This window comes from Pseudomonas sp. nanlin1, assembly GCF_045571515.1.
GTDB lineage: Bacteria > Pseudomonadota > Gammaproteobacteria > Pseudomonadales > Pseudomonadaceae > Aquipseudomonas.
Genome location: NZ_CP124218.1, coordinates 4,118,016 through 4,174,337 on the forward strand (window position 1 = coordinate 4,118,016; position 56,322 = coordinate 4,174,337).

A 56,322-nucleotide genomic window follows, 5' to 3' on the forward strand; every position below is an offset into this window, starting at 1 on the left:
TACGGCACCGATGCTCAGCGCGATCACTACCTGCCACGACTGGCCCGCGGTGACGACATCCCCTGCTTCGCCTTGACCGGCCCCATGGCTGGGTCCGATGCCGGCGCCATGCCCGATACGGGGATTATCTGCAAAGGTCAATGGAACGGCGCCGAAGTGATCGGCCTGCGAGTCACCTGGGAAAAGCGTTACATCACCCTCGGCCCGGTTGCCACTTTGCTCGGTCTGGCATTCAAAGCCTATGACCCCGAGCACCTGCTGGGCGAAGAAGAAGACCTGGGCATCTCGCTGGCCTTGATCCCGACCGACACCCCCGGCGTGGAAATCGGCCGTCGCCACTTACCCCTGGGCGCTGCGTTCATGAACGGGCCGAACTCGGGCAAAGATGTGTTTATCCCCCTGGATTATTTGATCGGCGGGCAAGCCATGCTCGGTAAGGGCTGGATGATGCTAATGAACTGCCTGTCGGTAGGCCGCTCCATCTCCCTGCCAGCGGTGGGCACTGGCGCCGCCAAGTACACCAGCCTGGTGACCGGCCAATATGCCCGAGTGCGCGAACAATTCAACGTGCCGCTGGCGGCCTTCGAAGGCATCCAGGAAGCCCTGGCTCGCATCGCCGGCAATGCCTGGTTGATGGACAGTGCCCGCATGCTCACGGCCAATGCCGTCGACCTGGGGGAAAAACCCTCGGTGCTGTCGGCGATCCTTAAGTACCACCTGACCGAGCGTGGCCGCGCCTGTATCAGCGACGCCATGGATGTGCATGGCGGCAAAGGCATCATCATGGGCCCAAACAACTACCTGGGCCGCAACTGGCAAGGCGCACCGATTTTCATCACGGTCGAAGGTGCGAATATTCTTTCGCGCAACCTGATGATCTTCGGCCAGGGCGCCATCCGCTGCCACCCTTTCGTCCTCAAGGAGATGGCCCTGGCCGGCCGCTCCGACCAAGACAACGCCCTGATCGAGTTCGATCAATTGCTGCTCAAACACATCGGCTTCGCCGTCAGCAACGCGGCCAGCACCCTGGTGCTGAACCTGGGCCTGGGCCGCTGGGACAAACGCCCCGGCAACGGGGTTAGCCGCCAATGGTTCTCGGCATTGGACCGGCAAGCGGCGGCCTTCGCCCTGCTCGCGGACCTGAGCATGATGTTACTGGGCGGCGAGCTGAAACGTCGCGAGCGCCTTTCGGCGCGCCTGGGTGACGTGCTCAGCAACCTCTACCTGGGCTCGGCGGCGCTCAAACGCTACCACGACTTGGGTTCGCCCGATCACATGCGGCCACTGCTCGACTGGGCCATGGAAGAAAGCCTGGGCAAAGCCGAGCACGCCCTGGACCAGATCCTGCGCAACTTCCCCAATCGAGTGTTCGGGGCGCTGCTGCGGGTGATCGTCTTCCCCCTGGGCCGTCGCCACACCGGGCCATCGGACGCACTGGACGCCAAGGTCGCGGCGGTGATCGGGCGCAACAAAGGCGACCCGACCCTCGAAGAACTGCTAGCCGGCTGCTATCGCCCGCAATCGGCCAGCGACGCAGTGGGTGCGTTGCAAGTGGCCAGCGACCTATTGGGGGCCGCACAGCCCTTGCGCAAGCAATTGCAAACCGCGCTGAAGGCCGGCCAGGTGCGCCCCGCTCCGGGCCAAAGCGGCATCGATGCAGCCGTGGCGGCGGGCGTGCTGACGCCCGAAGACGCGCTCACCCTGCAGGCTGCCGAAGCGGCTCGACGCAAAGTCATTGACGTCGACGACTTCAGCAAAGACGAGCTGTTACCGGCCGCCGGCCGGATTCGCTGACGACAGCGGGCGCGCGACGCCTTATACTCGCGCGCCCGTTTTTTGCTTTAAAGGACCCCAACATGGCCAACGCCTATCTCGACCAACAGCTCAACCTGCTCGATCATTTGCGCACGATTCTGGTGGCCCTGGGCGAAGCGGAACAAGTCCCGGACGAGAGCCATGCGCTGTTCTTGGAGCGTTTCGATGAGCTTCGGGCGCAACTGCCGGTAGAGCCTGTGGAAAGCCAATACCTGGGCCAGGACATCCTCTGCCAGGTCATCCAACGCTACCCACAGATCGCCCACCTGGTGCCTCGGGATCTACTCTGGTTTTTCGCTGGCGATTGCCTGCACTTTATGCCCGATGAAGAAATCGAGCTCTATCAGGCCCTGGAAGAGCGGCGCCATGAAGCCGAAGTAAACGATGAGCCGTTCGACTGGAATCAGGAAAAACAGTTACTCAGCCTGTCGTCACAAGACAGCCGCCATTGAGCGACCGCTAGCCCCTCGCTACGCGGTCAATCCGAATCAAAGGGCTAAGCCCTAGGGCATCCAATGGACCGCAAGCGCCGCTGGCCGCACCGCTTAACCCTGATGCTCGGTGCGGCGATTGGGCTTTACCTCGCCCTGTGCATCGGCTTGTTCTTTGCCCAACGCCTGTTCATTTACGTGCCACAAGCGCGCAGCCCTGACATCCCGGTCACCCTGCTGAACTTGCCGGTCGATGGCGCCAACGTGGTTATTTCCACCCGCCCCCTGCCGGGCCCCGATGCGCTGATCTATTTCGGCGGCAATGCCGAGGACGTCACGCGCAATCTGCCAGAGTTCAGCAAAGCCTTCCCTGACCACGCGCTGTACCTGATGAACTATCGCGGCTTTGGCGGCAGCGGCGGTTCGCCGTCTGAAGCCGCCTTGCAGCGCGATGCTCAAGCGCTATTCGACCGTGTCAGCAGCGAGCATGGGCGTATTGTCGTGATCGGGCGCAGCCTGGGCAGCGGCGTAGCGGTGCAGCTGGCCAGCGAGCGGCCGGCAACGCAGTTGGTACTGATCACCCCCTACGACAGCCTGAGAGAAATCGCCGAGCACCGGATGCCGTGGTTTCCAGTGCGCTGGATGCTGCATGACAGGTTCGAGTCCTGGCAGTTCGCGCAACGGGTGCGCACCCCGACCCTACTGCTCGCCGCAGCTGACGACACGCTGATCCCTTTGCCTAGCACCCAGTCGCTGTTCAGCCACTTCCCTCCCGGGGTGGCAAAGCTGCAGGTCATTGACCACGTAGGGCACAACTCGATTTCGCAAAGCGCTGACTATTGGCGCGCGCTGGAGGTTTTTTTGCAGGGCAAATGACAAGGCGCAGAGGCCAAAACGCAGACGCAAAAAAAGGACCCTAAGGTCCTTTTTTTATCCGGGAGCTGCTAATGCACCTCCCAGACTTTAATTTGGAGCGGGAAACGAGACTCGAACTCGCGACCCCGACCTTGGCAAGGTCGTGCTCTACCAACTGAGCTATTCCCGCAAATGGCGTCCCCTAGGGGACTCGAACCCCTGTTACCGCCGTGAAAGGGCGGTGTCCTAGGCCACTAGACGAAGGGGACACGCTAACTGAAACACATGGTGTGTATTTCAGCGTCCAGTACCACACCCGGAGATGGGGTTCTGGTTTCACTCAACGCCACCCTAAAGCAACGTTGTTTAAAAATGGAGCGGGAAACGAGACTCGAACTCGCGACCCCGACCTTGGCAAGGTCGTGCTCTACCAACTGAGCTATTCCCGCAATGGCGTCCCCTAGGGGACTCGAACCCCTGTTACCGCCGTGAAAGGGCGGTGTCCTAGGCCACTAGACGAAGGGGACACGCTACAACATTCACTGCTTACCGCGTTGCGCAAAGCGCTTTACGCTGTAAGTGGCGCGCATTCTATGGATGGATCGAGGGGGCGTCAACCCCCTGATATAAATTTATCTAAATCAATGACTTCCTGGCCGATAAAGTACCGCGTCGGCCGCTTCAATATAGGAGGGCCCCGTAGCCAGAGATGATATCAATATGCCACAATCACACAACCGCTAAGGTCCTCGGCAAACCTGCCGATAAACCCCTCAAGCGCCGGTGTAGGCAGCTCTATCACGCGGCACATTACGCAACTAAACTCGAACAATTATCAACTTGATGAGGCCTTAACGGTGACTCCACTTATGATCACCCTGCTCATCGTAGCCGGTATCGCGATTCTCATAGCCATCGGTTACCTGAACAACGTGGTGGAAAACGGCAAGATCGAGAAAGCCCGAACCAAGGTGGAACTTGCCGACCGGCTGCGTCGCTGCGAGGAGATATCGGCCACCTTTCCCGGTCAGCTCACCACGCCTGCCCTCAAGCTGCTGATGACACGCCTGGAGCTGAACATCAACCAGCGCATGCTGCAGACGGACAAGGGCAACGCGGCTATCAAGGCACGCATGGGTGAACTGGAAGCGGAAATCGGCAAAGGCGATGCGATCAAGATCAGCAACCCGCCCAACCCGATCCAGACCGAAGCCAAGGCCAAGGATGTGCGCTTCCTCCTCGAAGCCCTGCACAATCAGGTTAGCCGTGCTGCCCAGGACGGCTTTTTGCAGCCCACCGAAGCTAAGCACTGGATCCGCGAAGTACGCCACATGCTGGTGCTGCTGCACATCGAGTTTTTCAATAACCTGGGGCAGAAAGCCCTGCAAGACGAGCAGCCCGGCCAGGCCCGCTTGGCGTTCGAACGGGGGGTTCAATACCTGCGCAAGCAACCTGAACCGGCTCTGTATACCGAACAGCTCAAGTACATGGAAAAACTGCTGGGGCGCGCCAATTCCATGGTATTGACCAATATCGAACCGTCGGAAGACGAAGTTAACGAGCTGACCCAGGGCTTGAAAGAAGACGACAGCGAAAGCCAGTGGAAGAAAAAAGCGATCTACGACTGATCGCGCTTATCGGCTGTTTTTGAAGCCCACTGTTAAAGTGGGCTCGCCGCTCCTTTCTTCAGCAATCCGTTGCCGCCAGAAATATCGCCGCCAAACGCTCCAGCCCGCGCTGGTCGTCCTCGCTAAAACGCCCGACTGTTGGGCTGTCCAAATCCAATACCGCAATCAATTGCCCATCCTTCACCAGCGGGATCACCAGCTCGCTGTTGGAGGCACTGTCGCAGGCGATATGCCCGGGAAACGCGTGCACATCTTCAACCCGTTGAGTCTGCCGAGTCGCCGCGGCGGCCCCACATACCCCGCGGTCGAACGGGATACGCACACAGGCCACCTGCCCCTGGAACGGCCCCAGCAGCAGTTCTTCATTGCGGTTCAGGTAAAACCCGGCCCAGTTGAGGTCCTCGACGTGGTGGTACAGAAACGCAGAAAATTGCGCGGCGTTGGCGATGAAGTCGCGCTCGCCCGCCAACAGTGCCTCAAGCTGTGCACTGAGCAATGCATAGCCGTCCAGGCCTTCACCGGCCTGCTGCAAATCGATCATGAATGACGCTCCAATAATTTCAAACCCACCCAATACCGCGCGAACTGATAGGCGCATCGCCCGTTACGGTTGCCCCGCCCGGTCGCCCAGCGCACAGCGAGCACATCCAGCGCTTCATCGCGTTGCCAACTGAGGCCGCCGCGCTGCGCCAGCTCGTTGATCCAATGCTCCACCACAGCCAGGTAGTGTTCCTGGGTGAAGGGGTAAAAGGATAACCACAGCCCGAAGCGGTCGGACAAGGCGATCTTGTCTTCCACCGCTTCGCTGGGGTGCAGCTCAGCGCCCACGCGCTTCCAGTTCTCGTTGTCGCTCTCCTGCTCAGGGACCAAGTGGCGCCGATTGGACGTGGCATACAGCAGCACGTTATCCGGCGCCTGCTCGAGGGAGCCGTCCAGTACGCTCTTGAGCACCCGGTAGTCGCCCTCCCCGGCCTCGAATGACAGGTCGTCACAAAACAACACGAAACGCTGCGGCTGAGCCTGTAACAGCTCCACCACCCTGGGCAGGTCTGCCAGGTTATCACGCTCAATCTCGATCAAGCGCAGGCCACTGCCGGCGTATTCCGCCAGCAGTGCCCGCACCAGAGATGACTTACCCGTGCCACGGGAACCCCACAGCAAGGCGTGGTTGGCCGGCAGGCCATCGAGAAACTGGCGCGTGTTGCCGGCTAGCCGGTCCCGTTGCTGGTCGACCCCGATCAAGTCGCTCAAGCGCATATCGAGGCTGACGTTCAGTGGCATTAGGTAGCCGCTTCGGCCTTCGCGGTGCCAGCGCGCGGCCAGGCAGGTCGCCCAATCGATGGGCGGGCGCGGGGCGGGCAAAAGCGGCTCAATACGCGCCAATACGGCATCGGCACGCTGCAGAAAGGCATCCAATCGAGAATCCACGCGATCTCCCAATAGAGTAGAAAGAGGGTAAAACCCTTGCCGGCAAAACTGCCTTAGCAGGGTCGTCATCAGCTATGCTAGCGCAGCGCACGGAATAAGAGTCGACTCGAACACCATGGATATTAAGTTCACCCAACGTTTGTCCTACAAACAGGCGAGGCTGACGGTTGTCGTCGGTTTTATCTTGGGTACGCTATTGAGCTTTATCCAGATCGGCTTGGACTACGCCAACGTCGGCGATGCCATCGATCGGCAGATGCGCTCGCTGCTGGATGTCAGCCACAACCCGGCGTCGCGTATCGCCTACAACATCGACGCGCAATTGGCCAAAGAACTGACCTTGGGCCTGCTGCAAGCGGAATCGATCATCGCCGCGCGGCTGATCGACAACAACAATACCATGCTCGCCAATGTGCAACGGCCGCGCCCCCAGAGCAGCTATCGGGTGCTCACCGACTTTCTGTTCGGCGCCAATCGACAATACGAAGACCCCCTGTTTCTTAGCACCTACCCCGATGAACGCCTCGGCCTGCTGCAGATCGACGTCGACACCCTGGCCATCGGCACACGGTTTATCCAGCGCTCGGAAATCACCCTGATCAGCGGCTTTATCCGCAGCCTCGTGTTAGCCGGGATCCTGCTGGCCCTGTTCTACATGATGCTGACCAAACCCCTGGTGGAGGTGATTCGCGCCCTCAGCGGCAACGACCCCCAGCTGCCCCGGCCCAAGCGCCTGGAATTCCCCCCTGGGCACGAGCACGATGAAATCGGCGTACTGGTGAAGGTAGCGAACCAGCAGTTCATCAGCATGTCCACCGAGATCCAGCAGCGTCGCGCTGCCGAAAACCGCCTGACCGACTACTTGGGCGAATTGGAAAATATCGTGTCGGCGCGCACCACCGAACTCAAGGCCAGCAACACGCGCCTTAGCCTGTCCAACGAAGAACTGGAAAAAGCCCGCCGCACGGCGCTCGACATGGCCCAGGCACGGGCTGCCTTTCTGGCCAACATGAGCCACGAAATTCGTACGCCCCTCAATGGCCTGCTGGGCATGATTGCGCTGTCGCTGGACAGCCCGCTGACTTCAGAGCAACGCCAGCAACTGTCGATTGCCCATGACTCGGGCAAGGTACTGGTGGAGCTGCTCAACGATATCCTCGACCTGTCGAAATTCGATGCCGGCCAGCTGGAACTCGAACGCATCCCGTTCGATCTCGGCGCCCTCATCGAAGACACCGCCAACCTGCTTTCGCAAAACGCCGCGCCCGGAGTTGAACTGACGTGCTTGATCCACCCAGAGTTTCCCGCCCTGGTGCTGGGCGACCCCACGCGGGTGCGGCAGATCGTCAGCAACCTCTTGTCCAATGCCTTGAAGTTCACCCGCCTGGGCCGCGTGGATGTGCGCCTGAACAGCCGCCCCGGCGGTGTGCGCATCGAAGTGTGCGACACCGGCATTGGCATCCCTGAGGAAGCCCAGGTCAAGATCTTTCAGCCATTCACCCAGGCCGGCGCCGGTATCACCCGCCAGTTTGGTGGCACCGGCCTGGGCTTGGCCCTCACCAACAATTTATGCGAAGCCATGCAGGGCCGCCTTAGCATCGAATCACAAAGCGGCCAGGGCAGCGTCTTCTGCGCCGACCTGCCGTTACCCGCGCATACCCCCTGTGGCACGGCTGCAGCGCTTTCAGGCAAGGTGGTGGCTATCAGTGACGAGCACAGTGGCCTGGCCGAATTGCTGGCGACCTTTCTACCGCTGTGGGGCATCGACTACCAACGTTGCGATTTGGACGTGGAACTGGCGGGCCTGGCCCCCGACCTATTGATCACCGACTCACTGGACTGCCTGTTCACCCTGCGCCCACGGGTGAGCGCGCCGATCCTGCTGCTGACGGCCTACGGCAACTTCCTGCCCAGCGAACAAGCCTTGGCATTGATGCCACTGCAGCAACAGGCCCGGCCATTGGCGCGGGCCGCGCTCTACCAGACCCTACGGCGCACGCTCCAGGGCGACGAGCCGGAGACCCACTTCAATGCTCGCCAGGTGCTGCCAACGGATAAACGCGCAAGGATCCTGCTGGTGGAAGACAACCCGGTCAACCAACTGGTGGCCAAGGGCATGCTCGGTAAGCTGGGGTGTGAGGTGACCATCGCCGCCCACGGCGGCGAAGCCCTGGCGGAGCTAGAGGGCAGTGCTTTCGATCTGGTGCTGATGGACTGCAACATGCCGGTCATGGATGGCTATGAAGCCAGCCGGCGGATTCGCCAAAGTGGCCGTTGGCCGCACTTGCCCATCGTCGCCCTCACGGCCAACGCCATGCCTGAAGAGCGCGAAAAATGCAGAGCGGCCGGTATGAACGACTACCTGGCCAAACCTTTTCGCCGGGAAGAGCTGATGGCGCTGATCGAGCACTGGGTCGATTAGGTGCTGTAGGTAAAGTGCTTAACCGAGCATCTCTTCGATCGCTGCCTCAAGCGCAGCCGGTTTGGTGATCGGCGCGAAGCGCTTGACCTGGCTACCGTCACGGCTCACCAGAAACTTGGTGAAATTCCATTTGATCCGCTCGCTGCCCAGCAGCCCCGGCGCCTTGTGCTTGAGCTTGACGAACAAGGGGTGAGCCAACTCGCCATTGACATCGACCTTGCGAAACACCGGAAAGCTGACGCCGAATTTCGCCTCGCAGAACTGCGCGATGTCCAACGTATCGCCCGGCTCCTGATTGCCAAACTGGTTGCAGGGGAACCCCAGCACCATCAGCCCTCTGCCGCGATAACGCTGCCACAGCTCTTCCAGGCCTTTGTACTGCGGAGTGAAGCCGCACTGGCTGGCAGTATTGACCACCAACAGCACCTTGCCGGCGAATTCGCCCAGGGTCTTGTGCTGGCCGTCCAGGGTAAGGCACGGGATATTCCGCAGATCAGGGCTCATGTGGGCGATGCCGCCGTTTCGCGCGGGACCAGGTTCAGGCACACCGAGTTGATGCAGTAACGCAGCCCCGTCGGCGGCGGGCCGTCGGGAAACACATGGCCAAGGTGCGCGTCGCAGGTGGAGCACTTGACCTCGGTGCGGATCATGCCATGGCTGACATCGCGAATCTCGACCATGGCCTGCTCGGCGATAGGCTCATAGAAGCTGGGCCAGCCGCAGCCGGAGTCGAATTTGCTGGCAGAGTCGAACAACGCCGCTTCGCAGCAAACGCAGTGATAAACGCCAGCGCGCTTTTCGTCGTTATAACGGCCAGTAAACGGCCGTTCCGTGGCGCTTAGACGGCATACGTTGAATTGCTCTGGATCGAGCATTTCACGCCATTCTTCTAGGTTTTTTTCAATCTTTTGCATCGATACACCTCAGCGGCTGAAAAAGCCCGAACTGTGTCTTTTTTAAGAGCCGGGCCGCACGTATGATTCGGTTTTAGTACAGCAGTCTGGCATCCGGCCTACCGGCATTCAAATGCGATTTTCCACGGTGCCCCAGGCGACAGTCTTCACTTCTCGGGATCCCCTCATGCAGTTCAGCAAATCGAATAAGCTCGCCAACGTCTGCTACGACATCCGCGGCCCGGTACTCAAGCACGCCAAGCGCCTCGAAGAAGAGGGCCATCGTATCCTCAAGTTGAACATTGGCAACCCGGCACCCTTTGGTTTCGAGGCGCCCGAAGAAATCCTCCAGGACGTCATCCGCAACCTTCCGACAGCGCAGGGCTACAGTGATTCCAAAGGTTTGTTCAGCGCGCGTAAGGCCGTCATGCAGTACTACCAGCAAAAGCAGGTAGAAGGCGTCGGGATAGAAGACATCTACCTGGGCAATGGCGTGTCCGAATTGATCGTGATGTCCATGCAGGCGCTGCTCAACAACGGCGATGAAGTCTTGATCCCAGCCCCCGACTACCCGCTGTGGACCGCCGCCGTCAGCCTCGCTGGCGGTAACGCCGTGCATTATCTGTGCGACGAACAAGCCAACTGGTGGCCGGACCTGGCCGACATCAAGGCCAAGATCACCCCCAACACCAAGGCGATGGTGATCATCAACCCGAACAACCCCACCGGCGCGGTGTACTCCAAGGAAGTGCTGCTAGGCATGCTGGAACTGGCCCGCCAGCATAACCTGGTGGTGTTTTCCGACGAGATCTACGACAAGATCCTCTACGACGAAGCCGTGCACATCAGCACCGCTTCCCTGGCCCCCGACCTGCTGTGCCTCACCTTCAACGGGCTGTCTAAATCTTACCGAGTGGCGGGTTTTCGTTCCGGCTGGGTGGCTATTTCCGGGCCCAAGCACAATGCCCAAAGCTACATCGAAGGCATCGACATCCTGGCCAATATGCGCCTGTGTGCCAATGTGCCCAGCCAACATGCGATTCAGACCGCCCTGGGCGGCTATCAGAGCATCAATGACCTGGTACTGCCTGCTGGCCGCCTGCTCGAGCAGCGTAACCGCACGTGGGAGTTGCTCAACGACATCCCGGGCGTAAGCTGCGTGAAGCCCATGGGCGCGTTGTACGCGTTTCCACGCATCGACCCCAAGGTGTGCCCGATCCTCAACGACGAGAAATTCGTCCTCGACCTGCTGCTCTCCGAGAAACTCCTGGTGGTCCAGGGCACGGCGTTCAACTGGCCATGGCCCGACCACTTCCGCGTGGTCACCCTGCCCCGGGTCGACGACTTGGAGCAAGCGATCGGCCGTATCGGCAGCTTCCTAAAAAGCTACCGGCAGTAAACAGAGGTATCTGGTTACACTTCTCCGGCGGGCATATCAGGCCATTTATGCCCGCAGACTGTTCAATTTCGCCGAATCAGCCCCAGAGAAACAGTTTGAAATAGTCCCTTGGTTGAATCGCCCCCGGCGGCGCCTTATATAGCGCTTACGCAAGACTTTCATCCGTGAGGAGTATGTAACAACCATGATGCGCATCCTGCTGTTCCTGGCCACCAACCTGGCGGTGGTGCTGATTGCCAGCATCACCCTGAGCCTGTTCGGCTTCAACGGGTTCATGGCGGCCAATGGGGTTGACCTCAACCTGAATCAGCTGCTGATTTTCTGTGCCGTATTCGGCTTTGCCGGCTCGATTTTTTCGCTGTTCATCTCCAAGTGGATGGCGAAAATGAGTACCGGCACCCAGATCATCACTCAACCGCGCACTCGGCACGAACAGTGGCTGTTGCAAACCGTTGAAGAGCTGTCCCGTGAAGCGGGCATCAAAATGCCAGAGGTGGGTATCTTCCCAGCCTACGAGGCCAATGCCTTCGCCACGGGCTGGAACAAGAACGACGCACTGGTCGCTGTCAGTCAGGGCTTGCTCGAGCGGTTCTCGCCAGACGAAGTGCGCGCCGTGCTGGCGCACGAAATCGGTCACGTTGCCAACGGCGACATGGTGACGCTGGCGCTGGTGCAGGGCGTGGTGAACACCTTCGTAATGTTCTTCGCCCGCATCATCGGTAACTTCGTCGATAAGGTGATCTTCAAAAACGAAGAAGGCCAGGGCATTGCTTACTACATCGCCACCATCGTTGCCGAACTGGTTCTGGGCATTCTCGCCAGCACCATCGTCATGTGGTTCTCGCGCAAGCGCGAATTCCGTGCTGACGAAGCCGGGGCCCGCCTGGCCGGCACCAATGCAATGATCGGTGCCTTGCAGCGCCTGCGTTCCGAACAGGGCGTGCCGGTGCGCATGCCCGACACCTTGAACGCCTTTGGTATCAACGGTGGCTTGAAGCATGGCCTGGCCGGCTTGTTCATGACCCACCCGCCACTGGAAGACCGTATCGAGGCCCTGCGCCGCCGCGGTTAATAGGCTGCAACATAAGAAGGGCGACGAAAGTCGCCCTTTTTTGTGGGCGCGAAATAAACCACTTTCTCGATGTTGGACCGGCAAAACTTATATTAGATTTAGATCTATGACCGTTGGAAGATAGGCGCAACGTTTAACTTCCCTTGGAGCCTTACCATGCTACCCAGCCTGTTTATCTCCCACGGCTCGCCCATGCTTGCCCTGGAACCTGGCGCCAGCGGCCCTGCTCTGGCGGCCTTGGCCGCACGGCTACCCACGCCCACGGCGATCGTGGTGGTATCGGCCCACTGGGAAAGCCCGGAGCTGCGGGTTGGCAGCGCTGAGCGGCCAGCCACCTGGCATGACTTCGGTGGCTTTCCTGCCGAGTTGTTCGCGGTCCAGTACCCTGCCCCCGGCCAGCCTACCTTGGCTCAAGAGATTGCCGACCGGCTCAACGCCGCGGGCTTGAGCGCCCGCCTCGATGCAAACCGCCCGTTCGACCATGGTGTCTGGGTGCCCTTATCACTGATGTACCCCGCAGCCGACATCCCGGTGGTTCAGGTGTCCTTGCCTAGCCAGCAGGGGCCTGCATTGCAGCAGCAGGTGGGGGCGGCGCTGGCCGGGCTGCGCGAGCAGAATGTGTTACTGATCGGCTCGGGCAGTATCACCCACAACCTGCGCGAGCTGGATTGGCACGCTGGGCCCGAAAGCATCACGCCCTGGGCCCTGGCATTTCGTGACTGGTTCGTGGCAACCCTGGCCAAGGACGATAGCGCAGCCCTGCTGGACTACCGCCGCCAAGCCCCCCACGCCGCGCGCAATCACCCCAGTGACGAGCACTTGCTGCCACTGTACTTTGCCCGAGGCGCCGGCGGGCAATTTGCCATCGAGCACCAAGGTTTCACGTTAGGTGCCCTGGGCATGGACATCTACAGTTTCGCCTGAGGTTTTGCCGACGCAAAAAAAATCCCCGAACCAGTCGGGGATTTTTTTATTTCAGCGCAGGATCAATCTTCGCGATAGCGACGCAGCTTCAACTGCTTGCCCGCTACACGAGTGTCCTTGAGCTTGCTCAGCAGCTTCTCCAGGCCATCTTCCGGCAGCTCGACCAAGCTGAAGCTGTCGCGCACCTGGATGCGACCGATAGCTTCGCGGGCCAGGCCGCCTTCATTGAGGATAGCGCCCAACAGGTTCTTCGCTGCGATGCCGTCACGAGCACCCAGGGCAGTACGGCAGCGTGCGCGGCCTTCGCCCAATGGGATCGGCGCACGACGCTCACGATCACCGCGCTCAGGGCGGTCAGTACTGGTGCGCTCACGCGGGGTGCTGGTAGGCACCAACGGCTGCTCGCGCTCGACCGCTTCCAGGGTCAAGGCTTGACCATTGGTTGCCTTGCGCAGCAGGGCTGCAGCCAGGGCACGCGGGGTGCAGCCGATATCGGCGGTCAGGCGATCGAGCAGATCACCATGGGTGCCTTCAGCATCGGCAACCAGCGGCGCGAGGCTGTTGGTCAGCTTCTTGATGCGCGCATCCAGCACGGCCTGGCCATTAGGCAGACGTACTTCGGCAACCTTCTGCCCAGTCACACGTTCGATCACTTGCAGCATGCGGCGCTCGCGCGGAGTCACCAGCAGCAGCGCACGACCTTCGCGGCCGGCACGGCCAGTACGGCCGATACGGTGCACGTAAGACTCGGGGTCGTACGGCATGTCGACGTTGAACACGTGGGTGATACGCGGAACGTCCAAACCACGGGCAGCGACGTCGGTGGCGACCACGATGTCCAGGCGACCATCCTTGAGCGACTCGATCACGCGTTCACGCTGGTTCTGCGCGATGTCGCCGTTCAGGGCTGCAGCCTTGTAGCCTTTGGCTTCAAGGGCGCTGGCCAGGTCGAGGGTCGCTTGCTTGGTGCGCACGAAGGCGATCAAGGCATCGAACTCTTCCACTTCCAGCAAACGCAGGACAGCGGAGGTTTTCTGGTCGGCGTGAACCAGCAGGTGAGCCTGCTCGATCGCGGTGACGGTTTGAGTTTTGGTCTGGATCTTGACGTGTTTCGGGTCTTTGAGGTGACGCTCGGCGATCGCCCGGATGGACTGCGGCAAGGTGGCCGAGAACAACACGGTCTGGCGGGTTTCCGGCATGGCCTTGAAGATGACTTCAAGGTCATCCATAAAGCCCAGCTTGAGCATTTCGTCAGCTTCGTCGAGCACCAGGTGGTTAACCGTGGCGAGGACTTTCTCGTCGCGACGCAAGTGGTCGCACAGACGGCCAGGGGTCGCGACGACGATTTGCGCGCCGTTGCGGATAGCTTTCAGTTGCGGGCCCATCGGGGCACCGCCGTATACTGCCACCACGGTAACGCCAGGCATCTGCTTGGCGTAGGTTTCGAAGGCGGTGGCTACTTGCAACGCCAACTCACGGGTTGGCGCTAGGATCAGGGCTTGCGGCTCGCGCTTGCTCGGGTCGATGAGATGCAAGATCGGCAGAGCGAAAGCAGCGGTTTTACCGGTACCTGTCTGCGCCTGGCCGATCATATCGTGACCGGCAAGGATGATCGGGATCGATTGGTGCTGAATAGCCGAAGGCTCTTCGTAGCCGGTAGCTACGACTGCAGCAACAATGTTCGGGTGAAGTTCGAGAGCGGCGAAGCCGCCGAGTTCCTGGGTCATGGGTCTGCCTCTAAGTGCATCCGCAAAGACCCATGCTCCAAAGCTGCGCATGCCTTGTAAGACTCGAGAGTCACCCTGGCAGCTTTGTCGGCGGGGATTTGCGAAAACGATTGAATGAAAAGAATCGTTCGGGGAGTGTCCATCGTAACGGACGTGCAGCCGAAGCTGTCTTCGGGGGATTGCGCTACCTAAACGTGGCCTGTTTAAAGACCGGCGCGCACTATACCTGAAATTGGCGGAAAAGTGAGAGTTTTTTATCAGTTCCTACAAGCTGCGACCCTTTGCCACTGTAGCTTTGCGCCATCTTTCAAGGCCCGCTATTTTATCCAGGCCGGTTATGCCAGGCTTGCTGGCTAAAACGTTTCACCCACCTACGCCACTCGAGGATCGTCCGTCATGACTCAACCCAGCCCCGGCCAAGTCACCCGTGAACGTCGCGGCGCCGTGCTGTTGATCGGCCTGGACCGCGCCGCCAGCCGCAATGCGTTCGACCGCTCCCTGCTCGACCAGCTCAGCCTTGCGTATGGCGAATTCGAGCGCGACAGTGAAGCGCGGGTCGCGTTGGTGTTCGCCCACGGCGATCATTTCACCACGGGCTTGGACCTGGACGCGGTGAGCGACACCTTCATCGAGGGCTGGCAAGTTCCGACAGGCGGCTGCGACCCGTGGCGGATTTCCGACGGGCCGCAGGTTACTAAACCGGTGATCGTCGCGGCGCAGGGCTACTGCCTGACCCTGGGGATTGAATTGATGCTGGCGGCCGATATCAATTTTTGCGCCAGCAACACCCGCTTTGCGCAGTTGGAAGTCCAGCGCGGGCTGTTCCCCTTCAGTGGCGCAACCATTCGCCTACAACAGCTCGCCGGGTGGGGCAACGCCATGCGCTGGTTGCTGACGGGGGATGAATTCGACGCACACGAAGCGCTACGCCTTGGCCTGGTACAAGAAGTGATGGCCAGCGAAGACCTGCTCCCCAATGCCCTCAAGCTCGCTGAGCGCATCGCGCAACAGGCGCCCCTGGGCATTCAGGCAACCCTGACCTCCGCGCGCATGGCGGTGTACGCGGGGGTGGCGGCCAGTACCACGGCGCTTCCAGCACTGACTCGGCAATTGCTCAACAGCGAAGATGCCCGGGAAGGCACACTGGCCGTCGAACAAGGCCGCCCCGGCGCGTTCCTGGGCCGCTGATATTCAGGTTGCCGGGCGAATAGCGCCGATCAAGCTCTGCAGCGAATAGCCCAGGCGCGGCGCCAGGGCTTCGGCGCGGGCGCTGAGGCCGGCTAGGTCCAGGTGCTGATCGAGGTCGGCGGGCACCATCAGAATGACGTTGCCTTCTTTGACCGGCAGCTCCCAATAGTGCCGATGGTACAGCCCGCGTAATAGGGCCGCCCCCAGCGGCTTGCCGTGGTCGTCGGCCCATTGGTTGATGATCAACCAGCCGCCTGGGCTCAGGCGTTTCTGGCAGTTTTCCAGAAAACCCCAGGCCAAGTGGGCCGGTGCTGGGCCAAAGTCGGTGTAAAGGTCGACGAAGATCAGGTCGGCACTTTCTGCCGTGTCCAACAGCTCCAAGGCATCACCGACACGGATGTAGAGCCGCGGGTCGTCATCGAGCCCCAGGTATTCGTGCGCCAGGTGCGGTACCGCCGGGCGCAGCTCGATGCACTCGACGTCCTCGACGGGTAAAAAGCGCAGGCAGGCCTGGGTCAGGGTGCCGGCGCCCAGGCCCAGAAATAAAGCGCTGTCCGGCTGCGGGTGGCACAGCGCGCCGATCAGCATGGCGCGGGTGTAGTCGTACTCCAACCAGCTGGGGTCGGCGGTGAACACACAGCTTTGCTCGATGGCGTCACCGAACTCGAGAAACCGGTAATCGTCCACTTCCAACACCCGGATCATGCCCCAGGCATCGTGCACCTCAGCCAGTACCCGTTCGACGCGCTCGCGCAGCACCTCGTTGTTTTCGTCGTCCACCACGCCGCTCGCCCGAAAAATCAAAGATGCGATTGTGGCATTTATGAGTAGGCGATGGCTGAAAAAATGGCCGCTGCTCGCCCCTGCGCCCACACATCCCAACAAACGTAACTAGACGTTACTGGATCCACTCATCTAGAGTGGAGCCGGGCCCGCCCCCGTTTCCTCGATATTTCCAACTCGGACACGCCTTACCTTGACCGCCTCTCGCTCGACCTCCGCCGTCTTTTCCCAGCCAGGATTCATCGCTTTCATTGGGGTTCGCCTAGCTGCTGTGTTCGCCATGCAGATCCAGGCCATCGTGGTGGCCTGGCACCTCTATGACCTGACCCGCCAGCCCCTGACTCTAGCGTACGTGGGCATGGCGCAATTCATTCCGATGGTGATCCTGCTGCTACCGGCCGGCGACTTGCTGGACCGCCACGACCGGCGACGAATTCTGCAAATCAGTTGGAGTTTCGCCACCCTATCCAGCGCCGCGCTGCTCTGGCTGACCCTCAGCGGCGTCAGCGATACCCTGCCCTACTACCTGGCCCTGCTGGTGTTCGGTTGCACCCGCGCTTTCACCGGCCCGGCGCTGCAAAGCCTGCTACCGCAGATCGTCGCGCGCGAGCACCTGGCTCAGGCGATTGCCACCAACAGCATGATCATGAAAATCGCCGTGATCGCCGGCCCCCTTTTGGGCGGCGTGCTCTATGCGAGCATCGGCGGCTGGACCTATGGCGTCTGCCTCATGGGCTTTTTGACCGGGGTGGTGCTGCTGGAATTCGTGCCCAAGGTGCATGTGCCGCCGATGCGCGGTGACGAGGACCTGAACGCAGTGGGACGTTTTACCGCGGGCATTCGCTTCATCACCTCACGGCCGATCATTCTTGGGGCTATCTCCCTGGACCTGTTCGCGGTGCTGCTGGGCGGCGTGGTGGCGCTCCTGCCGATCTATGCTCAGGATATTCTTCATGTCGGCCCGGTGGGGCTCGGCCTGCTGCGCAGCTCGATTGCCGTGGGCGAGTTGCTCATGGGTTTCTACCTGACCCTGCGCCCCATGAATGCCCATATGGGGCAACGCATGTTTATTGCCGTGGCGGTGTTCGGCGTGGCCAACTTGGTGTTTGCCCTGTCGAGTTGGTTCTGGGTGTCGTTCTTGGCGCTGATGGTGGCGGGGGCGGCCGATATGATCAGCGTGTACATCCGTTCCTCGTTGATCCAGTTCGCCACCCCAGACGACATGCGCGGGCGCGTGAGCGCAGTGAATATGCTGTTTATCGGCTCATCCAATGAGCTGGGCGAATTCCGTGCCGGGGTGGCCGCGACGCTGTTAGGCACCGTACCTGCCGCGCTGACCGGTGCAGCCAGTACTCTGGCGATCGTGGCTTTGTGGAGCCGCTTGTTTAAGCCCTTGCTGAAGGTGCAGAACAATGAATCGGTATTGCCGAAATAGTTTTCTGATGAGCGCTGCCAAAGCGAACGGGGAGCTCGATCACAAACGGCCAACACCACCACGCCCCCGAATATCAACTACACCACCGATCGTAGGAGGGGGCTCGCCCCCGAGCTCTTGACCTTCGCCACTGCCCCCGCCATTGCCGCCAAAGAGCGAAAAAGATCGGGGGCAAGACCCCCTCCTACGCATAAGCTCAGACAAAAAGGTTATTTATTTTTGCTTCCTTATATCATTTAGCCTCAGGCACGTATTTCCTCCCAACGGCCTGAACAAGAGTGATCGCCATGCAATTGCTGACCCTCGCGCCCTCGCCCAACCTCGCCACGTCAATTCGGGCCACCGCGCAAGTGTTCGAAGACCCTCAGTCGCGCGCCCTGCTTGCGCACTTGGAGCAAATCGCCCCTAGCGATGCTGGCGTGCTGATCATCGGTGAGACCGGTACCGGCAAAGAGCTGATCGCCCGCCACATCCATGCCCTGAGTGAACGTCGCAGCAAGCCCTTCGTCGCGGTCAACTGCGGAGCGTTTTCCGAATCGCTGGTGGAGGCCGAACTGTTCGGCCATGAAAAAGGCGCGTTCACCGGCGCCCTGGGGGCCAAAGCTGGCTGGTTCGAGGAAGCCAACGGCGGCACGCTGTTTCTGGATGAAATCGGCGACCTGCCCTTGGCGATTCAGGTCAAGCTGCTGCGGGTGCTGCAGGAGCGTGAAGTGGTGCGGCTAGGCTCACGCAAGAGCATCCCCATCGACGTGCGCATCGTGGCGGCCACCAACGTGCTGTTGGAACAGGCCATCCACGCCGGGCGCTTTCGCGAAGACCTGTTCTACCGCATCGATGTCGTGCGCGTGGGCCTGACCCCGCTGCGCGAACGCCTGGGTGATATCCTGCCCCTGGCCCGGCATTTTATCGGGGTGTACCGCGACCGCCTCGGCCATGGGCCGGTTCAACTGAGCCCACAAGCCGAGCGCAAGCTGCTCAGCTACGATTGGCCGGGCAATATTCGCGAGCTGGAAAACGTCATCCATCACACCTTGTTAATCTGCCGCAGTGGCGTGATTGAGAAGGACGATTTACGCATGTCCAACCGCCTAATCGAGCGGCCGGGCGAAGCGCCGCAGGCCGATGACAGCGGCGAAGGCCTTCTGCAGCGGGCGTTCGATAGGCTTTTTGAGGAACAAGCCGGCGACCTCCACAGCAAGGTCGAAGATGCATTGCTGCGCGCCGCCTATCGCTTTAGCCATTGCAATCAGGTGCACACCGCCCAATTGCTGGGCCTGAGCCGCAACATTACCCGTACGCGGTTGATCAAATGCGGCGAACTGGCGGTCAATCGCCGCGGTGTTAGCCCGACGGTCCAGGGCACACGGCTGCTGAACCTGTCGGTGTAAGCCCCATCAGGCGCTAACGGCCCTTTTTGCCGGGGCCGCTGGCAACCCGCCCTGTTCCAGCTCGCGCACCAAGGGCAGTACGTGCTGGCCGAAGTATTCCACTTCCTCCTGGAAATGCAGGAAAGCCGACAAGACTAAATCTACCCCCACCGCCTTGAGCGCAACGATGCGCTCGGCGATCTGCCGGGGCGTGCCGATCAGGTTGGTTTTGAAGCCATCGTTGTATTGCACCAGGTCTTCGAAGGTGGACTTGGCCCAGTTACCCTCGCCTTCCGGGCTGGCGCTGCCGGCCTGCTTGGCCGCTGCGCCAAATGCGTTGACGGCCTCTGGGTCTGCCTTATCGATGATCTCGGCGAGCACTGCCCGAGCTTCCTCCTCAGTGTCACGGGCGATGATAAAAGCGTTCACCCCAATCTTCACCGAGTGCCCGTTAGCGGCGGCCTTGGCGCGAATATCATCGACTTGCGCCTTAATGCCCTCGACGCTATTACCGTTGGTGAAGTACCAATCCGATACCCGCGCCGCCATGTCCCGCGCCGCCCGCGAACTGCCGCCCTGAAAGATTTCCGGGTGGGGCTGCTGGATCGGCTTGGGCCGCAAGGTGTAGTCGTGGAACCGATAGAAATCGCCCTTGAAGGTGAAGTTGTCGGTGGTCCAGATGCCCTTGAGTGCCCGGATAAACTCTTCCGAGCGCCGATAGCGCTCGTCATGCTCCAACCAGTGCTCACCAATGGCGGTGAATTCACCCTTGAACCAACCGCTGACGATATTAATTGCGACCCGCCCGGCGGTGAGCTGGTCAATGGTTGCCAACTGCTTGGCCACCACTGCCGGTGTCCACGGCCCAGGCAGAATCGCGGCGATCACTTTGAGCTTTTCGGTGGAGGCCAGCAGCGCGTGGCTAAACGCCACGGACTCGTGCTGATTATCGGCGCCGTAACCCGCGGTGAAGCGGATTTGCGTCAGCGCGTACTCAAACCCGGAACGCTCGGCAATCTGCGCCAACTTACGGTTGTAGTCGATACCCCAGTGGGTGCGCTGCTCGACTTTGCTGACCACCAGGCCACCGCTGACATTGGGTACCCAATAGGCGAATTTGATCGGTTGCTGGCTCATGTTTGTTCTCCAGTACGGCGCTTTCGCGTGAGGTATGGGAGGACAGAGCAGCAACTGTGCCATGTCTTTTAAACGTTATATATCAGCGAGTTGAGCCGAGAGTGCGCCTAGCCAAGTGTTGCCACTCAGCGCGAAGTGTTGCCCAACTGTTGCTAGCGCAACATCGCCCGAAACCTACCGATACCCCCGCGCCTGCAGATCGAACAACTGCGCATACCGCCCACCGGCCGCGATCAGGCTGGCGTGATCGCCGCACTCAAGCACCGTGCCTTGGTCCAGGACAAGGATCTGGTCGGCGCTGCGTACGCTGGAAAAACGGTGGGAAATCAGCAGGGTCATACGCCCCTGGGTGTGTTGGCTGAAGTGTTCGAATACGGCCGCTTCGGCAGCCGGGTCCAGCGCCGCAGTGGGCTCGTCGAGGATCAGGATGTCGGCGTCGCGGCGCATGTAGGCCCGTGACAGGGCGATCTTCTGCCATTGCCCGCCGGACAATTCCTGCCCCCCGGCGAACCACCGGCCCAAACGGGTTGCGTAGCCCTTGTCGAGGCGTTCGATGAAATCGGCGGCCATGCCTGCGGTGGCCGCTTCGCGCCAGCGTGTTTCGTCGTCGAAGGCACGGGTGTCGCCCACCCCGAGGTTTTCCCCGACCGAAAACTGGTAGCGGATGTAGTCTTGAAAGATCACGCCGATGCGCTGGCGCAGCGCGTGCTGGTCCCAGTCCTGCAAATCGCTGCCGTCGAGCAAAATGCGGCCTTGGTCAGGTCGATAAAGGCGGGTCAGGAGTTTGATCAGCGTGGTTTTGCCAGAGCCGTTCTCCCCGACGATGGCCAGGCTGCAACCCGGTGCCAGGTGCAGGTCGACATCGCTCAAGGCCCAGCGGCTGGATTCCGGATAGCGAAACCCTACGCCCTCAAAGCGCAGACCATCACCCGGAGTGACCCCCGCTGTGAGGTGGCCGGCCTCAGCGACCACAGGCTCGGCCAGATACTCATACAAGTTGGACAAGTACAGGCCGTCTTCATAAAGGCCGCTGATGGCACTGAGGCTACTGCTGACCGCCGCCTGCCCTTGCTTGAATAACACCAGGTACATGGCCATCTGGCCGAGGCTGATGCGACCGCCGACGGTGTCGATCACCACCCAGCCGTAGGCCAGGTAGAACGCGGCCGTCCCCAGCAGGCCAAGGGCGAAACCCCAGCCGTCGCGGCGCAGGGTCAAGCGACGGTCCTCGGCATACAGCCGGGCGAAGGTGTCGCGGTAGCGCTGCAGCAGCAACGGGGCGAAGCCGAATAGCTTCACCTCTTTTATATAGGACTCATGAGACAGCAGCGTCTCGATATAACCCTGCTGGCGGCTCTCTGGCGCCCGCCGGCTGAACAAGCGAAACGCGTCACCGGAAAAGCGCGCCTCGGCGAAGAACACCGGCAATGCGCCGACTACCAGCAAGGCCAGCGCCCAAGGGGAAAAATGCACCAGCAACAGGCCGAAGCTGATCAACTGAATCAGGTTTTGCATCAGGCCCAGGGTTTTCACCACCAACGCCAAGGGCCTCGTGGAGGCTTCGCGGCGAGCCCTTACCAACTTGTCGTAGAACTCCGAGTTCTCGAACTGCAACAGGGACAGGGTCTGGGCCTTCTCCAGGATCATGGTGTTGACCTTCTGGCCCAACTGCACCCGCAGCAACGATTGCTGCACCGACAGCGCTCGCTGGGCAGCGGACATCAGCGCCAGCACCCCGGCTTCGTACAGGACATAACGCATCACCGGCCACAACGGCGCGTCGCCCTGCTGGGCATGCAGTTGCATGGCGGCGACCACGGCGTCGACGATGCGCTGCCCCAGCCATGCCGCCAGGGCCGGGAGTACCCCGGCCAGGAGCGTGGCCAACACCAAGCCGATAAACAACCCGCGAGAGGTGTCCCACACCAGTGACAGGGCGCGGCGTGCCTGGTCGAGTAACGAGGCAAAGCGCTGGAAAAATGGCATTGGGCAATCTACTCGGCGGGAACAGAAAAAGGCTGGCCAGCCGATATGGCGCAAAAACTACTGGCGAACCGCAGAGGAAAGTAGCCTGAAGGCAAATTTGAAGCAAAAAAAAGCGACCCTAAGGTCGCTTTTTTTGTCGCTTCAAGGAGTTCAAGGGCCTCAAAGCTAATATATGGCGCAGCGGACGGGACTCGAACCCGCGACCCCCGGCGTGACAGGCCGGTATTCTAACCGACTGAACTACCGCTGCGCGTAACACCTTTATAAGAGATTGGTGGGTGATGACGGGATCGAACCGCCGACCCTCTGCTTGTAAGGCAGATGCTCTCCCAGCTGAGCTAATCACCCTTCACTCTCGGTGTGGCGCGCATTCTACGGAGCGACCCAAACTCTGGCAAGCACTTTCTCAAAATATTTTCTCAGCCCTTCCAAAGACTTAGCGCAGGGTTGGCGTGGGCGATTACACGGAGAATAATGCCCCCCTTATGTGTTGAGGAGAGATGCACCCCATGTGGTTCAAAAACCTGCTGGTCTACCGCCTGACCCAAGATACCGAGTTCGATCCCGAGGCGCTGGAAGCTGCACTCGTGACCAAGCCGGCCCGCGCCTGTGCAAGCCAGGAATTGACCACCTATGGTTTCGTCGCCCCCTTCGGTAAAGGCGAAGACGCACCGCTGGTGCACGTGAGCCAGGATTTTCTGCTGATCGCGGCACGCAAAGAAGAACGTATCCTGCCCGGCAGCGTGGTGCGCGACGCGGTCAAAGAGAAGGTCGAGGAAATCGAAGCCGAGCAAATGCGCAAGGTGTACAAAAAAGAACGCGACCAGATCAAGGATGAAATCATCCAGGCATTCCTGCCTCGCGCCTTCATTCGTCGTTCGTCGACCTTTGCCGCCATCGCGCCGAAGCAAGGCCTGATCCTGGTCAACTCGGCCAGCCCGAAGCGCGCCGAAGACCTGCTCTCCACCCTGCGTGAAGTCATCGGCACCCTGCCCGTGCGCCCACTCACCGTGAAGGTCGCGCCTACGGCGACCATGACCGACTGGGTGAAAACGCAGAAAGCCGCCGATGACTTCTATGTACTGGATGAGTGCGAGCTGCGCGACACCGAAGAAGATGGCGGTATCGTGCGCTGCAAACGCCAGGACCTGACCAGCGATGAAATTCAGCTGCACCTGAGCACCGGTAAGCAGGTGACCCAGTTGTCCCTGGCCTGGCAAGACAAGCTGTCGTTCGTTCTCGATGACAAGATGGTGGTCAAACGCCTGAAGTTCGAAGAGCTGCTGCAGGACCAGGCTGAGGAAGACGGCGGCGAAGAGGCCCTCGGGCAGCTCGATGCCAGCTTTACCCTGATGATGCTGACCTTTGGCGAATTCCTCCCGGCGCTGTTCGAAGCACTGGGTGGCGAAGAGTTGCCCCAAGGGATCTGAGTGCAACACCGACACGATCGGGGCTCGCCCCGATCTTGCCAGACGCCCCCCCTATAACAAGGACACCCCGCCATGCGCGCACTGGCTGCCTTAAGCCGCTTCGTTGGCAACACCTTTGCCTATTGGGTCTTGCTGTTCGCCGTGTTGGCGTTCTTCAAGCCGGAATGGTTCATCGGCCTCAAACCGCTTATTGTCCCCCTGCTGGGCCTGGTCATGTTCGGCATGGGGCTGACTCTGAAACTCGAAGACTTCGCCGAAGTCACCCGCCACCCCTGGCGCGTGGCCTTGGGCGTGGTCGCGCACTTCGTGATCATGCCCGGCGTGGCGTGGTTGCTCTGCCAGGTGTTTCACCTGCCCCCGGAAATCGCCGTCGGCGTCATCTTGGTGGGTTGCTGCCCCAGCGGCACTTCATCGAACGTCATGGCGTGGCTGGCCAAAGGCGATCTGGCCCTGGCCGTAGCGATCGCCGCGGTGACGACCTTGATGGCGCCGTTGCTGACGCCAGCGCTAATCTGGTTGCTGGCTTCGGCCTGGCTGCCGGTGTCGTTCGCCGACATGTTTATCTCGATCCTGCAGATGGTCATGCTGCCCATCGTTCTCGGGGTGCTGGCGCAAAAGCTGCTGGGCGCCCGCGTGCAGATCGCCGTGGATGTGTTGCCGCTGGTCTCGGTGGTGAGCATCGTGATGATCGTGTGCGCGGTGGTGGCCGCCAGCCAGGCGAAAATCGCCGAGTCAGGCTTATTGATCATGCTGGTGGTCATCCTGCACAACAGCTTTGGCTTTGTCCTGGGCTACTTCACCGGCAAAGCGTTCAAGCTGCCCCTGGCGCAACGCAAGTCACTGGCACTGGAAGTCGGCATGCAAAACTCTGGCCTCGGGGCCGCGTTGGCCAGCGCCCATTTTTCGCCGTTGGCTGCCGTACCGAGCGCGCTGTTTAGCGTCTGGCACAACATCTCTGGGGCGCTTCTGTCGACTTATTTCCGCAACATGCCGGGCTCCGATACCCCAGCGCCTGGCGCCGGCGACAAGCCCACCAGCAATTGACCCTGGCCGCGCCGTTGGGCACCATAGTGCCCGCGGCGAGGACGACCTCGCGCCCCCGCAATGGGTGATCGACAAGGGGACGGCCCCTCCGTTGGATAGAGGTTGCTATGTCCTGGCTTATCTTGTTACTCGCTGGCCTATTAGAGGTCGGCTGGGCCGTCGGCCTGAAATACACTGAAGGCTTCACCCGCCCCCTCCCCACCGTGCTCACCGTTGGCGCAATCGCCGCCAGCCTGAGCTTGCTCGGCTTGGCCATGCGCGAGCTGCCCCTGGGCACTGCCTATGCGGTGTGGACCGGGGTGGGCGCGGTGGGTACCGTCACCGCCGGTATTCTGCTGTTCGGCGAGTCCATGGCGCTGGTCAAACTGGCCAGCGTGGGCTTGATCGTACTGGGTCTGGTCGGCCTCAAGCTCAGCGCCTGACGCCGCGCAAAGCCTGCACCCGCTCACGCAGCAGCTCGGGCGTAGCCTGTTCAGCGCTGACGGGCTCGCCCGCCACTAAGGTCACCCGCGACCATAAACGGCGTAGCGGCCCCCTGTTAGGGTCGCGACTGAAAAGGCTCCCCCATAGGCCCTGCAACGCCAGCGGAATCACCGGCACGGGGCTCTGTTCAAGCAGCGTGACGGTGCCTTTTTTAAAGGCATCGATTTCACCGTTCTGGCTCAACTTACCCTCGGGGAAAATACACACCAACTCACCGGCGGCCAGACACTGGGCGACGCGTTTGAAAGCCTGGTCGTAAATCAATAGATCTTCGCCACGCCCAGCAATCGGGATGGCCCCGGCGGTGCGAAAAATAAAGTTCAGCACGGGCAGTTGGTAGATTTTGTAGTACATGACAAAGCGAATGGGCCGCCGCACCGCGCCAGTGATCAACAGCGCATCGACGAACGACACATGGTTGCACACCAACAACGCCGCCCCCTGGTCCGGGATACGCTGCAGATGTTGATGCTGAACCCGGTACAGGGAATGGCTGAGCAACCAGACCAGAAAGCGCATGCTGAACTCGGGCACGATCTTGAAGATATAAGCGTTGACCGCGATGTTCATCAGGGAGATGACCAGGAACAACTGCGGGATCGATAGCTTGGCGACGCTGAGCAGCACAATGGAGACGATGGCCGACACCACCATGAACAACGCGTTGAGGATATTGTTGGAGGCGATCACCCGGCCCCGCTGGTGTTCGGCGGTGCGCGACTGAATCAGCGCATACAGGGGCACGATGTAAAAGCCGCCAAATACCCCTAGGCCAAGGATGTCCAGCAATACCCACCAGGCTTGGCCGATGGCCAATACCCCTAGCCAGTCATGGGGCTGTGCGGCTTGCGGGAAGCCCCCGGAATGCCACCATAACAATAGCCCGAACAGGGTCAGGCCAAAGGAGCCGAAGGGCACCAGGCCAATTTCCACCTTACGCCCTGAAAGCTTCTCGCAAAGCATCGAGCCCAAGGCAATGCCTACGGAAAATACCGTGAGAATCAGGGTGACCACGGTTTCATCGCCGTACAACCATTCCTTGGCGTACGCTGGAATTTGCGTCAGGTAAATCGCCCCGACAAACCAGAACCATGAATTTCCGACGATGGAGCGAGACACCGCCGGTGTTTGCCCCAACCCCAGGCGCAGGGTGGCCCAGGTTTGTTTGAAAATGTTCCACTGGATCGGTAGCTCCGGCGCTACAGCGGGCGCCGCCGGGATGCCACGGCTGGCCAGGTAGCCGAGGCAGGCGATCAAAACAATGGCGGTGGCCACCATCGGTGCGTATTGCTGCGAGGCCATCATCACCCCAGCGACGATGGTCCCGGCCAGGATCGCCAAAAAGGTGCCCATTTCCACCAAGCCATTACCGCCCACCAGCTCGTCCGGCCGCAGCGCCTGGGGCAAGATTGAATACTTCACAGGGCCAAACAACGCCGAGTGGGTGCCCATGGCGAACAGCGCCAGCAACATTAGCCACAGGTGATCGAACAGAAAACCGCAGGCCCCCACCAGCATAATGGCGATTTCGCCGAGCTTGATCAGGCGGATCAACTGGTCTTTAGGGTATTTTTCACCGAACTGGCCGGCCAGGGCGGAAAACAGGAAAAACGGCAGGATAAACAGCAAGGCGCACAGGTTGACCCAAATCGAGCGGTCGCCGTCGATGGCCAGCTTGTAGAGGATGGCCAGGATCAGCGATTGCTTGAAGACATTGTCGTTGAACGCGCCCAAAGCTTGGGTAATGAAAAAAGGCAGGAAGCGCCTTTTACCGAACAAAGCAAACTGCGACTTTTGACTCATCGTCCCTACCTGATGTGGATTAAGCGGCCGTTCGAAGCTTGCGGCCTGCGCCAAGCCTGAAAGGGTCAAGCGCGCGCCCGCCTATTCTTCACCGAACGGTGGCAGGGTCAAGGGTTCGTCGCCACATACCGGCAAGGGCTGCCAGGCACAAAGCGATCTGCACGCCGCCATAAGCATAGGTGGTCGGCACCAGGCCGAAATCATGCACCAGGAAACCCGCGCCCATCGCCGGAAGGCAAAAAGCCAGGTAACTGAATACATAAAAAGTGGCCATTAACCCTGCTCGCTCGTGCGCATGGGCCAGCGGCATGACACTGCGCACGCCCCCCAGAAAAGCGCTGCCAAAGCCCAACCCGGTGACCAGGGTGGCGATAAAAAACAGCGGCAGAATCGCGCCCCACGTAGCGATCAGCAACAGGCCCACACCCGCGCCGAGCATCAGGGTGCCGAGCCGCAGAGTACGCTGCGCGGCGCTGTTACGCAGGGCATAGATAGCGGCGGCGCCGCTTAAGTTAAGGGTGGCGACCAAGGCGCCGCCAATCAGGTTGGAACTGGACCCAGTGGCCGCCCGCACCAGCGAAGGCGCCAGTGATAAAAAGAAACCACCGGACATCCACACCGCCACATTGACCGGCATGACCCGCCACAAGGTTGCGCGCGCTTGCGCCGGCAAACTCAAGGTAGGCCGCAAGGAAGCCAAGGCACCGGGTTGGCGGCTTATGCTTTCAGGCAAGGCGGCCAATAATAGAACCTGACACGCCATCAGCCCGGCGAGCAATCCGTAGGACAATTGCAGCGGGTAAGGTGTGAACTGCGCCAGCGCACTGGCCCCCAGCGCCCCCAAGGCCAGCCCCAAAAGTGGCGACAGGCTATTGAGCAGCGAGCCCTGCTGGCGGTCGGTATCGATCAACGCGGCGCCCACCGCGCTGGTGGCGATGCCCGTGGCGAACCCTTGCACCAGCCGCGCCGCCAGCAGCCAGCCGACTGAATCAGCGTAGATAAACAACGCCATTGCCAACATGTTCAACGCAATTGCACCCCGCACCACCGGCTTGCGGCCCAGGTAGTCCGACAGCGACCCCAGTGTCAGCAAGGCGGCCAGGAGACTGAACGCATAAACCCCGAACACCAGCGTTAACATGCCCGGGCTGAAATGCCAGGCCTCTTGGTAAAGGTGGTAAAGCGGCGTCGGAGCGCTGGAAGCCGCTAAAAACGTCACCAGTACGACGGACAAAAGCGCCAGGCGGCTGCGCGTGGAGCACGGTACGGACATAAACCCAAGACTCCAAAAGCTAGTTTTTGCGTTGGTAGACGCCAGACTCGCCTAAAAAAAAACCAATGCAACGACTGTCACGGTTTTTTCACAAAAAAACCGGTATAAAGCGCTCACTCTTTGGGGAGTAGCCTGCTTTCGGCCTTCGAAAGCGTTCGTATCAACATTCTCGGCTCATACGTAAGCCGTGGTACGGGCACCGTTAATTCGGCTGGCGAGACCATCGACCTATACGTGCCATGAAGTCGGGCGCGCGTGTGGGTCGTGGACTCAATGCCCGGCTGGATGCAAAACACCGTGAACCCCCTATCCCTCGTAATGCTCGCCCTGGCCATGTCCACGGACGCCTTCGCCGCCGCCATCGGCAAAGGTTCCAGCCTGCACAAACCACGCTTTACCGAAGCCCTGCGCATGGGCGTTATATTCGGCGTGATCGAAACCATTACCCCCCTGGTGGGCTGGCTGATTGGCCAGGCTGCCTCCCAGTTCGTCGAACGTTGGGACCATTGGATAGCCTTTACCCTGTTAATGGTGCTGGGCCTGCACATGATTTATAACGGGGTAAGCCCGCAAGCAGAGGAAGAGGAAAAAACCCAACAACACGGCTTCCTACTGTTGGCGGTGACCGCCTTTGCCACCAGCATCGACGCGTTGGCCGTGGGCATCGGCCTGGCCTTCATCGACGTGAATATCCTGCTCGCCGCCGGCGCTATCGGCATCGCCACCATGACCATGGTGACCATTGGCACCCTGCTCGGCCGCGTGCTGGGCACTGTCGTAGGCCAGCGCGCGGAAATCGTAGGCGGCGTTGTCTTGATGCTGATCGGCGCGACCATTCTGTACGAGCATCTGTCCGCCGCCTGAGGCCCGTGCCAAACTGCGCCCTTCCGCCGCGCTGGCTTAGCCCAGCGTGGCCCTCGGTGTGGAGTGTTCGATGTCGCTGTCCAGCGGGCTGATCGCCGCCGTCGCCCTGGCCTACATGGCCGTCATGTTCGCTATCGCCTTTTACGGCGACCGCCGCCGCACCCCCCTGCCGCCCAGGGTCCGGGCCTGGGTGTACAGCCTGTCGTTGGCGGTGTACTGCACCAGTTGGACATTCTTCGGCGCGGTCGGCCAGGCGGCCGAACAGTTGTGGGCATTTTTGCCGATCTACCTGGGGCCGATCCTGCTGATGTTGCTGGCACCCTGGGTGCTGCAAAAAATGGTGCTCATCAGCAAGCAGGAAAACATCACTTCGATTGCTGACTTCATCGCCGCTCGCTACGGTAAATCCCAGCCGCTGGCGGTGGTAGTAGCCCTCATTTGCCTGATTGGCGTATTGCCCTACATTGCCTTGCAACTCAAGGGCATCGTACTGGGCGTCAACCTGCTGATCGGCGCCAACGCCGACGCCACCGGCTCACGGGTGCAAGACACCGCGCTGGTGGTGTCTTTGGTGCTGGCGCTGTTCACCATATTGTTCGGCACCCGCAGCCTGGATGTGACCGAGCATCACCGCGGCATGGTCTTGGCGATCGCCTTCGAATCCCTGGTCAAACTGTTTGCGTTTCTCGCCGTCGGTGTGTTCGTGACCTATGGCCTGTATGACGGTTTCGACGACCTGCTCAGCCAGGCGCGCCTGGCGCCTCGGTTGGAGACCTACTGGCAGGAAACCGTGAACTGGCCATCGATGATTGTGCAGACGGGTGTGGCCATGATGGCGATCATTTGCCTGCCCCGGCAATTTCACGTGACGGTGGTGGAAAACACCGACCCCCAAGACCTGCGCCTGGCGCGCTGGGTGTTCCCGGCCTACCTGGCCCTGGCCGGGTTGTTCGTGGTGCCGATTGCGCTGGCCGGGCAGATGCTGCTGCCCAGTTCGGTATTGCCGGACTCCTTTGTCATTAGCCTACCGCTGGCCGAAGCGCACCCGGCGCTGGCGCTGCTGGCATTCATCGGGGGGGCGTCAGCCGCTACCGGCATGGTCATCGTGGCCAGCGTGGCGCTGTCGACCATGGTCTCCAACGACATGCTGTTGCCCTGGTTACTGCGCAAGCAAAGCGCCGAGCGGCCTTTTGAGTTGTTCCGCCATTGGTTGCTGACGGTGCGCCGGGTGAGCATCGTGGTCATTCTGCTGCTGGCCTATGTCAGTTACCGCCTGCTGGGCTCCACGGCCAGCCTGGCCACCATCGGCCAAGTAGCCTTCGCTGCGGTGACCCAACTGGCGCCCGCCATGCTGGGTGCGTTGTACTGGAAGCCGGCCAACCGCCGTGGTGTGTTCGCCGGCCTGGCCGCTGGGGTGTTTATCTGGTTCTACACCCTGGTACTGCCGATCGCCGCCCACAGCCTGGGCTGGTCACTGCACAGCTTTCCAGGCCTGGCCTGGCTGCACAGCAACCCGCTGGGCCTGCCGATCACCCCTATGACCCAGGGGGTGGTGTTGTCGCTGGCCGGTAACTTCTGTTTGTTTGCCTGGGTGTCTCTGCTGTCGCGCACCCGAGTCAGCGAACACTGGCAGGCTGGGCGTTTCATCGGCCAGGAGATCACTGCCCGGCCGCGTACGCGGCCCTTGCTAGCGGTGCAGATCGACGACCTGCTGCAACTGTGCGCGCGCTTTGTCGGAGAGGAACGTGCCCTGCAAAGCTTCACCCGCTTCGCCTACCGCCAAGGCAAACCGTTCAACCCCAACCAGAATGCCGACAGCGAATGGATCGCCCACACCGAACGCCTGCTGGCCGGGGTGCTGGGCAGTTCGTCTACCCGGGCGGTGGTCAAAGCCGCCATCGAAGGCCGCGACATGCAGCTCGAAGACGTCGTGCGCATTGCCGACGAAGCGTCCGAGGTGCTGCAATTCAATCGCGCGCTGCTGCAAGGTGCCATCGAGAACATCACCCAGGGCATCAGCGTGGTCGACCAATCGTTGCGCCTGGTGGCCTGGAACCGCCGCTACCTGGAACTGTTCAACTACCCCGACGGCCTGATCAGCGTCGGCCGGCCGATTGCCGACATCATTCGCTACAACGCCGAGCGCGGCCTGTGCGGGCCCGGCGAGGCCGAAGTGCATGTGGCGCGGCGCCTGCACTGGATGCGCCAGGGCCGCGCGCACACCTCCGAACGGATGTTTCCCAATGGGCGAGCCATCGAGCTGATCGGCAACCCGATGCCCGGTGGCGGTTTTGTCATGAGCTTTACCGACATCTCCGCCTACCGCGACGCCGCCAAAGCCCTTAAAGATGCCAACGAGAGCCTCGAACAGCGGGTCGCGGCGCGCACCCATGAATTGTCACAACTGAACCAGGCCCTCAGCGACGCCAAAAGTACGGCCGAAGCGGCCAACCAGTCGAAGACACGCTTCCTGGCGGCCGTCAGCCACGACCTGATGCAACCGCTCAATGCCGCGCGGCTATTCAGTGCGGCGCTGTCCCACCAAGGCCAGGGGCTGTCCGCCGAGGCCGAACAATTGGTCCAGCACATGGACAGCTCGTTGCGCTCGGCTGAAGACCTGATCAGCGATTTGCTGGATATCTCCCGCCTGGAAAACGGCAAGGTCACCCCGCAACGCCAGCCGTTCGCCCTCAACACCCTGTTCGAACCCCTGGGCGCCGAATTCACGCTATTGGCCGCCCAACAAGGCCTGACGTTCCGCCTGTGCAGCAGTACGCAGTGGGTGGACAGCGACGCCAAACTGCTGCGGCGGATCCTGCAGAATTTCCTGACCAATGCCTTACGCTACGGCAAAGGCCCGATTTTGCTCGGCGTGCGCCGCAAAGGCGATGAACTAAGCCTGGAAGTCTGGGACCGCGGGCCTGGTATCCCGGCCGACAAGTTGCAGGTGATCTTCGAAGAGTTCAAACGCCTGGATAGCCATCAGACCCGCGCGGAAAAAGGTCTGGGCTTGGGCTTGGCAATCGCCGACGGCCTCTGCCGCGTGTTGCACCACCGCCTGCAAGTGCGCTCCTGGCCAGGTCGCGGCAGCGTGTTCAGTGTCAGCGTGCCTTGGGTCAAGAGCGCGGCCCCGGCGCAGCCGCCAGCGCTGCCGCCCGCCCAGGCGTTGACCGGTAAACGGGTACTTTGCGTGGACAACGAAGCGAGTATTTTGCTTGGCATGCACAGCCTGCTCAGCCGCTGGGGTTGTGAGGTCTGGACCGCCCGCGACCGGGCGCAATGCGCGCAGTGGCTGAACGAGGGCGTGCGCCCGCAACTGGTGTTGGCCGACTACCACCTCGACGACGGCGACACTGGCCCGGCGCTGGTCGCCTGGGTGCGCGAAACCCTTGGCCAAGCAATACCCGGGGTCGTGATCAGCGCCGACAGCCGCCCGGAAACCCTCAGCCAGGCTCAGGCCGCCGGCTTGGACTACCTGGCCAAGCCGGTCAAGCCGGCGGCTTTGCGCGCGCTATTGAACCGGCACCTCAGCCGGGCCTGAGGCTTCGTCGCCCTGGGCGTCGCTGAGGGCGCGCTCGATCAGGTCGGCGGGCAAGCTCTTGCTCGCCCGCGCGCCCAACAGCTTCAGTTGTTCGGTGCGGCTAACCAGGTTGCCACGGCCCTCGGTCAGTTTGTTGCGGGCATTGCTATAGGCTTTGTCGAGCTGCTGCAGGCGGTTGCCGACTTCGTCGAGGTCCTGGATGAAGAGGACGAACTTGTCATACAGCCAACCTGCTCGCTCGGCGATTTCCCGTGCGTTCTGGCTTTGCCGCTCCTGCTTCCAAAGGCTGTCGATCACGCGCAGCGTCGCCAGCAGCGTGGTAGGGCTGACAATCACGATCTGCCGGTCGAACGCCTCTTGGAACAAATTAGGCTCAGCTTGCAGGGCGGCAGCGAATGCCGCCTCGATGGGCACGAACAGTAGGACGAAATCCAGGCTGTGCAAACCTTCCAGGCGGTTGTAGTCCTTGCCTGAGAGACCTTTGACGTGATTACGCAAGGACAGCACGTGCTGCTTCAAGGCCGCCTGGGCAATCACGCTGTCGTCTGCCGCGATGTACTGCTGGTAAGCGGTCAGGCTGACCTTGGAATCCACCACCACTTGCTTGTCGCCGGGCAACATGATCAGCACATCGGGCTGGAAACGCTCGCCATCGGGGCCTTTGAGGCTGACTTGGGTTTGATACTCGCGGCCTTTTTCCAGGCCGGCGTGTTCCAGCACCCGCTCTAGAATCAGCTCACCCCAGTTACCCTGGGTTTTCTGCCCCTTGAGGGCCTGGGTGAGGTTGGTCGCCTCATCGCTCAGGCGCTGATTCAGCTGTTGTAAGCGCTCCAGCTCTTTGCCCAGGGAAAAGCGCTCCCGCGCTTCCTGTTGGTAACTCTCTTCCACGCGTTTTTCAAAAGACTGAATGCGCTCTTTCAGAGGGTCCAGCAATTGCCCCAAACGCTGCTGGCTGGACTCGGCAAAGCGCTGTTCGCGCTCGTCGAAAATCTTCCCGGCCAATTCAGCGAATTGCGCGCGCAGCTCGTCGCGCGAACCCTGCAGGTCGGTGAGGCGTTGTTGATGGCTGTCTTGCTGTTCACGCAGTTCGGCCTCCAGAGCCGCGCAACGGGCGTCGAGGCGGCGCAGTTCGGCTTCTTTGGCGGTGCGTTCGTGGCTCCAGCCGTGGGCGGCATCACGTGCGTTGTCGCGCTCGATCTGCAACAGTTCTAGCTCTCGGCGCGCGGCGGCCAGCTCGGCCTGTTTGTCCCAGTTAGCCTGGCTGAGGTCGCTGATTTCGTCCCGGCTGGCTTCCAACTGGGCATTGAGGCCGTCTTGGGCCATCTGCGCGGTACTCAGACGCTCGTCGAGCAGCGCACTGTCGGCCTGCTCAGCGGCCAGCCGGCGCTGCAGGTGCCAGGCCCAAGCCAGGCTCGGCACTGCCGCCGCCAGCAAGCCCAACAACAGACTGGTCATGTCCAACACCATGGTGACAACTCCGCCAGGCCCGCAGGCCGAGTAAAAAGCACAGTCTGAGGGCTCTGCCGCGGCGGAGCAAACCGGGCTTAAGTTTAGGCTGACGGCGCCTCGGCCAGCCGGCCCAACTCATGCTGGGCTGGCTCATCGCCCGCCTTGGCGGCCTGGCGCAGCAGTTGCTGGCCGATACGGCGGTCGCGTGCGTTGCCACAGTCGCAGCAGAGCAAGCGCCCAAGGCGGCTTTGGGCCTGCACCACGCCTTGGCGCGCGGGCTGCTTGAGTAGCCGCCCGGCAAAATGCTTGACGTTGGTGCTGTGGCCCAGGCGCGGGCTGTCGAGCAACCACAGTGCCACCTTGAGGGAGAAGCGCCGGGTCGGTGTCGCTGCGGAAGTTGGTGACGAAGAAGGCATAAACTTCATACAACACTTTGGGCAAAAACGTGGGGGGCGGACTTTACGCGCTTTTGCCGGTCGTGGGAGCCCACCACGCGACAAAAACGTTCAGGATTCAGCCCTCTGGCCCGACGGTACCTCAGTAGCCTTGAGCAGAACCGGCGCTTTGCGTGACGATGGCTATCCCCGAACTGCTGCCCAAACGGGTCGCGCCGGCCTCGATCATGGCCACCGCCGTCGCGTAGTCGCGCACGCCACCGGAGGCCTTGACGCCTAAGTCTGGCCCCACCACGCGGCGCATCAGGGCGACATCCTCGAGGGTCGCGCCACTGCGGCTAAAACCGGTGGAGGTCTTGACGAAGGCAACACCCAGATCGCGGCAAATCTCACAGGCGCGGGTCTTTTGCGCTTCGTCGAGCAAGCAGGTTTCCAGGATCACTTTCAGCGGGACGTCTGCGCACGCGGCCAGCACCAAGGCAATATCAGCCTGCACCTCGTCGAACAGGCCGTCTTTCAACCAGCCGATGTTGAGCACCATATCGATCTCTTCGGCGCCGGCAGCAATCGCCTCGCGCGCTTCAAAAGCCTTGCTCGCACTCAGGCCGGCGCCCAGCGGGAAGCCCACTACCGCGCAGATTTTCACGGCCTGCCCGCTCAGACGCTGGCGCACGTAAGGCACTTGCGCCGAATTCACGCACACCGAGTAAAAGCGGTGTTGCTCAGCTTCCCGGCAAAGTGTGGCAATCTGTGCCTGGCTGGCATCTGCGGCCAGCAACGTGTGGTCGATGTACTGGGCGAGCATTGCGGGGTCTAAACGCGTCATGTTGGTTATCCTGTCCAAATCGTCTGCAAAACGTTATTAAATTTGCACTACATGTTACTAATACAACACTACAGCCCAGTGCCGGTACGCCCTTGGACCTCAAAAAACCTTCTCGATTGAAACTGATCCTGCAAGCCCTGCAAGACCAGAATGCTATCCACTTGCGGGAGATGGCCGCGCTTCTGGATATCTCCGAGATGACCCTGCGCCGCGAACTCGGCCGCCACCCGCAGCAGTTGCGCCTGCTGGGCGGCTACATCACCCGCGCGTTCGACGAACAACTCCCCGGCGTGTACCAGGTCACCGAGCAGGACACCCGCCACGTTGAGGAAAAACGCCGCATCGGCAAACTCGCCGCACGGCTGATCGAGCCCGGCGACACGGTGTTTTTCGACTGCGGCAGTACCCTGCCCTTCGTGGTCGACTTCATCCCCGACGATCTGGCCTTCACGGCGGTGTGCAACTCCCTGAACGTATTGCTCAAGCTGCAGCACAAGCCGCACTGCGAGATCATCCTGTGCGGCGGCACCTTTCACCGCAAGAACCAGGTGTTCGAACATCAGGGCGAGGCCAGCGTCCTCGACAGCCTGCGCCTGACCTGGGCATTCGTCTCCGCTGCGGGGGTCAGTCAAACCTTGGGGGTGACCTGTTTCAACCTGACCGAGGTGGCGGTCAAACAAAAGGTCTTGCGCCAGGCCCGGCATGCGGTCTTGCTGGCCGATCACTCCAAGTTCGACGCAGTGCGGGCCGCCCACTTCGCGACCCTGGCGGACTTTCAGTACGTGGTCAGCGACAAAAAAATCCCCCGCGCCTACCGCGAGGCGATCGCCCGCCAAGGCGCCCAGCTGTTGCACTGAAGCGCTTATCACGTGGCTGGCGCCTGCGGCCAGCGCGCGCTCAAGGCGGCGAGTTCAGTCGCCGCCAAGTAGCCGGTGGTGACACCGAAAGAGGCCGTCGCGCCGGCCTCCAGTGTGCGCACATTGCCTTTGGCCGACTCGGCCAAATAGCCCTCCGGTTCACAGGTCGCCGGCAGCACGAAGGCCGCTACTTGCTGGTCGGGGTTGTGCAAAATCCACCGGGCCGCGTGGCTGAAGTCTTGTGGCCGGTAAGCGGTGTAGAACCCGGCACCTGCGGGGTGCTCAAGGACGAAATGCGCCAGCCCCTGGGCATCGGCGCGCACGTCATCGAAAAAGAACACGATCTCCGGGTCATACAGCGCCGGCTGGTCCAGCACCGTGAGGGCGCCGGGGCGCTCGCGCAATTGCCCGATGTATTCCCACCAGGCTGGGGTGGGTGAAAGGTGGGCCGGTACGCTGCTGCGCACGCGAATCGCCCCTGCACCCAAGGGTTGGAGCATACGCCCGCCTGCGACGTAGGCGTAGTTCATATGGGCCATGTACATCAACGGCATCGGCTTGGCGGCGAGGTTCGTCACGTGCATGGCGATGTCGAATAGCCCGCTGTCGGCGCGCAGGGTCACGCTGGGGCTGGCGCGGTAATGATCGCCAAAGCCCTGCACGTATTCGTAGTCGCCACAGAGGCGCAGCCAAGGCCCGTTAGCATCTTCGCCAAGCTCGAGCCAGGCCTTGTCCATTGCCGCACAGGGCATTTCCCCGTGCAGCGGGTGATCGTCGTCCGGCCCGGGGCAGCCATTGCGCAACAGGCCGCTGTGGAACATAAAGCATCCATAGGTGCCGATCACCGTGGGGCTGGGTCGCGGCTGGCTGAACATGTTATGCATGGTCAGGTCGCAGCCGTCGAAGCGCGCCGACCAGACCATTTGCCCCTGCCACGGCAATAACTCCAGGCGCCCTCGACGATTCTCCAGCGCCAGGCCTAACACCCCGGAGGGCCAAGCCCAGGCGCTGACGCGGAAATCGGCGGTATGCAGCAGGGTTTTTTCGGTTTCCCCGAACAGGGCCGGGTACAGCGCCACGGTTGCGCTGCTCATGATGCAGCCACCCCCAGGCTATTCACGGGGGCGCCGCCGGCATTGCGCATACAGCGTACGGCATAGGCGACGATGACCACGAAACAGAGCAACGGCACGCTGTAGGCCAACTGCATGTTACCGCCGCTGTAGTCAGACAAAAGCCCCTGGAAAATCGGAATCACCCCGCCGCCCACGATACTCATGACCAGCAAAGAGCCCCCAACCCCGGTGTCTTCGCCCAAGCCATCGATGGTCAAGCCGTAAATGGTCGGCCAGCAGGGCCCGAGGAAAATGCTTACGCCCACAGCGGCGTAAACGGCGCTGATATTCGGCACCAGGATGGTGTAGGCCAGCAACACGATGCACAACACGCCATATAGCGCCAGCACACGAGCGGGGTGCATTTTGCGCATCAATAAGTTGGCGATCATCTTGCCGACGAAATAGGCCGCAAAGGTCGTGAGCAGAAACCACGAAGCGCTGCGTTCGCTCATACCGCCCATTTGCATGGCCAGGCGAATGGTGAAGCTCCATACGCCGACCTGAGCACCTACGTAGAGAAACTGCGCCAGTACACCAAAGGTAAAGCGCGGATTGCGCCACAGCCGCGCCAGGCTTTCGCCGATTCGCGGCGCCTGGGTGATGGCGGCGCGGTTGCCTTTGCAGGCGGGGAAACGGGTGATGGCAATCAATACGAACATTAACAGGAGAACAGCGATCATCCATTTGTAGGGGAGCAAAGTGGACTGAATCATCTGCAGTTGCTGCACCGCCGCTTCGCTGGCGCTCATCTGCACTAACTGTTCGTGGGTGGCGTCGGTGTCCTTGAACATCACGAAACTGCCCACATACACGCCGGTCATGGCGCCGAAGGGGTGAAAGGTTTGCGAAATATTCAGCCGCCGGGTGCCAGTCTCACGGGGGCCCATCAAGGTCGAATAGGTGTTGCAAGCGGTTTCCAGAAACGACAGCCCGGCCGCGATAACGAACAAGGCCAACAGGAACATGCCGTACTTGGCCATGGACGCTGCCGGGAAAAATAGTAAGCAGCCGCACATGTACAGCACCAAACCGACCAGAATGGTGGTCTTGTAGCTAAAGCGGCGAACCACCAGCGCAGCAGGTATCGCCACGAAGAAATAGCCCAGGTAGAAGGCCGACTGCACGAAAGCGGTTTGAAAATCGCTCAATAGGAATGCTTTTTTGAAGTGCGCGATCAGCACATCATTCATGCTCGCAGCCGCCGCCCAAAGGGCAAAAATACTGCAGAGCAGTAAAAAGGCGAACCACGGGGTGCGGTTCAGGTAGAACCCGTCTGCGGTGGGCTGGAGCGTCGGTTTGTTCATTGTTGTTCTCCGAGGGCTACGGGGGTCGCAAAGGTGTGCTTGAAACGCGCAAAACGGGAGGCATCCGGGTAAGAACTTTGAGTCCCCAGGCCGGTGACCGAGCAGGCGGAATAGGCCACCGCCTCGGTGATGGCGGCCCGTAGGTCGCCGCTGTCGCTCCAGTGCCGAGCAAAGCAGCCAATAAAAGCGTCGCCGGCGCCGGTGGTATCGACCGCAGCCACACCCAACCCGGGCACTTGGAACTCCCCCTCCCTGCCGACATAAAGCGCGCCCTGTGCACCCAGGGTGACAATGACGTGGCCAACCCCTTCGGCAACCAAACCTCGGGCGGCGATACGGGCGCTTTCCACGCCTGTCACTGGCTGGCCGCTGATTAGCGCGAGCTCTGTTTCGTTAGGGACCAGAAAATCCAGCTTCGCTAGGTGTGCCCGGCTAAGGCCAGCCACCGCTGGGGCCGGGTTGAGCAACACCGGAATACCGTGGCTGTGGGCGAAGTCGATGGCGTAATAGACCGTGGCCAGTTCGATTTCCAGTTGCAGCACGATCAGTGCGCACTCACGCAAAGGCGTTCGGGCCGCATCGATGTCGGCGGGTGCCAGGCAGGCGTTGGCGCCTTTGACGATCAGGATGCTGTTATGGGAATCGGGCTGCACGAAGATGGGCGCTACGCCACTGCAGGTGCCTGGCACCCGGGTGACGTATTCGGTATCGATGCCCAGGCGCTTGAAATTAGCCAGGGTGTTGTCGGCGAACAGGTCGTCGCCGACCTTGCTCAGCATCAGCACTGGCGCACCTAACAGGGCGGCGGCAGCGGCCTGGTTCGCGCCCTTGCCGCCACAGCCCATGGCAAACCGCGGAGCTTCTAACGTTTCACCTTGGCCGGGCATACGTTCGACATAAGTAATCAGGTCGACCATGTTACTGCCGATGACGGCGATCTTCTTCATTGCTTCAGCCACCCTGTGCACCGGAACCCATTGGCCGGCATCGTTGTTATTTTTGTTATTTAAATAACATTTTTTGTGACAATTCAACCTTTTTAAGAAATGCCGGACGCGCGGAGGCCGTGCCGTCTTGACTGGGCAGAGGCATGTCCGGTTTTTTCGAGCGCAACTGTTTTCGACGCCAGAAGCCTGCCGCGGCGATGAAGGTTTTGTTGCAGCAGCCCCACTGATGCATGTGTAGGACCAATGCCCAATCCCTGCAGGTCCGATCTAGAGCAGCCGCGAGGGACAATCCACAGAAGCTGTGGATAACTCAGTGGACAACCCTGTTCCCCTGCTCGCAAAGCCACATAAAACGGGGCCTGCAGTCAAACTGTCGATTTTTTCACCAATGCAAAAAAGCGTTTTTTTTCATTGACTTAAAAAACTAAAGGGGGCTAGGGGTACGGCCACTGGCTATATCCACAGCCCTCGCCGGCATTAAGCAAAAATGTGCACAACCGCTGCAGACGCGCAGGTTAAATCGTCGTTAAACGAGATATCGCATATGCCAGGTGCCATCTGATGGCAGGTTGCGCGCTGATGCGCTGTCCAGGTGACCGCAATAAATGTGTAGTCAGTGCGCCGGTTGGCATTCTTCGCAAATCGCTCAGAAATAGGCTTGCATGAACTAGCCCAAATGGAGTAGGCTCGCCTCCGTTAGTACCAAGCTGAAAGTCAATAACAGTCGATGCAATCCGCAGCCCCTTACGACAAGGCGCTGAACGACCGGAAACGCTGACTCGATGGCCCCAGGTAAACCTTCCCGGCTTACAAAAGACCGGCAAGAAGCGGATTTACCTAACCAAGCCAACCTGCCTATTGATCAGGATCTTCACCCAGGGCGCCGAACCTCAGCCCAGGGACGTTGCCTGCCTTCCTGAAGTACCTACCAGTCAGCCAAGCGCTTTTATTTGATATCGCTTACACCTGGCTGCTTTTGTTCCAGAGTGGTTCTTTCGTCCGGCCAATGGTGGCCCGCGCAACTGGAACGTTTTTATTGTGCACAGCGGTATGCTGTGTTTATTGCAGGAACACTACAAAATGACTCACCCAATCCACACCCAGGATGCCATCCGCACCCTCACCCACGCTTTCGCCCCAATGAACTGCCTGATCCTGGCCGCCCGCAAAGGCTGCTTCAGCTTTACCATCGTCAACGAATTTGGCGTCGCTCGCCACAGTGAACGGCTGTACCCGGAGCAATACTCCAGCGCCGAGCCCCTTCAGGCTGTCATCGAGCGTACTCGCCAGGCGCTGGTCGCGTAACCTTAGCGCCTGCTGCCCCACCCTGCCTGGGTCATGCCTTGGCGGGGTTTTTCATGCCTGCTATTTATGTTAGAAAGCGTGCCCACTTAAAACTGAATGCGATAGGCCAGCCTAGTAGGCGACGTAAATATTTTAAAAACAGCCTGTTAGCGGGTTAGTTTCACACTACACTTGAACTCGGGCGGCCAGTACGCCTCTAGCGGGCCTTTCAGATCCGTCGCTGCCAAGCCGGGCCCGCTAGCTATTACCTTCATGGATATTGCCAACAGGATGTTGCCCATGCCTCTTATACCTCCCGTCGCCAGACCGCAGTTATTGCCGATAGTTTGCATCGACTATGTTGCCAAGCATTACAGCAATTCGGCCATCACTGCCCGCGTCCCCGGCCACTCTACCCCGGCTGAGTTGTACAACGCGGCCACCCTTTTTGCCCGGTATTCACCGCGCTATGGGCTGCTTTGCCATAGCCGAGGCTCTAGTGTGCGCGTGGCGAAAAATATGGCCTAATGACATTATGGCGAATCCGAGACAAAGACACTGGCAAATCTCGTCAGATTGTCCTACAAGACCGCTCTAGATCAATTGTTTCAGACCTATAGCGTTGTGTGAAAAATGTGTTAATTTCCGCTCGGTGATCACTAGGAGTTCTAATAATGAAAAAAGTAATGCTCAAGACCACACTTAGCCTCGCCGTTACCTTTGCCTCCAGCCAATTATTCGCCGCAGGCTTTGCCCTGAATGAGCAGAGTATCAGCGGCATGGGCACCGGTTTTGCGGGCCGCTCCTCATCTGCCGAAGACGCCAGTACTGTGTATGGCAACCCTGCCGGCATGTCGCGCATCAAGCGCGAACAAGTCAGCTTCGGCGCCGCGGCGATCATCGCCAAGACCGATCTCAAACAAACCGGCGGCAACTCCACCGGCACCAACGATGGCGACATGGTGCCTTTCGTCGGTGTGCCCATGGGTTACTACGTCAAGCCCATCGATGATCACTGGGCATTCGGTTTTGGCATGTATGCCCCGTTTGGTCTGGTCACCGACTACGAAAGTGGCTTCGCCGGTCGCTTCTCGTCCGACAAGAGCCACGTACAGGTGGTCACCTTGCAGCCGACCGTCAGCTACGCCTTCAACGATCGCGTCTCCATCGGTTTCGGGCCGACTATCAACCACATCAAAGGTGAGCTGACCTCATCGCTGACCGGTGCGGGCCCGTTCCCTGAAGGCCGGGTCAAGATCAAGGGCGACGACACCGCTGTCGGTTTCAACGCAGGTCTTCTGGTACAAGCCACCGATTCCACCCGTGTGGGCCTGACCTACCACTCCAAGGTCAAGTACAAGCTCGAAGGCGACACCCGTGTCAATTTCCCGCTGGGCGCTGCACTGGGCACAGGCACAGGCGGTAAGTTCGATGCCTCGTTGAGCATCGACACCCCTGAAATCGTCGACCTTTCCGTCACCCATGAACTCAACGATGACTGGACCCTTTACGCGGGCAGCACATTCACCCGCTGGAGCCGCTTGAAGTCGATCATCGTCGAGAACGAAGGCGGTGGCGCATTCGCAAACATCGCCGAAGAGCAAAACTGGCACGACACCTGGGCTCACGCCATTGGCGCGGCTTACAAGCTGAACAAGCAGTGGACCCTGCGTACCGGCTTGTCGGTCGATCAGTCGCCGACCAACAACACCGATCGCTCGACCCGCATCCCGACGGGTGACCGCGTTGCCATCAGCTTCGGTGCAGGCTGGAGCCCGACCGACGATATCACTATCGACGTCGCTTACTCCTACTTGAAGGAAGAAGAAGTCAGTGTCAACCGCACCAACACCGGCAACCGCACTTACCAGGCCAACTACAAAAACAGCGCCCACGGTATTGGTTCGTCACTGACCTACCGCTTCTAAACCAGGCCTTGGCTACAAGAAAAGCCCGCATCTCACGATGCGGGCTTTTTCGTTCTGGATGGGTCTCAGGGCGTTGAAGCGATCGCCTTCTCCACCGCTTGAACGAGCCGCGGGTCATCCGGCTTCGTCAGGCTGGAGAAGTAATCAACCACCTGGCCTTGGCGGTCGATCACGTACTTGTAGAAGTTCCAGGTGGGCGCGCTGCTCTGGCGGGCCAGTATTTTAAACAGGTGAACGGCATCGGGCCCCTTCACCACTTGCGGCTCGGTCATGGTGAACGTCACGCCGTAATTGGCGTAACAGACCTTGGCGGTCTCCTCGCTATCTTTGGCTTCCTGCTTAAAGTCGTCGGAAGGCACCCCGACCATCTCAAGGCCCTGCCCCTTATACCGCTGGTACAGCGCTTCAAGCCCTTTGAACTGGGGCGCAAAGCCGCAGAAGCTGGCGGTATTGACCACCACCAACGGCTTGCCTTTAAAGCGCTGACACAGGTCGATCGATTCTTTGGCCCGCAGCTTTGGCAACTGCCCCTGCAAGACATCCGGGCAGCTATCAGCCCAGCTCGGGGAAGTCGCCAACAGCCCTAACGCCAATGCCCATCCACGCATAACCGACTCCTTCTCAATAGCCTTCAGCATAGGCTCATGTTCAATTGCAGTAACGCCAGGCCGCTGCGCTGCCAGCCCCACCAAGCCACCGCCAACAGCGCGGCAAAGAGCACGAACAGCCCACTGCGTTGCAGCCGGCTCATGCCAACCCGCCTTGCGCCTGTAAGCGCGCCACTGGGCGCTCACGCACCGGCCAGTTCAACGCCGCCGCCAATAGGCTGAGCAGAATCGACAGCTGCCACACCAGTTGGTAACTCCCCGTATGATCGTAGACCACCCCGCCCAGCCAGCCCCCCAGGAAGGCCCCCAATTGGTGGAATAAAAACACAATGCCGCCCAGCATCGACAGGTTACGCACACCGAATAGCGTCGCCACCGTACCGTTGGTAAGGGGTACCGTGGATAACCACAGCAAGCCCATGGCAATCCCGAACAGATAAGCGCTGGTGACACTCAGCGGCAGCCAGACAAACAGCGTAATGACCACCGCCCGTAGCAGGTAGAGCGCCGTCAGTAAACGTGGCTTGGACATACGCCCGCCGAGCCAGCCGGCGATGTAAGTGCCGAAGATATTGAACAGCCCGACCAGCGCCAATACCGTGGTGCCGACCATTGGCTCCAAGTGTTGGTCGACCAGGTAGGAAGGCAAGTGCACGCCAATGAAGACCACCTGAAAACCGCAGACGAAAAACCCCAACGCCAGCAGCCAGAAGCCTGAATGGCCCGCCGCCTCGCGCAGGGCTTCGACCAAGCTCTGGTCATGGCCTTTGACCGTGGGCAGAGGGCGGTCCTTGAGCATCAGCACCAGAGGCAGGATCAGCGCGACCAACAGGCCCAAAGCTAGCAACGCCGCAGACCAACCTAACCAGCCAATCAGGCCGAGGGTGCCCGGCAACATGGCGAACTGGCCGAACGAACCGGCGGCAGCAGCGACCCCCATGCCCATGCTGCGTTTCTCTGGCGGCAACGCCCGGCCCACCACCCCCAGAATCACCGAGAACGATGTGCCAGACAGGCCGATACCGATCAACAGCCCAGCGCTCAGAGAAAGGCTCAGGGCTGAGTCGGCGAAGCTCATCAGCAATAGGCCGACGGCATACAGAACCCCACCCACGCTGACCACACGGGCCGCGCCGTAACGGTCGGCCAAGGCACCGGCAAAGGGCTGGGCGAGGCCCCATATGAGGTTTTGCAGGGCAATGGCGAAGGCAAACACCTCACGGCCCCAGCCAAAATCAGCACTCATGGGCGCTAAAAAAAGGCCGAAGCCATGCCGTACACCCAATGATAACGCCAGGATCAAAGCGGCACCGAGCAGCAGCCAACCGCTGCTACGCCAGACTGAAGTCATTGTTATTCTCCGCAAGATCTCGAAGATAGGATTGTAGGCTGATGTGTCGAAGAGTGTTGCCAGATAAATCCCAGGGCAGCGCCTGGCGGTTACAACGCTGCCGTCACCAGGGCTACCATTTCGAGCACCTCCAACAAAGCCCCGGCGGTATCGCCAGTGGTCCCGCCCAAGCGGCGTAGCATCAAGCGGCGCAGGGCCCAAAAGGCGAACCCCATGGCGACAATGACCCAGCCACCGAACACCCCACCGACCACTAGAGCCACCACTAGCACTAGGCCAGCGGCGCGGCGCGGCAGGTGCTCGGCCAACGCCTGACCCAAACCGCCAGCGCGGACGTAAGGTGTGGTCAAAAACAACGCGAGCATCGCCGAGCGCGCCAACATTGGCGCCAGCAGCAGCACCCAGCTGTGTTCGACTTGCAGCAGCGCCACCAGGGCACTGAACTTGAGCAATAGCAATAAGCCCAGGGTGACGACAGCGATGGGCCCACTGCGCGGGTCTTGCATGATTTCCAGGGTACGCTGGCGGTCGCCAAAACCGCCGAGCCAGGCGTCTGCGCTATCGGCCAGGCCGTCCAGGTGCAAGCCACCGCTGAGCAGCACCCAGGCGCTGAGCAGCAAAGCCGCATGCAACAACAACGGAGCCCCGACCAACAACGCATCCAGCCCGCACAACAGCGCGCCGAACAGCAAGCCCACCAGCGGGTAATACAGCAATGAGCGGCCCATGGCCGAGGCCGCTGGCATGCCTGGCAGGCTGACCGGCAGGCTGCTGAGGAACTGCAAGGCGATCCAGAACGGCAGCATGTTCACAGACGCTCGCGCAGCACGCCATGAGCGTCGACGTCTAAGTGCAGGACTTCGCCGTAAGCGACCGTGACCTGTAATAGGTCATTACGCGGCAAACCCCGTGCCCTGGCCAGTAGTAGGCGCATTACCCCGGCGTGGCTGACCAGCAGCACGCGTTCCCCCTCATGGCGGGCGCGCAGGCGTTCCAAGGCTGCCAGGATGCGCTCGCTGAAGGCCAGTACCGGCTCCCCTTGCGGCGGCGTGAAACCATAAGGGTCGGCCCAAAACTGGCCCAAGCCTTTTGCGTCGGTAAGCATGAGGTCTGCAGGGGAACGGCCCTCCCAGGCGCCGAAGTGAAGCTCTTGCAGGTCGGGCTCCAGGACCAACGGCAGGCCCCGCTCGGCAGCCAATGCTTCGGCGAAGCGGGCGCAACGTTGCAGCGGTGAGCTGACTACGCCTGTCCACGGGCCACGGCCCACCACGGCCGCACTCATCTGCGCCCAGCCCGATTGGGTCAGGGGGTCGTCGAGGCTACCGCGCAGCACGCTGCCGCGCTCTGTTTCGCCATGGCGCAGCAAATCCAGGTGCAAGGTCATGCGGGGCGATCCGCCACGGCGGCTTCGGCGAAGGTCGCCATCTGCCCGTGCAGGTCACAGGCCAGCCGCAGCAGTGGCACCGCGAGCGCCGCGCCGCTGCCTTCACCCAGGCGCAGGCCCAGGTCCAACAATGGCTGCGCCTGCAAGGCGGCCAGCACGGGGCGATGGCCCGGCTCGGCGCCGCCATGGGCGAACAATAGCCAGTCGCGCACCGCTGGGTTGAGTCGCACCGCCAGCAATGCCGCAACCGTGCAGATAAAGCCGTCGACCAGCGCCGCCAGGCCGGCTTGGGCGCAGGCCACATAGGCGCCCGCCAACGCCGCCAACTCGAAACCGCCAAAACAGTACAGCTGTTGCAGAGGGTCATTGGCTAATGCCCCATGCCGTTGCAACGCGCGCTCGATCACCTGCACCTTGTGGCTGACCCCGGTCGCGTCCAGGCCCGTGCCTGGCCCGGCCATGGTCTTGGCTGGACAGGCCAGCAAGGCGCAGGCCAGCGCCGCGGCCGAGGTGGTGTTGCCTATGCCCATCTCGCCGCCGATGTACAGCTGCGAACCCGCCGCCAGTGCCCGCTGCACGCTGTCGCGGCCAGCTTGCAACGCGAGCGCGCCCTGGGCCGTCGTCATGGCGGGAACCTCGGCGAAATTGCGCGTACCGGGCCCGATATGCAGGTGGCGCACCCCTGGTAAGTCTTCCAGCAATGTAGCCGTGCCGAGGTCGATCACTTCAAGTTGGGCGCTCAAGCGCCGCGCCAGGACGCTGATGGCCGCGCCGCCGTTGACGAAGTTATGCAGCATCTGCCCGGTCACCGCCTGGGGAAAAGGCGAGACCCCTTCGGCAACGATGCCATGGTCGCCAGCGAAAATCGCGATCCACACGTGCTCGACGCTGGGTTTTAGTTGGCCCTGCAAGCCGGCCAAGTGCACGGCGAGCTGCTCTAGCTGGCCCAGCGCGCCGGCGGGCTTGGTCAGTTGCTGCTGGCGCAGCAACGCTTGTTCATGGGTCTGCCGGTCCACCGGCCGACACGCTTGTAACCACCAGGCTGGGCTCATAGCGCAGGTCCTTTGAGGGTAAGGGGTAAGCCTGCGACCGTCAGCACGACCCGCTGGCAACGCTCGGCGAGGGCCTGGTGCAATAGCCCGGCTTCATCGACATAACGGCGGGTCAACTCACCGAGGGGCACGACCCCCAGGCCGGTTTCGTTACTTACCAGAATGATTTCGCCCGGCAACTGCCCAATGTTGTCGAGCAGCTCATCGCGCTCCTGCGCCAAACGCAGGGGGTCGTCGAGCAGGAGCAGGTTGGTCAACCATAGGGTTAGGCAGTCCACCAGCAGGCAGGTAGTCGGGGCGGCGTGTTCACGCAACACTTGGGCAAGTGCCAGGGGCTCTTCGCGTAAGCCCCAGTGTGCCGGCCGACGCGCGCGGTGCAGTTGCACGCGCTGGTTCAACTCAGCGTCGATGGGCTCGCTGGTGGCGATGTAGGTCACGGCCAGGCCGCTGTCGCTAGCCAAGCGCTCAGCCAGGCGGCTCTTGCCCGATCGGGCGCCACCCAGAATCAGTTGCAGCATGTTCTATGCCCCTGCGCCGGCTGGCCACATAGCTGCAGCAGGCGTGTCGTGTCCAAGTGCCGTTCCACCAAGTCAGCCAGGCGCTCGATGTCAAACTCGCGCAACGCGTGGTAGTCGACGGCCTGCACGTCGGTCAGTCCGGCCCAGCGCAGCAGCGCTGAGCTGGACTGGGGCGACTCGAACAAACCATGCAGATAGGTGCAAAAAATTTGCCCATCGGCACTGATTGCGCCATCCCAACGACCGTCAGCCAAGCGCACCGCAGGGTGTGCCAGCGCCGCACCCCGGGTGACCCCGGCATGGATCTCGTAACCGCTCACCGGGGCGTCTTCCAGGCTCAACTGACCGGTCACGTTGCGCAGCTGTTTGTCCGCTTCCAGTTCAGTGACAAAGCTCAACAAGCCCAGGCCCGGGCTGGAGCCGGCCGGCCCTTCCAAGCCCAGAGGGTCGTCAACCCGCTCGCCGAGCATTTGCAGGCCGCCGCAAATGCCCACCAGCTTGCCGCCGTAGCGCAGATGGCGGCTGATGGCCTGCTCCCAGCCGGCTTTGCGCAAATAGGCCAGGTCGCTGCGCACGCTCTTGGAGCCCGGCAGGATAATCAGGTCGGCGTCCGGGACCGGCTCGCCCGGCCCAATGAACTGTAGGTCCACCTGCGGATGCAAACGCAGCGGGTCAAAATCGGTATGGTTACTGATACGCGGCAACACCGGCACGATCACTTTGAGCACCCGCTCGGCCTTGGCCGCCTGCCGCCGATCCAGACCGTCTTCGGCCTCCAAATGCAGGTCGGTAACGTAGGGCAACACCCCAATCACCGGCTTGCCGGTGCGCGCCTCCAGCCAATCGAGGCCCGGTTGCAACAAGGCGATGTCGCCGCGAAAGCGGTTGATCACAAAACCTTGGACCCGCGCCTGTTCACTGGGCGAAAGCAATTCCAGGGTGCCGACCAAGTGAGCGAACACCCCGCCACGGTTGATATCGGCGATCAACAGCACTGGGCAGTCAACTGCTTCGGCAAAGCCCATGTTGGCGATATCCCCAGCACGCAAGTTGATCTCAGCCGGCGACCCCGCCCCCTCGACCATGACCACAGGGTAAGCGGCGGTCAGCCGCTGGTGGGAGGCCAGTACGGCTTGCATGGCAATGGCCTTGTAGTCGTGGTACGCCACGGCGTTCATGCTAGTCACCGCCCGGCCGTGGATGATCACCTGGGCCCCGGTGTCACTGTTGGGCTTGAGCAACACCGGGTTCATGTCGGTGTGGGGGGCCAGCCCGCACGCCTGCGCCTGCACGGCCTGGGCCCGGCCGATTTCGCCGCCGTCGGCGGTGACCGCACTGTTGAGTGCCATGTTCTGTGGCTTGAAGGGCACCACGGCTACACCCTGGCGTATCAGCCAGCGGCACAGCGCAGTCACCAGGGTACTTTTGCCGGCATCGGAGGTGGTGCCTTGCACCATCAGCGTGGTCATGGGAACTCCTTGTGAAACTCGGCCAAGGCCGCTTCCAGGCGCACCCAGTCGGCCGCGTCGCCGGGTAAGCCAAAGCGCAGGCTCAGGGGGTTATCGAACAAACGCAGGAGAATTCCGCGCCGGGCCATGAAGGCGTGGATCTGCACGGCCCGCTCGTCTAGCCGCCACTGAAACAGCGCACAACCACCGCTGGGTGCCAGGCCATGTTGAGTCAGGGTATGCACCAAGCGTTCGGCTGCCTGCTGGCAGCGTTGGATTTGCCGCCCGTGCCCGGCGAAGTCGATCAGGCAGGCCTGGCCGAGAACCCGCGTGGGCCCACTGACAGCCCAGGGCCCGACGTGTTCGGCCAGCAGTTGCAACAGGCGGGGCTCGGCGACGGAAAAGCCCAGGCGAACACCCGCTAGGCCGAAGAACTTACCAAACGAGCGCAGCACGATGAGCCCCGAGCGATCGGCCTGCTGGGCCACGCTGGCGTGCGGTGCGGTGTCCATGAACGCCTCGTCCACCACCAGCCAACCGCCGCGCTCGCGCAGCCGTGCATGCCAGGCCAGCAGGGTCTCTTGACTGAGCAAGCGTCCTGTGGGGTTGTTCGGGTTGACCACTACCAGCACATCGAGGCTGGGGATAAAGTAATCCACTTCCTCCTCACTGACCTCGCGCACCCGGTGCCCGGCGCGACGCCAGGCCTCAGCATGTTCGGCGTAGCAAGGTGACAGTACCCCGACCCTGCCGCTGCGTCGCAGGCGCGGCAGTGCCTGGATAGCCGCTTGCGAGCCGGGCACCGGGAGCACCTGCGGCACACCGTAATAAGCACACGCGGCCGCCTCGAGGCCGTCATCGGTTTCCGGCAAACGCGCCCAGGCACGCTCGGGAATCGGTGGAATGGGCCAGGCCCAGGGTGATAGGCCGCTAGACAGGTCGAGCCAATCGGCCACCTCGATGCCGTAATCCCGCGCCGCTTTGGCCAGGCGGCCACCGTGTTCAAGCATAGAGTTCGGCTCCCAGGCACAGCACCAATAACCATAGCCAGACCCCACGCTGCACCAGGCGCCAACCGCGCTCGATGGCAGTGGCGTCGGCGGCAGGGCCGGCACCGAGCACTGGGCGTTGGTGCAACTCACCGTGATAGACCGCTGCGCCGCCGAGCTCAACCCCCAAAGCACCCGCTCCAGCCGCCATTACCGGCCCGGCATTGGGGCTGTCCCACTGCGGTGCCTGGCGCCGCCAGCAGGTCAAGGCCAAACGGGTTTTGCCCAATAGCGCGTAAGTCAGCGCCACCAGGCGCGCGGGAATATAGTTGAGCAGATCATCGATACGCGCCGCGGCCCAACCGAAGCGCTCGAAACGCTCGTTGCGGTAACCCCACATCGCGTCAAGGGTATTGCTCAGGCGGTACAACACCACCCCTGGCGCGCCGGCCACGGCAAACCAGAACAACGCAGCGAACACCGCGTCGCTGCCGTTTTCCAGCACTGATTCAGTGGCGGCGCGGGCCACGGCCGGGGCATCCAGCTCGGCCGTTTCGCGGCTGACCAGATAGCCCACGCGCTGCCGTGCCTTGGGCAAATCATCGGCGCGCAGCGCCTGCGCCACCGGCAGCACGTGCTCGCCCAGGCTGCGCAGGCCAAGGGCGCAGTACAGCGCCAGCACTTGCACCAGCACGCCCACGTAGGGCAACTGGGCCAGCAGCGCCGCCGCACAGGTCAGCGGTACCACCGCCAGCACCCAAGCGCTGACCCCATGGCTACGCCAACCGCGCCCGGCGATGTTCAAGCGCTGTTCCAGGCGGTTGGCCAGGCGGCCGAAGGCGACCAATGGGTGGGCCCGGCGCGGCTCGCCCAGCAAGGCATCCAGCGCAACCCCGGCCACACTTAGCAAGGCGATGCTCATGGACGTTGCCCCCAGTGGTTTTCATAGAGCATTTCGGCCAGGGGTTGTGGTTCGGCCCAACCTTCCAGGCTGAGCATCGGCGCCGGGTAAAAGGCCTGCACCGGGCCCAGGCAGAGCACCGCCAAAGGCTTGGCCCCGGCCGGCATACCCAGTAGCTCGGCCAGGGCCGCAGGTTCGAACAGCGATACCCAGCCCATGCCCAAGCCTTCGGCGCGTGCAGCTAACCAGAGGTTTTGCAGGGCGCAGGCCAACGAGGCGAGGTCCATCTCAGGTAGGGTCCGGCGGCCGAAGATATGCCGCTCGCGATCATCGCTCAGGGCCGCCACCAGCACTTCGGCACATTGGCCGATGCCTTCGACCTTGAGCTGCATGAATTCGTCGGAACGCTGGCCAAGGGCTTCGGCGGTGCGTACCCGCTCCTCCTCCACCAGCGCCTGAATGCGCCCGCGCAACTCGCGGTCACTGATGCGAATAAAGCGCCACGGCTGCATCAGCCCGACACTGGGGGCCTGATGCGCAGCCTGGAGCAGGCGGGTCAACAGCTCAGGGGCCACCGTGCCACCGGCAAAATGGCGCATGTCGCGGCGCTCACCAATGGCACGGTAAATCGCCGCCCGCTCTAGTGGGCTGTAGGCGTGCTCAGACATCGAGCGCCTCGGGGGCGAACAGGCGTGCAATCGCCGCTGGGTTGGAAGGGAAATAGAAATGCACATAGGAGGCTGTCATGCGCCCGATGCGATAGACCGCCTCGGCGCCACGCCCACCGTTAGGGCTGACCCCACGCGCCAAGGGGGCCAACTCGGTACTGGTCAACGAATGGTGGTAAGTGTGGCCGCGCAGCTCGCCCTCGGGCAATGTCACGACTTGCAACGCCAGCGCCGCCAGGCGTTTTTGCATGACCGCTTCACCCGGCAGCAGGCCGAGCAATTCGGCGCGCTCGCCGGCGACATCGGTTAGGGCATCGAGCAAATACAGCATGCCGCCACATTCTGCCAACAGCGGCTTGTCCGCTTGTTGATGGGCCACAATAGCGGCCATCATCGGCGCGTTCGCGGCCAAGGCGTGGTGGTGCAATTCGGGGTAGCCGCCGGGCAGGTAGAGGCTGTCGCACGCCGGGAGGCTTTGGTCGTGAAGGGGCGAGAAAAAACTCAACTGCGCCCCCATGGCCCGTAGCACGTCGAGGCTGGCGTTGTAGATAAAGGCAAACGCTTCGTCGCGGGCCACGGCAATACGCACCCCACTGAGTAACGGTTCGATATGAACCGGTGCGGGCGCCGAGAAGGTGACGGGGGGCGGCAACAACACTTCGCAACTGCTGGCCAACGCAGCTGCGGCGACATCAAGGCGCTCGTCCAAATCATTCAGCTCGCTGGCCTGTACCAAACCCAAGTGGCGGCTGGGCAATTCGATACCGGTGTCACGGGACAGACCGCCGTACCAGCGCAGGCCCTCGGTCAGGCTACCTTCAAGCAGTTGCGCATGCCGCAGGGTGCCGACGCGGTTGGCCATTACCCCGGCGAAGGGCAGGTCTGGCTGGTAACGCGCCAAGCCGAGGGCCAGGGCACCAAAGGTCTGCGCCATGGCGGTGCCATCGATCACGGCCAGCACGGGCACGCCGAAATGACGGGCCAAGTCGGCGCTGGACGGAATGCCGTCGAACAGCCCCATGACTCCCTCGATCAAGATCAAGTCGGCTTCGCCCGCCGCCTCCCATAGCAGCCGGCGGCTGTCTTCAGCGCCGACCATCCACATGTCCAGCTGATACACCGGCGCACCGCTGGCGCGCTCGAGGATCATGGGGTCGAGAAAGTCCGGGCCGCATTTAAACACCCGCACTCGCCGGCCTTGGTTGCGGTGCAGGCGAGCCAGGGCGGCGGTGACGGTGGTCTTGCCCTGGCCCGAGGCTGGCGCGGCGATCAATACCGCCGGGCACTGGCGCGCATCCGTCACAGTTCGATGCCTTTTTGGGCGCGGATACCGGCCTGGAAAGCGTGCTTGATCACGCCCATTTCGGTCACCGTGTCGGCCAGCTCGATCAGCTCGGGCTTGGCCCCACGGCCCGTCACCACGACGTGCTGCATGGGCGGGCGGGCTTGCAGATCGGTGAGCACCTGGTCCAGGTCGAGGTAGCCATGTTTGAGGGCGATGTTCAGTTCGTCGAGCACCACCAGGCCAATGGCCGGGTCGCTCAGCAGTTCACGGGACACCGCCCAGGCCGCTTGCGCCGCTGCGATATCGCGCTGCCGGTCCTGGGTCTCCCAGGTAAAGCCCTCGCCCATGACGTGGTAGCGCACCTGCTCGGGGAAGCGCCGAAAAAATAGCTCTTCGCCCGTACTATGGCGGCCCTTGATGAACTGCACCACACCGCAGCGCATGTCATGCCCCATGGCCCGGGCGAGCATGCCAAATGCGGAGCTGCTTTTGCCCTTGCCGTTGCCGGACAACACTAGCAACAAGCCGCATTCATTGGGGGAGTTGGCAATGCGCTCGTCGATCACGGCTTTTTTGCGCAGCATGCGCGCCAGATGGCGTTCGTCGCGCTCGGGGGTGTCGGTCATCGCAAGTCTCCGCTAGGGCTGCGCGCAGGCTGCATCGACGCGCCAGGCGGGGGCCCGAAGGCGCCGACTGGCAACCGCCAATGCCGCTCTCCCCGCGCGACAGAATCAATTGAACACGACGCGCTGGCGCACCGCGATAAAAGTCTTCAGGCCGGTCTCCGGGCTCATGAGCAGCCGCAACCGTGCGGCTTGGCCACGCGCCTTCCCGTACCGATTCAGTACAGTGGCGCCGTGCGTGGCGTTGACTCATTTACCGTTGCGGGGGCAGCGCCGGAATCGCGAGCTGGGGCTCGCTCACCGGCTTCCCTGTTTCACTCGCGCGGCCCTTGGCTGGCGAGCACCTGAATACGTCGCGCAGGTTAGAGGGTTGGGGTAGGAGCGTCAATGCAAGCCGGTGTGGCAAAGCGTGTTGAACCTCCGTCGCCACAGCGCCCTCTATGCCTTAACGCATGACGATTAACGCTCAGGGAAGCTAATAATGAACAAGACTCGCCTTACACTGCTTATCCTCGCCACCGCAGGGCTCGCCGCCTGCGGCGAGAGCTCGACGTTGCAAGTCAGTGACGGCACTGGGCCTTCGCCCAAATTGCCTGAGCCCAATAAAACCCTGATCCCCACGGTGAACATCGCCGACGCGGTGGGTTGGCCCGCAGGCACTAAGCCCACCGCTGCGCCAGGCACGCAAGTGGCCGCCTTCGCCGAGGGCTTGGACCACCCGCGCTGGATGTACGTACTGCCCAACGGTGACGTACTGGTGGCCGAAACCAATGCGCCGCCCAAGCCCGATGACAGCAGCGGCGTGCGCGGCTGGGTGATGGAAAAGGTCATGGCCAAAGCCGGTGCAGGCGTGCCTAGCCCCAACCGCATCACCTTGCTGCGCGACAAAGACGGCGACGGCGTGGCGGAAACCCGCACCGTGTTCCTGGAAAAGCTGAATTCACCGTTCGGCATGGCGTTGGTGGGCAATGACTTCTATGTCGCCGACACCGATCGCCTGCTGCGCTTTCGCTACGAAGACGGCGCAACGTCAATCACCACGCCAGGCGCCAAGGTCACCGACCTCCCCGGTGGCACCTTGAACCACCACTGGACTAAGAACGTCATTGCCAGCCCAGACGGCAAGAAGCTGTATGTCACCACCGGCTCCAACAGCAATGTCGGCGAAAACGGCATGGCCGCCGAAGAAGGTCGCGCCGCGATCTGGGAAGTCGACGCCGCCACTGGCCAGCACCGTATTTTCGCGTCCGGTATCCGCAACCCCAATGGCCTAGCCTGGGAGCCCCAGAGCGGCAAACTGTGGACCGCGGTGAATGAACGCGACGAAATCGGCAGCGACCTGGTACCCGACTACATCACTTCAGTGAAAGACGGTGGCTTCTACGGCTGGCCCTACAGTTACTACGGGCAGAATGTCGACAAGCGCGTAGAGCCGCAAAACCCAGACCTAGTGGCCAAGGCTATTGCGCCAGACTACGCGGTAGGGCCACACACCGCCTCGCTAGGCTTGATGTTCGCCGAGCCCAACGCGCTGCCCGCGCCGTTCACCAATGGCGCAATCATCGGCCAGCACGGCTCGTGGAATCGTAAGCCCCACAGCGGCTATAAGGTGATTTTCGTCCCGTTCAGCAATGGCATGCCTAGCGGCCAGCCGGTCGATCTATTGACCGGTTTCTTGAACAAGGATGAGGAGGCGATGGGACGTCCGGTGGGTGTGGTCAGTGACCACAAAGGCGCGGTCCTGGTTGCGGACGATGTAGGTAACAAGATTTGGCGCGTAACGGCCGCCAAGTAAAGCGAATCGATCGGGGGCCCGCGCTGAGCAGCCCCCGAACGCTGACCCGTATCACATGAAAAAAAGACGTCAGGGATTACGCGCTAAATTCCCTGCATCCAACACGCGCTTGGCATTGAGGTAGGCTTTCTGCCAATAAGGCTTGGCCAGGTAATCCAAGCGTACCGTCCCGCCCGTGGCCGGCGCATGGACGAAACGCCCCTCCCCCACATAAATACCCGCGTGGCTCACCTGAGAGCCGCCGCCGGTGGCGAAGAACACTAAGTCCCCTGATTGCAGAGCGTTTTTGTCCACATTGGGGCTGCGCATGCTGATCAACTCTCGGGTCGAGCGCGGCAATTGCACACCCGCTGCGTCACGGTAGACGAAGCCAATCAGGCCGCTGCAGTCGAACCCTGAGTCGGGCGTATTACCACCCCAGCGGTAGGGCGTGCCCACTAAACCTAACGCACGAAACAGCACGTCATCGGTTTGCGGCGAGAACCCGGGGGTCGTATTGATCACAACGGGGCGGATGAGCTTGGGAGCAGGCGCCGGAGCCGGCGCGCTGGCGCAACCGCCCAATAGGGCGGCGCTAAACAGTGCAGCAATACGTAACGGTGTCGACATAGACTGCACCCACCTGGTTAAGGCCAGGCACCTACTTGCTGGAAATGACCGTGGT

50 protein-coding genes, 6 tRNA genes, 1 pseudogene and 1 riboswitch (2 of these 58 running past the window's edge) are annotated in these 56,322 nt (G+C 61.5%); of the genes and pseudogenes, 20 read left to right on the top strand and 37 right to left on the bottom strand.

Going from position 1 to position 56,322, the window contains the following annotated elements; all coding sequences use genetic code 11:
- From QCL65_RS18935 to QCL65_RS18945, 3 genes are all read left to right on the top strand, one after another.
- Positions 1-1,794, top strand: the 3' portion of a protein-coding gene (locus QCL65_RS18935; protein ID WP_407311442.1) for an acyl-CoA dehydrogenase. 654 nt of this gene lie to the left of the window's left edge; 1,794 of the gene's 2,448 nt are visible here — the last part of the coding sequence; its start codon lies off the left edge, out of view; its stop codon occupies positions 1,792-1,794.
- A 62-nt stretch (positions 1,795-1,856) separates the two neighbouring features.
- On the top strand, positions 1,857-2,267 hold the full coding sequence (locus QCL65_RS18940) for a PA2817 family protein (protein ID WP_407311444.1): 411 nt from the start codon (positions 1,857-1,859) through the stop codon (positions 2,265-2,267).
- A gap of 63 nt (positions 2,268-2,330) precedes the next feature.
- Positions 2,331-3,122 (top strand): alpha/beta hydrolase, encoded by a 792-nt coding sequence (locus QCL65_RS18945; RefSeq protein ID WP_407311446.1) that lies wholly within the window; start codon positions 2,331-2,333, stop codon positions 3,120-3,122.
- Between the two features lie 93 nt (positions 3,123-3,215).
- Here the strand turns inward: QCL65_RS18945 and QCL65_RS18950 are convergent.
- The 4 genes from QCL65_RS18950 to QCL65_RS18965 form a co-directional block, all read right to left on the bottom strand.
- Positions 3,216-3,291 (bottom strand) — tRNA-Gly (locus QCL65_RS18950).
- A 3-nt stretch (positions 3,292-3,294) separates the two neighbouring features.
- Positions 3,295-3,370: transfer RNA gene (locus QCL65_RS18955), tRNA-Glu, on the bottom strand.
- Between the two features lie 104 nt (positions 3,371-3,474).
- A tRNA-Gly gene (locus QCL65_RS18960) sits at positions 3,475-3,550 on the bottom strand.
- A gap of 2 nt (positions 3,551-3,552) precedes the next feature.
- Positions 3,553-3,628, bottom strand: a tRNA-Glu gene (locus tag QCL65_RS18965).
- Positions 3,629-3,958: 330 nt separating this feature from the next.
- Between QCL65_RS18965 and QCL65_RS18970 the strand changes: the two genes are divergently transcribed.
- Complete coding sequence (locus tag QCL65_RS18970) at positions 3,959-4,729, top strand: hypothetical protein (protein WP_407311448.1); 771 nt, start codon at positions 3,959-3,961, stop codon at positions 4,727-4,729.
- 58 nt (positions 4,730-4,787) lie between these two features.
- Here QCL65_RS18970 and QCL65_RS18975 read toward each other — a convergent pair whose 3' ends face one another.
- Both QCL65_RS18975 and QCL65_RS18980 read right to left on the bottom strand, forming a co-directional pair.
- Positions 4,788-5,270, bottom strand: a complete 483-nt coding sequence (locus tag QCL65_RS18975) for a GAF domain-containing protein (RefSeq protein WP_407311450.1) — start codon at positions 5,268-5,270, stop codon at positions 4,788-4,790.
- On the bottom strand, positions 5,267-6,157 hold the full coding sequence (locus QCL65_RS18980) for an ATP-binding protein (protein WP_407311452.1): 891 nt from the start codon (positions 6,155-6,157) through the stop codon (positions 5,267-5,269). Before QCL65_RS18980 ends, QCL65_RS18975 begins: the two co-directional genes overlap by 4 nt.
- A 115-nt stretch (positions 6,158-6,272) precedes the next feature.
- On the opposite strand from QCL65_RS18980, the gene QCL65_RS18985 reads away from it, so the two are divergent.
- Entirely contained in the window at positions 6,273-8,579 is a 2,307-nt protein-coding gene (locus tag QCL65_RS18985; protein WP_407311454.1) for an ATP-binding protein, read from the top strand.
- Positions 8,580-8,597: 18 nt separating this feature from the next.
- Here the strand turns inward: QCL65_RS18985 and QCL65_RS18990 are convergent, their stop codons facing one another.
- Both QCL65_RS18990 and msrB read right to left on the bottom strand, forming a co-directional pair.
- Complete coding sequence (locus tag QCL65_RS18990; protein ID WP_407311456.1) at positions 8,598-9,083, bottom strand: glutathione peroxidase; 486 nt, start codon at positions 9,081-9,083, stop codon at positions 8,598-8,600.
- The gene (gene msrB / locus QCL65_RS18995; RefSeq protein ID WP_407311458.1) at positions 9,080-9,493 is read right to left on the bottom strand and encodes a peptide-methionine (R)-S-oxide reductase MsrB; all 414 of its coding nucleotides are present in this window, start codon (positions 9,491-9,493) and stop codon (positions 9,080-9,082) included. The genes QCL65_RS18990 and msrB overlap by 4 nt, the downstream gene beginning before the upstream one ends.
- A 166-nt stretch (positions 9,494-9,659) precedes the next feature.
- Here msrB and QCL65_RS19000 point away from each other — a divergent pair, with 166 nt between their 5' ends.
- The 3 genes from QCL65_RS19000 (at position 9,660) to QCL65_RS19010 (ending at position 12,867) form a co-directional block, all read left to right on the top strand.
- Positions 9,660-10,871 (top strand): pyridoxal phosphate-dependent aminotransferase, encoded by a 1,212-nt coding sequence (locus QCL65_RS19000; RefSeq protein WP_407311460.1) that lies wholly within the window; start codon positions 9,660-9,662, stop codon positions 10,869-10,871.
- A 184-nt stretch (positions 10,872-11,055) separates the two neighbouring features.
- Complete coding sequence (htpX, locus tag QCL65_RS19005; protein WP_407311462.1) at positions 11,056-11,943, top strand: protease HtpX; 888 nt, start codon at positions 11,056-11,058, stop codon at positions 11,941-11,943.
- A 156-nt stretch (positions 11,944-12,099) separates the two neighbouring features.
- Positions 12,100-12,867 (top strand): DODA-type extradiol aromatic ring-opening family dioxygenase, encoded by a 768-nt coding sequence (locus QCL65_RS19010; RefSeq protein WP_407311464.1) that lies wholly within the window; start codon positions 12,100-12,102, stop codon positions 12,865-12,867.
- Positions 12,868-12,929: 62 nt separating this feature from the next.
- On the opposite strand, the pseudogene QCL65_RS19015 reads toward QCL65_RS19010, so the two are convergent.
- Positions 12,930-14,628, bottom strand: a pseudogene (locus QCL65_RS19015) (DEAD/DEAH box helicase).
- A gap of 362 nt (positions 14,629-14,990) precedes the next feature.
- Between QCL65_RS19015 and QCL65_RS19020 the strand changes: the two are divergent.
- Complete coding sequence (locus QCL65_RS19020) at positions 14,991-15,782, top strand: crotonase/enoyl-CoA hydratase family protein (RefSeq protein WP_407311466.1); 792 nt, start codon at positions 14,991-14,993, stop codon at positions 15,780-15,782.
- 3 nt (positions 15,783-15,785) lie between these two features.
- On the opposite strand, the gene QCL65_RS19025 is transcribed toward QCL65_RS19020, so the two are convergent.
- On the bottom strand, positions 15,786-16,541 hold the full coding sequence (locus QCL65_RS19025) for a spermidine synthase (protein WP_407316929.1): 756 nt from the start codon (positions 16,539-16,541) through the stop codon (positions 15,786-15,788).
- 217 nt (positions 16,542-16,758) lie between these two features.
- On the opposite strand from QCL65_RS19025, the gene QCL65_RS19030 reads away from it, so the two are divergent.
- On the top strand, positions 16,759-18,000 hold the full coding sequence (locus tag QCL65_RS19030) for an MFS transporter (RefSeq protein WP_407311468.1): 1,242 nt from the start codon (positions 16,759-16,761) through the stop codon (positions 17,998-18,000).
- A gap of 287 nt (positions 18,001-18,287) precedes the next feature.
- Entirely contained in the window at positions 18,288-19,388 is a 1,101-nt protein-coding gene (locus tag QCL65_RS19035; RefSeq protein ID WP_407311470.1) for a sigma-54 interaction domain-containing protein, read from the top strand.
- Positions 19,389-19,394: 6 nt separating this feature from the next.
- On the opposite strand, the gene sfnG is transcribed toward QCL65_RS19035, so the two are convergent.
- From sfnG to QCL65_RS19055, 4 genes are all read right to left on the bottom strand, one after another.
- Entirely contained in the window at positions 19,395-20,504 is a 1,110-nt protein-coding gene (sfnG, locus tag QCL65_RS19040; RefSeq protein WP_407311472.1) for a dimethylsulfone monooxygenase SfnG, read from the bottom strand.
- Positions 20,505-20,678: 174 nt separating this feature from the next.
- The gene (locus QCL65_RS19045; RefSeq protein WP_407311474.1) at positions 20,679-22,490 is read right to left on the bottom strand and encodes an ABC transporter ATP-binding protein; all 1,812 of its coding nucleotides are present in this window, start codon (positions 22,488-22,490) and stop codon (positions 20,679-20,681) included.
- A 173-nt stretch (positions 22,491-22,663) separates the two neighbouring features.
- A tRNA-Asp gene (locus QCL65_RS19050) sits at positions 22,664-22,740 on the bottom strand.
- Between the two features lie 22 nt (positions 22,741-22,762).
- Positions 22,763-22,838 (bottom strand) — tRNA-Val (locus QCL65_RS19055).
- A gap of 161 nt (positions 22,839-22,999) precedes the next feature.
- On the opposite strand from QCL65_RS19055, the gene rdgC reads away from it, so the two are divergent.
- The 3 genes from rdgC to sugE all read left to right on the top strand — a co-directional run bounded on the left by rdgC (position 23,000) and on the right by sugE (position 25,386).
- Positions 23,000-23,920 carry a recombination-associated protein RdgC gene (gene rdgC, locus QCL65_RS19060; protein WP_407311476.1) on the top strand — a complete coding sequence of 307 codons (921 nt, stop codon included), beginning with the start codon at positions 23,000-23,002 and terminating at the stop codon, positions 23,918-23,920.
- Between the two features lie 72 nt (positions 23,921-23,992).
- Positions 23,993-24,964 carry a bile acid:sodium symporter family protein gene (locus tag QCL65_RS19065; protein ID WP_407311478.1) on the top strand — a complete coding sequence of 324 codons (972 nt, stop codon included), beginning with the start codon at positions 23,993-23,995 and terminating at the stop codon, positions 24,962-24,964.
- A gap of 107 nt (positions 24,965-25,071) precedes the next feature.
- Positions 25,072-25,386, top strand: coding sequence for a quaternary ammonium compound efflux SMR transporter SugE (gene sugE, locus QCL65_RS19070; RefSeq protein WP_407311480.1), 315 nt, complete (start codon positions 25,072-25,074; stop codon positions 25,384-25,386).
- On the opposite strand, the gene QCL65_RS19075 is transcribed toward sugE, so the two are convergent.
- Together QCL65_RS19075 and QCL65_RS19080 are read right to left on the bottom strand one after the other, a co-directional pair.
- A complete protein-coding gene (locus QCL65_RS19075) occupies positions 25,376-27,250 on the bottom strand; it encodes an MFS transporter (protein ID WP_407311482.1) in 1,875 nt (624 codons plus the stop codon). The two genes, sugE and QCL65_RS19075, sit on opposite strands and share 11 nt — an antisense overlap.
- A gap of 88 nt (positions 27,251-27,338) precedes the next feature.
- Positions 27,339-28,523, bottom strand: a complete 1,185-nt coding sequence (locus QCL65_RS19080; RefSeq protein ID WP_407311485.1) for an MFS transporter — start codon at positions 28,521-28,523, stop codon at positions 27,339-27,341.
- Between the two features lie 297 nt (positions 28,524-28,820).
- Between QCL65_RS19080 and mntP the strand changes: the two genes are divergently transcribed.
- Both mntP and QCL65_RS19090 read left to right on the top strand, forming a co-directional pair.
- Positions 28,821-29,387, top strand: coding sequence for a manganese efflux pump MntP (mntP, locus tag QCL65_RS19085; protein WP_407311487.1), 567 nt, complete (start codon positions 28,821-28,823; stop codon positions 29,385-29,387).
- A gap of 70 nt (positions 29,388-29,457) precedes the next feature.
- The gene (locus tag QCL65_RS19090) at positions 29,458-32,928 is read left to right on the top strand and encodes a NahK/ErcS family hybrid sensor histidine kinase/response regulator (protein WP_407311489.1); all 3,471 of its coding nucleotides are present in this window, start codon (positions 29,458-29,460) and stop codon (positions 32,926-32,928) included.
- Here QCL65_RS19090 and rmuC read toward each other — a convergent pair.
- From rmuC to deoC, 3 genes are all read right to left on the bottom strand, one after another.
- Entirely contained in the window at positions 32,899-34,281 is a 1,383-nt protein-coding gene (rmuC, locus tag QCL65_RS19095) for a DNA recombination protein RmuC (RefSeq protein WP_407316931.1), read from the bottom strand. The genes QCL65_RS19090 and rmuC overlap by 30 nt on opposite strands.
- 197 nt (positions 34,282-34,478) lie before the next feature.
- Positions 34,479-34,802, bottom strand: coding sequence for a sel1 repeat family protein (locus QCL65_RS19100; protein ID WP_407311491.1), 324 nt, complete (start codon positions 34,800-34,802; stop codon positions 34,479-34,481).
- 112 nt (positions 34,803-34,914) lie between these two features.
- The gene (deoC, locus tag QCL65_RS19105) at positions 34,915-35,598 is read right to left on the bottom strand and encodes a deoxyribose-phosphate aldolase (RefSeq protein ID WP_407311493.1); all 684 of its coding nucleotides are present in this window, start codon (positions 35,596-35,598) and stop codon (positions 34,915-34,917) included.
- Positions 35,599-35,690: 92 nt separating this feature from the next.
- Between deoC and deoR the strand changes: the two genes are divergently transcribed.
- Positions 35,691-36,455, top strand: coding sequence for a DNA-binding transcriptional repressor DeoR (gene deoR / locus QCL65_RS19110; RefSeq protein ID WP_407311495.1), 765 nt, complete (start codon positions 35,691-35,693; stop codon positions 36,453-36,455).
- A gap of 8 nt (positions 36,456-36,463) precedes the next feature.
- On the opposite strand, the gene QCL65_RS19115 is transcribed toward deoR, so the two are convergent.
- The 4 genes from QCL65_RS19115 to QCL65_RS19130 are packed head-to-tail and all read right to left on the bottom strand — an operon-like array spanning position 36,464 to position 40,056.
- On the bottom strand, positions 36,464-37,549 hold the full coding sequence (locus QCL65_RS19115; protein ID WP_407311497.1) for an aldose 1-epimerase family protein: 1,086 nt from the start codon (positions 37,547-37,549) through the stop codon (positions 36,464-36,466).
- Positions 37,546-38,877 (bottom strand): L-fucose:H+ symporter permease, encoded by a 1,332-nt coding sequence (gene fucP / locus QCL65_RS19120; RefSeq protein WP_407311499.1) that lies wholly within the window; start codon positions 38,875-38,877, stop codon positions 37,546-37,548. The genes QCL65_RS19115 and fucP overlap by 4 nt, the downstream gene beginning before the upstream one ends.
- Positions 38,874-39,824: a ribokinase gene (gene rbsK, locus QCL65_RS19125; RefSeq protein ID WP_407311501.1), complete on the bottom strand. Its 951-nt coding sequence runs from the start codon at positions 39,822-39,824 to the stop codon at positions 38,874-38,876. Before rbsK ends, fucP begins: the two co-directional genes overlap by 4 nt.
- 55 nt (positions 39,825-39,879) lie before the next feature.
- Positions 39,880-40,056: a hypothetical protein gene (locus QCL65_RS19130; protein ID WP_407311503.1), complete on the bottom strand. Its 177-nt coding sequence runs from the start codon at positions 40,054-40,056 to the stop codon at positions 39,880-39,882.
- 848 nt (positions 40,057-40,904) lie between these two features.
- On the opposite strand from QCL65_RS19130, the gene QCL65_RS19135 reads away from it, so the two are divergent.
- Both QCL65_RS19135 and QCL65_RS19140 read left to right on the top strand, forming a co-directional pair.
- Positions 40,905-41,129 (top strand): hypothetical protein, encoded by a 225-nt coding sequence (locus tag QCL65_RS19135; RefSeq protein ID WP_407311505.1) that lies wholly within the window; start codon positions 40,905-40,907, stop codon positions 41,127-41,129.
- Between the two features lie 653 nt (positions 41,130-41,782).
- The gene (locus tag QCL65_RS19140) at positions 41,783-43,036 is read left to right on the top strand and encodes an OmpP1/FadL family transporter (protein ID WP_407311508.1); all 1,254 of its coding nucleotides are present in this window, start codon (positions 41,783-41,785) and stop codon (positions 43,034-43,036) included.
- Positions 43,037-43,101: 65 nt separating this feature from the next.
- Here QCL65_RS19140 and QCL65_RS19145 read toward each other — a convergent pair whose 3' ends face one another.
- The 12 genes from QCL65_RS19145 to cobO form a co-directional block, all read right to left on the bottom strand.
- A complete protein-coding gene (locus tag QCL65_RS19145) occupies positions 43,102-43,644 on the bottom strand; it encodes a glutathione peroxidase (protein WP_407316933.1) in 543 nt (180 codons plus the stop codon).
- Positions 43,645-43,783: 139 nt separating this feature from the next.
- On the bottom strand, positions 43,784-44,995 hold the full coding sequence (locus QCL65_RS19150) for an MFS transporter (RefSeq protein ID WP_407311510.1): 1,212 nt from the start codon (positions 44,993-44,995) through the stop codon (positions 43,784-43,786).
- A gap of 89 nt (positions 44,996-45,084) precedes the next feature.
- Positions 45,085-45,801, bottom strand: a complete 717-nt coding sequence (locus QCL65_RS19155) for an adenosylcobinamide-GDP ribazoletransferase (protein WP_407316935.1) — start codon at positions 45,799-45,801, stop codon at positions 45,085-45,087.
- Positions 45,802-45,803: 2 nt separating this feature from the next.
- The gene (cobC, locus tag QCL65_RS19160) at positions 45,804-46,379 is read right to left on the bottom strand and encodes an alpha-ribazole phosphatase family protein (protein WP_407311512.1); all 576 of its coding nucleotides are present in this window, start codon (positions 46,377-46,379) and stop codon (positions 45,804-45,806) included.
- Complete coding sequence (cobT, locus tag QCL65_RS19165; protein WP_407311514.1) at positions 46,376-47,431, bottom strand: nicotinate-nucleotide--dimethylbenzimidazole phosphoribosyltransferase; 1,056 nt, start codon at positions 47,429-47,431, stop codon at positions 46,376-46,378. Before cobT ends, cobC begins: the two co-directional genes overlap by 4 nt.
- On the bottom strand, positions 47,428-47,949 hold the full coding sequence (gene cobU, locus QCL65_RS19170; protein WP_407311516.1) for a bifunctional adenosylcobinamide kinase/adenosylcobinamide-phosphate guanylyltransferase: 522 nt from the start codon (positions 47,947-47,949) through the stop codon (positions 47,428-47,430). The genes cobT and cobU overlap by 4 nt, the downstream gene beginning before the upstream one ends.
- On the bottom strand, positions 47,937-49,418 hold the full coding sequence (locus QCL65_RS19175; protein ID WP_407311519.1) for a cobyric acid synthase: 1,482 nt from the start codon (positions 49,416-49,418) through the stop codon (positions 47,937-47,939). Before QCL65_RS19175 ends, cobU begins: the two co-directional genes overlap by 13 nt.
- On the bottom strand, positions 49,415-50,407 hold the full coding sequence (gene cobD / locus QCL65_RS19180; protein WP_407311521.1) for a threonine-phosphate decarboxylase CobD: 993 nt from the start codon (positions 50,405-50,407) through the stop codon (positions 49,415-49,417). Before cobD ends, QCL65_RS19175 begins: the two co-directional genes overlap by 4 nt.
- The gene (gene cbiB, locus QCL65_RS19185) at positions 50,400-51,308 is read right to left on the bottom strand and encodes an adenosylcobinamide-phosphate synthase CbiB (RefSeq protein ID WP_407311523.1); all 909 of its coding nucleotides are present in this window, start codon (positions 51,306-51,308) and stop codon (positions 50,400-50,402) included. Before cbiB ends, cobD begins: the two co-directional genes overlap by 8 nt.
- Positions 51,305-51,955 (bottom strand): 5,6-dimethylbenzimidazole synthase, encoded by a 651-nt coding sequence (gene bluB, locus QCL65_RS19190; protein ID WP_407311525.1) that lies wholly within the window; start codon positions 51,953-51,955, stop codon positions 51,305-51,307. Before bluB ends, cbiB begins: the two co-directional genes overlap by 4 nt.
- The gene (locus QCL65_RS19195) at positions 51,948-53,258 is read right to left on the bottom strand and encodes a cobyrinate a,c-diamide synthase (RefSeq protein ID WP_407311527.1); all 1,311 of its coding nucleotides are present in this window, start codon (positions 53,256-53,258) and stop codon (positions 51,948-51,950) included. Before QCL65_RS19195 ends, bluB begins: the two co-directional genes overlap by 8 nt.
- Entirely contained in the window at positions 53,255-53,866 is a 612-nt protein-coding gene (cobO, locus tag QCL65_RS19200) for a cob(I)yrinic acid a,c-diamide adenosyltransferase (RefSeq protein ID WP_407311529.1), read from the bottom strand. Before cobO ends, QCL65_RS19195 begins: the two co-directional genes overlap by 4 nt.
- A gap of 131 nt (positions 53,867-53,997) precedes the next feature.
- Positions 53,998-54,226: riboswitch (cobalamin riboswitch) on the bottom strand.
- Positions 54,227-54,344: 118 nt separating this feature from the next.
- Here cobO and QCL65_RS19205 point away from each other — a divergent pair.
- Positions 54,345-55,658, top strand: a complete 1,314-nt coding sequence (locus tag QCL65_RS19205) for a PQQ-dependent sugar dehydrogenase (protein ID WP_407311531.1) — start codon at positions 54,345-54,347, stop codon at positions 55,656-55,658.
- Between the two features lie 69 nt (positions 55,659-55,727).
- On the opposite strand, the gene QCL65_RS19210 is transcribed toward QCL65_RS19205, so the two are convergent.
- Together QCL65_RS19210 and QCL65_RS19215 are read right to left on the bottom strand one after the other, a co-directional pair.
- Positions 55,728-56,267: a C40 family peptidase gene (locus QCL65_RS19210; protein ID WP_407311533.1), complete on the bottom strand. Its 540-nt coding sequence runs from the start codon at positions 56,265-56,267 to the stop codon at positions 55,728-55,730.
- A 31-nt stretch (positions 56,268-56,298) separates the two neighbouring features.
- Positions 56,299-56,322: the 3' end of a C40 family peptidase gene (locus QCL65_RS19215; protein WP_407311535.1), read on the bottom strand. It continues 609 nt past the right edge of the window; 24 of the gene's 633 nt are visible here — the last part of the coding sequence; the start codon falls outside the window, past its right edge; it ends in the stop codon at positions 56,299-56,301.

Coding starts and splice junctions, on each gene's coding strand:
- QCL65_RS19130 (WP_407311503.1), bottom strand. CDS start 40,056: ATGCATCAGTGGGGCTGCTGCAACAAAACCTTCATCGCCGCGGCAGGC.
- QCL65_RS19075 (WP_407311482.1), bottom strand. CDS start 27,250: ATGAGTCAAAAGTCGCAGTTTGCTTTGTTCGGTAAAAGGCGCTTCCTG.
- QCL65_RS19065 (WP_407311478.1), top strand. CDS start 23,993: ATGCGCGCACTGGCTGCCTTAAGCCGCTTCGTTGGCAACACCTTTGCC.
- QCL65_RS19045 (WP_407311474.1), bottom strand. CDS start 22,490: ATGCCATTTTTCCAGCGCTTTGCCTCGTTACTCGACCAGGCACGCCGC.
- QCL65_RS19140 (WP_407311508.1), top strand. CDS start 41,783: ATGAAAAAAGTAATGCTCAAGACCACACTTAGCCTCGCCGTTACCTTT.
- fucP (WP_407311499.1), bottom strand. CDS start 38,877: ATGAACAAACCGACGCTCCAGCCCACCGCAGACGGGTTCTACCTGAAC.
- rbsK (WP_407311501.1), bottom strand. CDS start 39,824: ATGAAGAAGATCGCCGTCATCGGCAGTAACATGGTCGACCTGATTACT.
- QCL65_RS19100 (WP_407311491.1), bottom strand. CDS start 34,802: ATGAAGTTTATGCCTTCTTCGTCACCAACTTCCGCAGCGACACCGACC.
- QCL65_RS19145 (WP_407316933.1), bottom strand. CDS start 43,644: ATGCGTGGATGGGCATTGGCGTTAGGGCTGTTGGCGACTTCCCCGAGC.
- bluB (WP_407311525.1), bottom strand. CDS start 51,955: ATGTCTGAGCACGCCTACAGCCCACTAGAGCGGGCGGCGATTTACCGT.
- QCL65_RS18985 (WP_407311454.1), top strand. CDS start 6,273: ATGGATATTAAGTTCACCCAACGTTTGTCCTACAAACAGGCGAGGCTG.
- QCL65_RS18940 (WP_407311444.1), top strand. CDS start 1,857: ATGGCCAACGCCTATCTCGACCAACAGCTCAACCTGCTCGATCATTTG.
- QCL65_RS19090 (WP_407311489.1), top strand. CDS start 29,458: ATGTCGCTGTCCAGCGGGCTGATCGCCGCCGTCGCCCTGGCCTACATG.
- htpX (WP_407311462.1), top strand. CDS start 11,056: ATGATGCGCATCCTGCTGTTCCTGGCCACCAACCTGGCGGTGGTGCTG.
- sfnG (WP_407311472.1), bottom strand. CDS start 20,504: ATGAGCCAGCAACCGATCAAATTCGCCTATTGGGTACCCAATGTCAGC.
- QCL65_RS18975 (WP_407311450.1), bottom strand. CDS start 5,270: ATGATCGATTTGCAGCAGGCCGGTGAAGGCCTGGACGGCTATGCATTG.
- QCL65_RS19135 (WP_407311505.1), top strand. CDS start 40,905: ATGACTCACCCAATCCACACCCAGGATGCCATCCGCACCCTCACCCAC.
- msrB (WP_407311458.1), bottom strand. CDS start 9,493: ATGCAAAAGATTGAAAAAAACCTAGAAGAATGGCGTGAAATGCTCGAT.
- QCL65_RS19115 (WP_407311497.1), bottom strand. CDS start 37,549: ATGAGCAGCGCAACCGTGGCGCTGTACCCGGCCCTGTTCGGGGAAACC.
- QCL65_RS19155 (WP_407316935.1), bottom strand. CDS start 45,801: ATGCTGCCGTTCTGGATCGCCTTGCAGTTCCTCAGCAGCCTGCCGGTC.
- QCL65_RS19020 (WP_407311466.1), top strand. CDS start 14,991: ATGACTCAACCCAGCCCCGGCCAAGTCACCCGTGAACGTCGCGGCGCC.
- cobU (WP_407311516.1), bottom strand. CDS start 47,949: ATGCTGCAACTGATTCTGGGTGGCGCCCGATCGGGCAAGAGCCGCCTG.
- QCL65_RS18990 (WP_407311456.1), bottom strand. CDS start 9,083: ATGAGCCCTGATCTGCGGAATATCCCGTGCCTTACCCTGGACGGCCAG.
- QCL65_RS19210 (WP_407311533.1), bottom strand. CDS start 56,267: ATGTCGACACCGTTACGTATTGCTGCACTGTTTAGCGCCGCCCTATTG.
- deoC (WP_407311493.1), bottom strand. CDS start 35,598: ATGACGCGTTTAGACCCCGCAATGCTCGCCCAGTACATCGACCACACG.
- QCL65_RS18945 (WP_407311446.1), top strand. CDS start 2,331: ATGGACCGCAAGCGCCGCTGGCCGCACCGCTTAACCCTGATGCTCGGT.
- cobC (WP_407311512.1), bottom strand. CDS start 46,379: ATGACCTTGCACCTGGATTTGCTGCGCCATGGCGAAACAGAGCGCGGC.
- QCL65_RS19080 (WP_407311485.1), bottom strand. CDS start 28,523: ATGTCCGTACCGTGCTCCACGCGCAGCCGCCTGGCGCTTTTGTCCGTC.
- cobO (WP_407311529.1), bottom strand. CDS start 53,866: ATGACCGACACCCCCGAGCGCGACGAACGCCATCTGGCGCGCATGCTG.
- QCL65_RS19000 (WP_407311460.1), top strand. CDS start 9,660: ATGCAGTTCAGCAAATCGAATAAGCTCGCCAACGTCTGCTACGACATC.
- QCL65_RS19010 (WP_407311464.1), top strand. CDS start 12,100: ATGCTACCCAGCCTGTTTATCTCCCACGGCTCGCCCATGCTTGCCCTG.
- cobD (WP_407311521.1), bottom strand. CDS start 50,407: ATGCTTGAACACGGTGGCCGCCTGGCCAAAGCGGCGCGGGATTACGGC.
- rdgC (WP_407311476.1), top strand. CDS start 23,000: ATGTGGTTCAAAAACCTGCTGGTCTACCGCCTGACCCAAGATACCGAG.
- QCL65_RS19175 (WP_407311519.1), bottom strand. CDS start 49,418: ATGACCACGCTGATGGTGCAAGGCACCACCTCCGATGCCGGCAAAAGT.
- QCL65_RS19035 (WP_407311470.1), top strand. CDS start 18,288: ATGCAATTGCTGACCCTCGCGCCCTCGCCCAACCTCGCCACGTCAATT.
- sugE (WP_407311480.1), top strand. CDS start 25,072: ATGTCCTGGCTTATCTTGTTACTCGCTGGCCTATTAGAGGTCGGCTGG.
- cbiB (WP_407311523.1), bottom strand. CDS start 51,308: ATGAGCATCGCCTTGCTAAGTGTGGCCGGGGTTGCGCTGGATGCCTTG.
- cobT (WP_407311514.1), bottom strand. CDS start 47,431: ATGAGCCCAGCCTGGTGGTTACAAGCGTGTCGGCCGGTGGACCGGCAG.
- QCL65_RS19205 (WP_407311531.1), top strand. CDS start 54,345: ATGAACAAGACTCGCCTTACACTGCTTATCCTCGCCACCGCAGGGCTC.
- QCL65_RS19150 (WP_407311510.1), bottom strand. CDS start 44,995: ATGACTTCAGTCTGGCGTAGCAGCGGTTGGCTGCTGCTCGGTGCCGCT.